The organism is Brevibacillus sp. M2.1A, from assembly GCF_013284355.2.
Lineage (GTDB): Bacteria > Bacillota > Bacilli > Brevibacillales > Brevibacillaceae > Brevibacillus.
The window spans coordinates 519043-576429 of record NZ_JABSUY020000001.1 but is presented as its reverse complement, the minus strand read 5'-3'; the positions used below and the strand labels follow the sequence as shown (position 1 = coordinate 576429).

Genomic DNA, 57387 nt, shown 5'->3' with positions numbered 1-57387 from the left:
CGCAATAAATCACATCATCATGCAGGGCTTCCCGGTTTTTATTCAAGTATTCTACGAACTGGATGATACCGCCCTCGTAGTGGAAGGACTCTTCCTTCTGCTGATCTGGGCGTGTATCCTTCAGCGTAATGCGCAATCCTTTGTTCAGGAACGCCAGCTCGCGAATACGTTTTTGCAAAATCTCGTACTCAAATACAGTTGTTTCGGTAAAAATAGTCGGGTCGGGCTTGAAGGTTACTTTTGTTCCCGTTTCATCGGTCTCGCCTACGACAGCAAGATCGGCATCCGGTGCACCTACTGTAAAGCGCATGTAGTATATCTGGTTATTTTGTTTAACCTCGACTTCCATCCATTCGGATAGCGCGTTCACTACCGAGCTACCGACCCCGTGAAGACCACCGGACACTTTGTATCCGCCACCGCCGAATTTACCACCGGCGTGCAATACAGTCAAAACGGTTTCAACAGTGGATTTCCCGGTCTTTTCATGAATGCCAGTCGGGATTCCTCGACCGTTATCGGTTACAGATACGGAGTTGTCTGGATGAATGACCACCAAGATCTCGTCGCAATAACCGGCCAGCGCCTCGTCAATGGCATTGTCGACAATCTCCCATACCAGGTGATGCAAACCTCGGCTGCTGGTCGACCCGATGTACATGCCGGGACGTTTCCGAACTGCCTCTAACCCTTCCAGTACCTGAATCTGACTCGCATCGTAGTTTGTATCTTTCGTCGTCACTTGATCCACTACTCTGTCAACTCCTCCACTTCAGCTTGTACAAAGGGAAACTGATCCAAGCTGTCCACGAACTGAGCGCGTCGCTTCAGCGTCAGAGAAGAAATAGGTGAACAGTAAATGGCGCTCTGGGTGATTACATAAGACTTCGTTTCTTCCTCACTATGGTCAACAACTGTTTTACTTTTTTCAAGTAAGAACGCTTTATTGATTTTTGAGGATTTCACAGTCTGATGATCGAGGATGGAAATAACTTCCTTCGTGCTCACCACAGTATCTCCACCAATGTGAATAAACATCCCTGTACCCCCTACCTTTCTCCGGAGATTTTCCCTTCCCTCACGTAAAAACGAGAGGCTTGCTGGAGAACCTGATGCTTTAAGCCTTCCACACCTGTGGTACTTACAAACGTCTGTACTCGATCCTGAATGGTTTCGAGCAGCAATGTTTGCCGATGTTCATCCAACTCTGACAAGACATCATCCAACAACAGAACGGGGTATTCTCCCACTTCTTCTTTAATCAGCTCAATTTCGGCCAATTTAATGGACAGCGCACTGGTGCGTTGCTGTCCCTGGGAACCATACGTTTGCACATCCATGTTGTTCACTTTAAGTGAAAAATCATCACGGTGTGGCCCAATAAGGGTGTTCCCCCGCATGATTTCCCGGTCGCGAACCTCTTCGTAGGCAGCAAGCATTTTATCTACAGCTTGATCTATCGTCATCTCTTCTGTAACGGGCGATGAGTTAACGTAATGCAAAGAAAGTCTTTCCCTGCCATCGGTAATGCCAGTGTGGATTTCCTGTGCCCACGTCTCCAACTTCCGAATGAACTCAAAACGCTTCCGTAACAATTTTACCGCTAAATCGGCTAATTGGGTATTCCAAATTGCCAGCATTTCCAGCGAGTTACTTTTTTTCATGGCCAAATCCTTTAAAAGCTGATTTCGCTGGGCCAGCACTTTGTTGTAATTGCTCAAATAATAAAGATACGTAGGTGAAACTTGACCGATTTCCATATCGATGAAGCGTCTGCGCTGGGCAGGTGCGCCTTTGACAATGGAAAGATCCTCGGGTGCAAACATGACGACATTCAATGCCCCCACATAGGCGCTCAGCTTCTGCTGTTCCATTCCGTTGATTTTGGCCCGCTTTCCCTTGGTTGTCAACTGCAGCTCTAAACGAACAGAACCGTAGCGACGAAGAACATCGCTACGGATCGTGGCATAATCGGCATCCCAGGAAATTAGCTCCTTGTCGCGGGGCGTTCGGTGGGATTTGGCGAGTGCCAAAACATAGATCGATTCGAGAGCATTCGTTTTCCCTTGAGCGTTGTTGCCAATAAACAACTGGATGGGACCGTCAAACGACAGGGACATCGTTTCGTAGTTGCGATAATTGGTTAGCGACAGGTTCTTGAGAAACAAGAATCACGCTCTCCTCTCAGGGGCGTACCACTTGATAGCGACCATAGCCTTCAATCGCCACTTCATCGCCAGGATATAGCTTGCGTCCACGTCTGTTGTCCAGCTCTCCATTAATCTGGATCGGAACCTCAGCCAAAAAAGCTTTGGCCATTCCCCCCGTGTCAATGATTTCAGCCAGCTTCAAAAATTGGCCGAGAGCAATATAGTCTGTGCTTATGGAAACCTCACGCATGGCTTGGCTCCTTTCTTTTACGTAAAAACATTTTAGTACGTACGAACCGGCAAAATCAAATGGAGCATCCAGTCATGATCGGTCGGACGAATCACAAATGGACTCATCGGGCCGCTAAAGCTCGCTTTGATTTCTGCGCTATCGATTGCACGCAGCGCATCGATCATGTATTTGGCGTTGAAGGAAATTTTCAATTCTTCGCCATTCATTGCTTTTGGCATCAAAATGTCCGTTACTTTCCCGATCTCAGGTGCATTGGACGTAATTTCGACGGTTCCATCAGGCATCGTAACGAGCTTGACTACGTTCGATTTGCCTTCGCGGCTCAGCAAGGAAGCGCGCTCGATGGATTGCAAAAACTCCTTGGTGCTAACGGTGATCTCCGTTTTGCTTCCTTGTGGAATAATTCTGGTCGTGTCCGGATAGGTTCCTTCCAAGAGACGGGAATAGAACAGGATATGCTTGGACTTCACCAGGATTTGATTGTCCGCAACAACGATATCTGCGAGATTTTGGTCGTCATCTAATATTTTTACCAATTCATTGCAGCTTTTACCCGGAACAACCACGTTGTGGAAAGAAAGATCCTCTGGGCATTCGACCATTGCGGTACGACTAGCCAAGCGATGGCTGTCTGTTGCCACAAAACGCAATTTGCCTTGATCAAGCGACCACATTAAACCGGTCAAGATCGGACGCATCTCGGAAGTGGAAACACCAAAAACAGTCTGACGAATCATTGCCTTCAGTAAATCACAGGGAACACTGAAGACTTTATCTTCTTCCAGATGCGGCAGCTGTGGATATTCGTTGGCATCCATTCCGTTAATGGTGAACTCAGCTTGTCCGGAACGAATTTTGGTTACGAGACGATCATCCACTTGAATATCGATTTCATTGCTTGGCAGTTTGCGCACGATTTCGCTGAAAATACGTGCAGTCAACACAATGCTACCAGGTTGATGTACGGTAACTCCCCATTCTCCGGCTTCTTCCATCGGGATCTGAACTTCAATAGACACATCAGAATCGCTTGCTGTCAGTGTCAAACCTTCATCATCCGTTTTGATTTTAATCCCGGTCAAAATTGGAATCGTAGTTCTGCTAGAAACTGCTTTGCTAACATGCGATACGGCGTTCGATAGCTTTTCACGCTGAACGGTAATATGCATCGACGTGAGCCTCCCTCTCCGGCGCCATTATTTTGGTTGGAATCTGCATAATGGCTGCGCCTTTATCATAACTTATTAGGATAAATCTTTTTAACAGAAGTAGTAATAGGGCCTGTGGATTTGTGGATATGTGGGTCCATTACGTAAAAGAGAGCCTATACACATGTGGGTAAGTTGTGTATAGGCTTTTTGCGTTATGCACAGGTTTAATGGTTTGCTTTTAACTTTTCAATGAGCGACTGAATGGTTGTTTGCATATGAGGGTCATTTGCCAGTGCACGAGAGATTTTCTCATGGGCATGGATGACTGTCGTATGGTCACGGCCGCCAAATTCATCACCGATTTTCGGCAAGGAGGCATCCGTCAGCTCTCTGGAGAGATACATCGCAATCTGACGGGGGAAAGCGACAGTTTTTGTCCGTTTTTTCGCCTTGAAATCTTCTAGTTTCAGGCTGAACGCTTCTCCGACCGTTCGTTGGATGTCCATAATGGTAATCACGCGTGGACGGGAGGAAGGAATAATGTCTTTCAGTGCTTCCGCCGCCAGCTGCGTGTCGATATCTCGATTAATCAAGGAGGAGTAGGCAACGACACGAATCAGTGCGCCTTCCAGCTCGCGGATGTTGCTGTCGATCTGGTTGGCAATGTACGCCATTACCTCATTAGGGATATCGAGATTTTCTGCTTTCGCCTTTTTGCGCAAAATCGCAATCCGCGTTTCGAGGTCTGGCGGCTGAATATCAGTAATCAGCCCCCATTCGAAGCGTGAGCGGAGGCGATCCTCCAGCGTCGGGATCTCCTTAGGAGGTCGATCGGAGGAGATGATGATTTGTTTGCTTTCTTCATGCAAGGCATTGAACGTATGGAAAAACTCTTCTTGTGTCGACTCTTTGCCTGCCAAAAACTGAATGTCATCAATTAAAAGAACGTCAACACTCCGGTATTTATTGCGGAATTCGACGGCTTTGTTATCACGAATCGAGTTGATGAATTCATTGGTGAATTTCTCAGACGACAAATAGACCACTTTCGCCGATGGGTTGTGCTGAATGACATAATGGCCAATTGCATGCATTAAGTGGGTTTTGCCAAGTCCGACTCCTCCGTAAATGAAGAGGGGATTGTAAGCTTTCGCAGGAGCTTCAGCAACCGCAAGAGATGCGGCGTGAGCGAATCGATTCCCTGAGCCGATGACAAACGTGTCAAAGGTGTATTTGGGATTTAAGATACTGGGTGGCTGGTCATCCGCGACTGTTGGCGGTTCGCTCATTTTCACCCGTGGGGCAGGTTGTTCGTCGGCAAAAGCCGCATCAGGATTTTGCATCGCGACGAACTTTACTTTCATATTGATACCCGTCACTTCATATAGTGTATCGGTAATCAGTTGTGCGTACCTGGTTTCTAGCCAATCACGAGCAAAGTCGTTTGGTGCGACGACGATCAGTGCATCTTCTTCTAATGTAGTTGCCTTTGTCGCCTTCAGCCAGGTATCAAAACTGGGTTTGCTTAGCGATTTTTCTATCTTGGCGAGTACTTTGCGCCATAGTTCGCTAATCGCTGCATCCAACCAGAATCCCTCCCTTTGGGCCATCCGAAAAATTGATGAAGACCGATCCATCATGATCGAGAAAAAGTGCAAAAACCTGCTATGTTGTGACTTAATTGTCAACACAGCCGTATGTAACGACTGTGGATAAAAAAAGTCGAAATATAGGGATTCCGCTCGTAGAAGTGAAAAAAAGCAGACGGTTATCCTCAATCCTGTGAGTAACGACATACACATAGGAAAGAATCTGTCCACAAACTTATCCACACCCTGTGGAAAAACCGATTCACGTATCGGAGTTATTCACGCTTCAAAACAAAAACATAATAACAGATATAAAGCGTGGTATCAATGGTTTTTTCATACTTATCCACAAACACAACTTCTGGTACTCGCCACATATTCACATCCCTATATTTTGTGTACAAGCTGTAGATAAACTTGTCGAAAGCTGTTTTTGTGGATAAAATGATATCCACAGACCCGGGAAATAGTTTTATGGGGATATTTGCCTTGGTAATGAAATTCCACTGTTGCTTGACTTTTTAGGCATATGTTCTTATAATGCAAAAGAATGTCTTTGCAAGACGGAGGTGTATACGTAATGAAACCATCTTTCAATCCTAACAACCGCAAGCGCAAAAAGGATCATGGATTCCGTAAGCGCATGAGCACAAAAAATGGCCGTAAAATTTTGGCTGCTCGTCGTCAAAGAGGTAGAAAAGTTCTTTCCGCTTAGGCCACACTTTCAGTGGCCTTTTTGTTTGCCTACATATGTCTGAAAATTCTTTGTTCTTATAAAAAGAGGAAGGCTCTCTCCGATGTGGAAACCTTTTGAGGGATAATCGTTACCTAGCTACCGAAAATCCTACTATTTATTGAAGAGACAGGAGGAGGCCGATGGAGCAAAGTAAGGATGTAACCGACTTTTTTGTATCGTTGGCGCGAGAGTTTCTTGATGAATGGCCTCTAGCCAGCTTGGTATGTGCCTATGCTGGTGGATCTGTCGGGAGGAGAGAAGCGGACGCATACAGCGACCTTGATTTACACATCTTTGTGGAGGGAGAAGATGATCCTTCCTGTGAAAATCGTTTGTTTAGAGGGCATGTGATACAGCTGCAGGTTCAATCTGCTCCTACAGATGAAGAAGTATACGAGAATCCGTGGGCATGGCGTTACTTAAAGGAAGCAAAGGTGATTCTAGACCCGGAGGATCGTTTCACTTCCTGGATGAATGACATGTGTGCCTATATGGATTCCCCGGCTGGAAAAGAGAAAATGTTTGCACAGGCAAAAGCGGAGGTAGATTCGTTCCATGAAGAGGCGCAGGCTGCCTTAAGGGAAGGCTTTCCTTACTCCGCTTATTTGGCTGCATGGGCAGGATGGATAGGGGCGCTGCAAATGAGTGCCGTCTTCCAGGGGCATTCGTTGAGTGATGCACAGTTGTATCAGTTGGTTCAGAAAGCAGGACGGTCGGACGGTATGGATGGCTTTTTTCAGGAGACATACCAGAGTATTCAGGATGTACAGGATGCACTCATGGTATTGGCGGACTATCGGGCTCATCTACGGTCAATAAATGAGGGGATCGAGTTTGTACTGGCGACTGAAAATGATTGGTTAGTAAAGAGGAAGGTTCAGAGATTGCAGGAGAGAAATCAGCTTGATATGGCCGGGTTTTTATTATTTTCAGAGGCGATCTGGTTATATCAAAGTGTGGATTCTGATGAATGGCTGGAAAATCATTGGGCGGATCTGCCTGCCGAGCTTTCCTTGTCCCTTCAAAAATTGGGCTTTTTCCAAGCGGATGGGCCATTGCTCGCTCATTTACGTCATGCCAGTGCAGAAATCATCGCGGAAATTGACTGTTAGGGGAAAAAAGTGGACGAAACAAGGATATACTGGTAGATGCTGTTTACGTTTTCTACTATAATTGTGATGTTAGGGGTTGTTTACCTTGCATCGTTCACACCGGCTCAAAAAAAATGAGCAATTCCAAGCTGTGTTTCAACGAGGAAGTTCTGCTGCTAATAAGCAGTTTGTCTTGTATTCAGCAAAGCAAGAGGGACAAGCGGCTTTTCGTGCTGGAATTTCCGTCAGTAAAAAAATTGGCAATGCTGTTGTCCGCAATAGAGTCAAGCGGCTTATACGCGAAGCAGTAGCTCGAATGGAGTCTGATATTCCAGTCGGTCTCGATCTCGTCATCATCGCCCGTCCGGGTGTGGAAGCGATGACACTTGAAGCCATTGAGCAATCTCTGTTACATGTGATGAAGCGAGCCAAAGTGATCAAACAGGCACCCGTACATAATGGAAAAAGAGATGGAAAAAGAGGGTGAAACGATGATGGTGAAGATCATGGTTTGGTTGATTCGGGGATACCAACTGATGATTTCTCCGTATAAACCACCTTCATGCAGATTCGCGCCCACCTGTTCTCACTACGCAATCGAGTCGATTCGCCGATTTGGAGCGTGGAGGGGAGGCTGGTTGGCCCTTCGTCGCATCTTGAAATGCCATCCGTTCCACCCGGGCGGGTATGATCCAGTCCCGGATCAGCACAAATAAGATTACCTCAATTGAAGCGGGGAAAAGGAGGATCACCCTTGAGTAGACGTACACTCAGCATTCTTATGCTGACTATGCTGGTTCTAGTTTTGTCGGGCTGTAACCCCCAAGCTGCAGCACCAATTGGCCCTGACGCAACCGGCATTTGGGACAAGTATTTTGTCTATCCACTGTCCTGGCTAATTAAAGAGAGCGCATTGATACTCGGAAACAACTACGGTCTGGGTATCCTGGTTGCAACGATCATCATTCGAATCATTGTGCTTCCATTGATGGTCAAGCAAATCAAGAGCTCCAAGAAAATGCAAGAGATTCAACCGGAGATGCAAAAAATCCGTGACAAGTACAAAAATGATCCTCAAAAAGCGCAAGCGGAAACCATGGCTTTGTTCCAGAAGAGCGGTGTCAACCCGTTGGCTGGATGCTTGCCAATGTTGGTACAAATGCCGATTTTGATTGCGTTCTACCATGCGATTATCCGTACAACCGAGATTAATTCGCAAACGTTCATGTGGCTGACGCTGGGACAAAAGGACCCGTACTACATCTTGCCAATCATTGCGGCGATTACGACGTACCTGCAGTCCAAGATGATGGGTCAGGCAACACAAGGGAATCCACAAATGCAAATGATGATCGTCATGATGCCGCTGATGATTTTGGCGATTGCTGTCACATTGCCATCAGCGCTGTCTCTGTACTGGGTATACGGTAACCTGTTTACCATTGTACAAACCTACTTCCTGTATCGTGATAAAGGAAATATGCCAACTCCTAAGGGGGGAGCCTCCAAGTGAAAAAGGTGGTAGCTACGGCAAAAACGATCGACGATGCTGTGCAAAAAGCTTTACTGGAATTGGGAGTGCCGCGTGAGCGGGCAACGATCCAAGTTCTGGAGGAACCAAGCAGAGGGTTGTTTGGACTGATTGGGGCAAAGGACGCTAAAGTGCAAGTAGAATTTCACTTTGATCCGGTTGCACAGGGACGTGACTTTCTTCAAGACGTTTTGTCGAACATGAAGGTGAATGCCAAAGTGGAGACGCGTACAAATGAAGAAGGCATGCTGTTTGACATCCAGGGAACCAATCTGGGAATCATTATTGGCCGCAGGGGACAAACTCTTGATTCATTACAGTATCTCGTAAACGTCGTAGCGAACCGTCATGCGGACAAACATGTACGTATCACTCTGGATGCCGAAAATTACAGGCTGCGTCGCAAGGAAACATTGGAGCAGCTAGCAGATCGTGTGGCGAAAAAAGCGTTATCGACCAAACGGGATGTACGTCTGGAACCAATGTCTGCTGCTGAACGGAAAGTAATCCACGCCTTCTTGCAAAAGAGAGCGGATGTGGTTACCTTCAGTGAAGGAGACGAGCCAAATCGTTATATCGTGATTGCACCGAAAGAAGCCTCTCGCTAGGCTTCTTTTTTTTGCCTGAATGTAAGGAAGCAAGCGACGACATTTTGAATAATCTCTCTCAAAAAGTTGTCCACTGTGGATAATTGACCAAATGGTTGAGGATTTGCGAAAATGATTATACTGTGGATAACCAAAATGGACGGCAACCTTGGAGAGAGGGTTGCTTTTTCCTATTGGGTGTTTGGGCATATAGATGGATTGGCTGCACTTTCTTTTGGAATTTTTCCAGACGATCTGTTATGCTAGTAAGTTAGTGGCTGACTTGTAAGAGTGGAAAGCTTGAGGTGAACAGCATGAAATTCGATACAATAGCGGCGGTCGCAACACCGATGGGTGAAGGCGGTATTGCCGTGATCCGGGTAAGCGGTACGGAAGCGATCGAAGTTGTGGATAAGATATATAAAGGAAAGCAGCGGTTGTCCACTGTGGACAGCCATACGATCCATTATGGGCACTTGTATGAGCCAAACACAGGTGAACGAGTGGAAGAGGTACTGGTTTCCGTAATGAAGGCTCCCCGTACATTTACGAGGGAGGATGTAGTGGAGGTCAACTGTCACGGAGGAATTGTTTCCGTTGAAAAGGTTCTGGAGTTAATCTTGGATAATGGGGCAAGATTGGCGGAGCCTGGTGAGTTCACGAAGCGTGCGTTCTTAAATGGACGTGTCGATTTGTCTCAGGCTGAGGCCGTCATTGATTTGATCCGGGCGAAGACAGACAGAGCGATGAAGGTCGCATTGAATCAAGTCGAAGGGAAGCTGTCCAGGCTCATTCGGCAGCTCCGTCAAAACTTGATTGAAGCTATGGCCCATATAGAAGTAACATTGGACTATCCAGAGCATGATGTCGAGGAGTTTACACAAAATTTCTTGCGAGGAAAGTGCCTGGAGGTTAAAGGTGAAATCCAGCGACTGTTGCAGACCGCACAGCAAGGAAAAATTTTGCGTGAGGGCTTGTCGACCGCGATTATTGGACGTCCGAATGTAGGGAAATCCTCTCTATTAAATAGTCTGGTCCAAGAGGAAAAGGCGATTGTGACTGACGTTGCGGGAACGACACGCGATGTCATCGAAGAGTATGTCAATGTGCGCGGAGTTCCTTTGCGACTCATCGATACCGCAGGAATTCGCGATACAGAGGACATCGTGGAGAAAATCGGAGTAGAGAAGTCCAGACAGCTGCTGCAAAAGGCTGACCTTGTGTTGCTCGTGATCAACTACAACGAGCCTCTCTCTGCTGATGATTACGCGATTTTTGAAGCGGCTAAAGGGTTCCATGTGATTGTGATTGTTAATAAATTCGATCTGCCACAAAAAGTGGATTTGGAAGAGATCAAGCGTCATTTCCCTCAGCAGCCGTTGATTATGACGTCTGCGCGTGAGGAAACGGGGATCGATCTTCTGGAGCAGGCGATTGGGGAGATTTTCTTCAGTGGTCGTGTGCAGCAGGATGACTTGACCTATGTGAGCAACGCTAGACATATTCAACTGCTTCGTCAGGCAGAACGAGCCATAGATGAAGCGCTGGGTGGAATCGATGATTTGATGCCAGTAGACATGATTCAGATCGACATTAAAAAGTCGTGGGAGCTACTTGGTGAAGTCATTGGAGAAAGCGTCGGCGAGGATTTGATTGACCAGATTTTCTCCCAGTTCTGTCTGGGTAAGTGATTAGGAGGATAAAAAATGAACGTTGTACCTGCATATGAAGCGGGCTCTTTTGACGTCATTGTCATTGGTGCGGGTCATGCCGGTGCGGAAGCGGCATTGGCGGCTGCACGTATGGGCTGCAGTACATTGCTGTTGACGATCAACCTGGACGCTGTGGCGTACATGCCATGTAATCCTTCCGTAGGTGGTCCGGCAAAAGGCCACGTCGTACGCGAATTGGACGCGCTTGGTGGAGAAATGGGACGCAATACCGACAAAACCCATATCCAAATGCGGATGCTGAATACAGGGAAAGGACCTGCAGTGCATGCCTTGCGCGCGCAAGCAGACAAATTTGCGTATCAGCATGAAATGAAGAAAACGATTGAAAATACTCCGAATCTGATCCTGCGTCAAGCGATGGTGGAAGAGCTGATCGTAAACGATGGAGTTTGTGAAGGGGTTATCACACAAACTGGAGCGCGATACATGGCCAAATCCGTTGTATTGACGACCGGAACCTATTTGCGCGGAAAGATCATCCTCGGGGATCTTCAATACGAAAGTGGACCGAACAACATGCGTCCGTCCATTCGTCTGGCACATCATTTGAAGGAACTCGGTTTTGAAATGACACGTTTCAAGACGGGGACGCCACCGCGTGTTCATAGCAGCAGTGTGGATTTCTCCAAAATGGAGATTCAGCCTGGTGATCCGGTACCGCGCGCCTTTTCTTATGAAACAACGGAATTTATTATGGATCAGCTGCCTTGCTGGCTGACATATACAAATGAAGAAACGCATGGACTCATTAATAGCAATCTGCATCGTGCCCCTATGTATTCGGGAATGATTGAAGGAACGGGCCCGCGTTATTGCCCTTCGATTGAAGATAAGGTAGTTCGTTTTAATGATAAGCCGCGTCACCAAATTTTCTTGGAGCCAGAAGGACGCAATACCGAAGAAATGTATGTACAAGGCTTGTCGACCAGCTTGCCGGAGGATGTTCAGCTGTCTATGCTGCGCTCCATGGCTGGAATGGAAGAAGTCAAAATGATGCGTCCTGGCTATGCGATTGAGTATGATTCAATCGTGCCGACGCAGCTCTGGCCTTCTTTGGAAGCCAAAATCTTGCCTGGCTTGTTCACAGCAGGACAAATCAATGGTACCTCTGGTTATGAAGAAGCAGCGGGTCAAGGTCTCATGGCAGGGATTAACGCAGCACGCCGCGTTCAAGGAAAACCACCCGTCATTTTGGGACGAGAAGAGGCGTACATCGGTGTTTTGATTGACGACCTGGTTACGAAAGGAACGCATGAACCTTATCGTTTGCTTACTTCTCGTGCCGAATATCGCTTGCTGCTTCGTCATGACAATGCGGACTTGCGCCTGACGGATATCGGCCATGAAATTGGTCTGATTAGCGATGAGCGCTACCAGCGATTTAACCAAAAACGCGCGCTGATTGAGCAAGAAAAAGAACGTGTGGCAAACACGCGTGTACGTCCTGAAATGGCACATGTTCAAGAGGTTTTGCGCAACGCAGGCTCCCCTGAACTGACAGATGTCATCGAGCTTGCTCAATTGCTGCGTCGTCCGGAAATCAACTACAGCCACATTGCTAAAATGGTCCCTGCACCCGAAGCACTGCCAGAGGATGTAACGGAACAGGTTGAAATCCAGATTAAATACGATGGCTACATCAAAAAGTCATTGCAACAAGTAGAGCGGATGAAAAAAATGGAGGAGCGCCGCATCCCAACAGATATTGACTACCACCAAATCTCCGGTTTGTCCAAGGAATCCCGTGACAATATGACCAAAATTCGTCCGTTGAACATCGGGCAGGCGGCTCGTATCGCAGGGGTTACTCCAGCAGACATTTCCGTGTTGATGGTATATCTGGAGTACAAACGCGTGGGAGTAGCCGAGTAAGGAGAAAAGCTATGACGAAAGAACAGTTTGCCGAGGTACTTGCAGCCCAGGGGATTTCTTTGACGGATCGTCAGAAGGAGCAGTTTGATCATTTTTTCCGCCTACTGGTGGAATGGAATGAGAAGATGAACCTGACCGGGATTACTGAAGAAGGGCAAGTGTACAACAAGCATTTTTATGATTCGATTACGCCGGCTTTTTACTTTCCATTTGACCAGGTGCAATCAGTTGTTGATATCGGTGGGGGCGCAGGCTTTCCGAGCATTCCTTTGAAAATTTGCTTCCCACATCTGAAAATGACAATCATTGATTCCTTGAACAAGCGTATGAGCTTTTTGCAGCATGTAGCACAGGAACTGGGTCTGGAGAACGTGAATCCTGTACATGGGCGTGCAGAGGATCGTGGGCAAGAAGCGATTTATCGGGAGAAATTTGATCTCGTAGTGGCACGTGCTGTTGCGAGACTCAATTTGTTGTCGGAGTTCTGCCTTCCTTTTGCCAAAGTCGGAGGACACTTCGTCGCTCTCAAGGGAGCGGAGATTACTCCAGAGCTTGCTGAAGCGAAGAAGGCAATCAAGACCCTCGGTGGAAAAACGAGAAAGGTCGAGACATTCCAGCTTCTAGAGGAAGCGGGAGAGCGTAATATCGTCATCATGGAAAAAATAGAAGCGACGCCGAAAAGCTATCCGCGCAAGGCAGGCGTTCCTGCGAAAAAGCCGTTAGTGTAGGAGTCAATGATAAGAGAGGGTCGTAGCCACGTGCTGCGGCCCTTTTTTTCGTGTTGAAAGTTTAAATGAAACGGCCTGTTCCTGATGAATTTTCTCAGATTTGCGTCTTGTATCATGGAGTCTACAACTCGGCATATGCATAGTACTAGCTCCTTCGAAAAAACAGTACTTTCCTCCTTTTTTTCGCCAGAATTTCTACCCATATTGCTTCGGCTCTTTCTAGCTTTTCTAGCAGGTGCCATCATGGGATGGGAGCGAGAGAGATTCAAAAAGATGTGAGTAGGCAAAGAGGTGCTGGTTTTCCAACGTATAGTCTCGTATGCTTTGGTTCGTGTCTTTTTGGGCTAGCTTCCATTTATGGTATTTCTTCGAGTGGCGTAAATCATGATCGGGGGAGGATAGCTGCACAAGTCGTCACAGGCATGGGGTTTTTGGGAGCTGGAGCCAATGGTAGAGTGAAAGGCTTGACGACGGCAGCAGGGATGTGGGTTGCGATTTTATCGTACCTGACGTTAGACCTTCATAGACATTTTCCTCGCTTGTTTTACCGTCACCAAGATTTCACATCCTACCGATGAGAGTATGGGAAGTGAAGAGACGACAAAGCACCGTGATCATCACGATTTTTATGAACGTATAGGAATTTTATAAGCAGTACACTCAAGAATTCCGGAGCGCATAATAACTTTCCGCAAAAATGCGGTCGCTCGTCCATGAGAAGGTCCTCGATAGAGGTTATTTTACGAAAATCACAATTGATGTTTCACGTGAAACGTTTTTTGTTAGCAGGAATTGGGCGAATCTTGCAGAATTACATATATATAAATGAACCTGAAGAAAGCGTGTAGGGAAAGAAGATTAGGTCAAAGGCAATTTTACAAACCGACCGGATGGGCAAGAAGAGTCTGTTAATCAGTATGTACTATAGGGCTTGTGAAGCTTTTTTAAAAGTAGCTGCATGCTGTCTCTAACGATGTAAGAGGAGGACCTATGTTAAAAGAGTAGGACTGGACTCACTTACGACGCTAATATGCCATTTTTCCTTAGCAGCAACAATCAAAGAACATATTCAATCTGTCATATCCGGACAATGGATGGGCGAGGAATACAAAATGTTTCGAGGGAGATTCTGTCGTTGATTGGACAGGACCTTTTTCAGTTTCAAGGACGTATTCAAAAAGTTGTCTTATCAGCACCAACAAGGCGGCGAGAAGCTGAAGAAGGAGGAGCGGAATGTAGGGGAGCTACATGAGCACCTGGATTTCGAAGGTAACGCTTGTTTCGTTGTTGCGCAATTTTTCAGGATTTCTTCGTGATCAAAAATGACTTTTTGAACACCTCTTCAAAGACTTAAAAATAGCACGGATGGAACGGGTAGAAGTGGGGGATTTTTCTATGGCAGTTAAAGATTCATTTTCTCGGATTTTTGGCTTGACTGACAAGACAGAGAACGAAGAAATCAAACAAATACCAGTTGAGGAGATCGTACCGAATCCATATCAGCCTCGAACTGTATTTGATGACGAGAAAATTGATGAGTTGTGTCAAACGATACGAACTCATGGGCTCATTCAACCGATTGTCGTGCGGGTTCGCGATGGTCGTTATGAATTGATTGCCGGGGAACGACGTTTGCGCGCAACTAGAAAATTGGGCATGGAGAGGATTCCTGCGATTGTCAAAGAGTTTAATGACTCGCAAACAGCCTCTATCGCATTAATTGAGAATTTGCAACGAGAAGGTTTGACAGCCATTGAAGAGGCAGTCGCATATCAAAAGCTGATTGATTTGCACAATTTGACGCAAGAGAGTCTTGCTCAGCGTTTGGGCAAAGGACAATCGACAATCGCAAACAAACTGCGCTTGCTCCATTTACCGCAAGAAATTCAAGATGCCTTGTTGTCCAGACAAGTTACAGAGCGTCATGCAAGGGCTCTGATACCGTTAAAAGATCCAGAATTACAAAATAAAGTCCTGCTGGAGATTTTGGAGCGGGAATGGAATGTGAAACAGACGGAAGTACGTGTGAAGCAGCTGCTAGAATTGGCTGAGAACCCAAAATCGGAAAAAGATGCGAAGCCTCGCTGGAAAGCATTCTCAAGGGATACGCGAATTGCGATTAATACCGTTCGGCAATCGATCGATATGGTGATCCAGACGGGCCTGCCTGTAGAGACAGCGGAAGAAGACCATGATGAATTCTATCAATTCACCATTCGTATTCCGAAAAACAAGGAAACAGGGAAATAAATGTAGATGGTAACCAAAAAGGCGACATTGTCGCCTTTCTTTTTGGGCAAATGCTGATTATTTATAGAAAATGATGCTTTCTGCACGATCAAATTTCCAGAAATAAGCATTTTTCATAAAAAAGCTAGGGAAATCTGCATTTTTGGGACAAAAATCAGGCTTTTTTGTCTCACTATCTAAAAAAAACAGCGTACGACCAAGCTGCAAATCTGATAACATGGAGAGTACCAACCTGTGCATACTGCTGGTTTGCTCGATAATCAATGAGGATAACTTTCAGAGGCTTTTTTCGTCTTATTGTGTACAGGCCATGTAAAGGTAACTGAATGGCAACGAACGAAGAAAATTGTAAAAAAGATTATCGTTTTACTAGAATACGAGCAAATCGTAAATAGACTCGAATGACTAACTAGATGAGGATACAGAAGATGACTTTGAAAGACGTATTGGAGAGTGTACTGGTCAAGCCACAAGCTTTCCTACACGACAAAAAAGAGGTGGAGAAGTTGGGAAAAATCATTGCGGTTGCGAACCAGAAAGGCGGCGTCGGGAAAACGACTACGTCCGTCAATCTAAGTGCTTGTTTGGCCGCATTGGGGAAAAAGGTGCTGCTGGTTGATATTGATCCGCAAGGAAATGCCACCAGTGGGATCGGGGTAAATAAGGCAGATGTAAAGTACTGCATTTATGATGTCCTGATCAATGATATCAACCCCGTCGATGCGACTTTGCCGACTGAAATTGACGGATTAATGATCATCCCTGCCACCATTCAATTGGCAGGTGCGGAAATCGAGCTGGTTCCTACGATTTCTCGTGAGGTTCGTCTGAAAAAGGCACTGGAAGTAGTCAAAGACAAGTACGATTACGTCATTATCGATTGCCCGCCATCCTTGGGGATTTTGACCGTTAATTCTTTGACAGCATCTGATTCGGTCTTAATTCCAATCCAATGTGAATACTATGCGCTTGAGGGCTTAAGCCAACTGTTGAACACCATTCGTTTGGTCCAAAAACATTTGAATTCACAGCTTGCTATCGAAGGTGTTGTGCTGACGATGCTCGATGCACGTACGAATCTCGGTCTGCAAGTGATTGAAGAAGTGAAAAAGTATTTTCAGGACAAAGTATACAAGACAATTATTCCTCGAAATGTACGCTTGAGTGAAGCACCGTCACACGGACAAGCCATCATTACGTACGATCCACGCTCACGAGGAGCGGAAGTCTATACTGATTTGGCGAAGGAAGTGGTAGGGGTATGAGTAGAGGATTGGGAAAAGGGCTGAATGCACTTATTACTTCCAATCTCATCGAAGAAGGGGAACAGGTAAAAGAGGTTTCCATCAATGAGATTCGTCCTAACCCTTATCAGCCCCGCAAAGAATTCGAGCAATCAGCTATCGAGGAACTGGCACAGTCGATCAAAGAGCATGGAATCATCCAACCGCTGATTGTTCGGAAAAGTATCAAAGGTTACGAGCTAGTAGCTGGGGAAAGACGACTGCGTGCTGCAAAGGTAGCGGGGTTAAAAGAGGTTCCGGTAGTAGTAAAGGCGTACACAGATCAGCAATTAATGGAGATTGCCCTGATTGAGAACTTGCAGCGGGAAAATCTGAATCCACTCGAAGAGGCAGAGGCTTATGACAAGCTGATTTCCCACCATGATTATACACAAGAACAGCTTGCGCAAAAGATTGGGAAGAGTCGACCGCATGTAGCCAACATGCTTCGTTTGCTGCAACTGCCAGAGAAGATCCGAAAAATGGTTTCGGCAGCCGAACTATCCATGGGACATTCGCGTGCTTTGCTTGGGGTAACGGATAAGAAAGTACAACAACAGCTTGCAAATGACGTGGTGGAAAAAGGATTGAGTGTTCGTCAGCTGGAAGAGCTTGTGAAGCAGCTCAATGTTTCACGTGAAACAAAAAAGAAAAAGCCAGCGAAAAACGAGCCAGTATTGATCGAGATGGAGGAACGACTACGCAGTCGTTTTGGAACATCGGTCAAGATTAAAAAAGGAACAAAGCGCGGCAAGATCGAAATCGACTTCTATTCACAGGAAGACTTGGAGCGAATCATCGAAATGCTGAATATAGAGAAGTAAGTCCAGGAGGTAAGGTAGTCATGGCGATCATCTATTTGGATAACGCAGCTTCTACATGGCCGAAGCCACCAGCAGTCAAAGAAATGATGGCCGAGGTCATCGAGGATTTTGCTGCAAATCCTGGCCGAGGTGGACATGCACTGGCGATGAAAGCGAGTAAAGCTGTGTTTCGGACACGAGTGCAAGTGTCACGGTTGTTTGGGATTCAAAACCCGAATAACCTCTTTTTTTATCTCAATGCCACTCAAGCGCTTAATCAAGCGATAAAAGGCTTCTTACAAGCAGGCGATCATGTTGTTTCTTCGTCTGTCGAGCATAATTCGGTAAGACGTCCCATTGAGTACATGCGCAAAAACAACCAAGTAGCAGCTACTTTTGTCGAGCCGAGAGAAGACCATCAATTCTATGTAGAGGATTTTGCCAAGGCAATTACACCCGCAACACGATTAATCGTTGTGAGTCATGCCTCCAATCTGACGGGTGTTATCCTGCCTGTAGCAGAACTGGGGAAACTGGCAAAAGAGCACGGAATTACGTTTTTGGTGGATGCTTCTCAGTCTGCTGGTGTTTTGCCTATCGATGTAGAGGCAATGAATATTGATATGCTTGCTTTTCCTGGGCACAAAGGGCTGTATGGTCCACAAGGTACAGGTGGTTTGTACGTGAGGAGTGACATTGATCTCGAACCTTTGATTCATGGGGGGACAGGCAGTCAGTCTGAAGCGATTGATCAACCGACAACTCGTCCAGACCGATACGAAAGCGGGACACTCAATACGGTTGGTTTGGCAGGGCTGCAAGCAGGTGTTGATTTTGTCTTGGAAAAAGGTGTGGACAACATTCGTCAGCACGAATGGGGATTGGTGAAGCAAACGATCCTTGGATTGCAGACAATCGACGGTGTACATGTCTACGGACCGGGGATTGAGATCGAACGTGTAGGTGTGGTTGCTTTTAATATCGGAGAGGTGGATGCAGCAGAGGTGTCGTTTATCCTGGATCAACAATACGGGATTGCGACGAGATCGGGTTTTCATTGCACGCCACTGGGTCACCAGACTGCCGGTACCGAGCAACGTGGAGCGGTTCGAGCCAGCTTTGGAATTTTTAACTCAGAGAAAGATGTAGAAGCGCTTCATAACGCTGTTCGGGAAATAGCAGCAGCGTTTGTGTAAGGGTAAGGCATCTGTAGGGGGACAGCGCAAGTGATCTTGCTGGGAACATTGGTCAACGCCGGAGCAATCATCTTAGGGGCATTGTTAGGCAGAATGTTGAAGCGAATTCCGGAGTCGATGCGACAAACCGTCATGCAAGGAATTGCTCTGGCCGTATTCGTGTTGGGCATTAAAATGTGCCTGGGTTCGGATAATTTTTTACTCGTGATTATCAGTATTGTGCTAGGAACAGTAATAGGTGAATGGATTGGGATTGAAAAAGGCTTAAACAATCTGGGTCACTGGCTGGAAAGGAAAGTTGGGGGGAGCCAAGGCAGTATCGCCACTGGCTTTATCACGGGGACGCTGGTGTACTGTATTGGAGCCATGGCTGTACTAGGTTCATTGGACAGTGGTTTGCGTAACAACCACGAAGTACTGTTTATGAAAGCAATGCTAGACGGATTCTCTGCGATCATTTTCGCATCAACGCTAGGAATCGGTGTCATCTTTTCGGCAGTGCCCGTGTTTTTATATCAAGGCATGATCGCGCTATTATCTACGAGCATTTACAGTGTGGTGAGCGAAACGATGCTGAATGCGATCCTGGTAGAAGTAACGGCGGTAGGTGGCTTGATGATTATTGCCATTGGATTAAACGTTTTGGAGATCAAACAGTTAAGAGTAGCCAACATGATGCCAGCATTAGTGATCGCAGCAGTCGGAGTTCCCTTTATCGATTGGATTTCAAAGCTGTTTTCATAGTCCGCAGAGAGGCTCTTCCTTCGGGAGGAGTCTTTTTTTATGAAAAATCAACTATCATCGATAAAAATAGCATGCGATAATATGATACAAAAACTCGATTTGCGAGCAAGGATGGATAAGCGGGACGGGACAATACAGTACGACAGCATGTTTGGGGAGAGAATGGTATGTTGGGTGTTATCGTCAATCCTGTATCAGGTAATGGCACAGGGTTGAAAGTATGGAGGCAAATTGAGGCGACGCTACGACGTCTGGGAGCGCCTTTTCATGTCAGGTTGACATCAGGAGAGGGGGACGCCGAAAAATTATCAAAAGAGCTGATTGAAAAAGAGGGAGTAAATAAAATCATTGCTGTCGGAGGGGATGGTACTGTCCGAGGCGTGATAAACGGGATATACGAATCGAAACAAGATTGTCGATTTGGATTGGTGCCGGCTGGTTCCGGGAATGATTTCGCTCGCGGACATGGAATTCCGATGAAACCGTTACAGGCATTAGAGCGAATTCTGTCGGAAAAAGGGGAAAAGCGAATCGATCTGCTTTTATTGAATGGAGAAGTAGCTGTGAATTCAATCGGGGCTGGATTCGATGCACAGGTAGCAAAGATAACAGATCAAGCTGTGTACAAAGCTTGGCTAAATCGGTATAAGCTCGGAGCACTCGCCTACATTATATCGGTGATTCGCGTCGTATGTACGTATCAGCCATGTGACATCGTACTGAACGTTGATGGTCATGAGGCTGGTTTAGAGGCTGTCTGGCTAGTTGTCGCTGCCAATATTCCGAATTACGGAGGAGGAATGCTGATTTGTCCCGATGCTATACCGGACGATGGCATCGCAGACATTTGCGTAGTAAGTGGTGTGAGCCGACTCGGATTGTTAGCTGCTTTTCCGAAAATATTCACAGGAGCTCATCGTCATCATCCGGCTGTCCGGTTTTATAGGGGCAAGCAGATAACGATACAAGCAGCGGGACAGCTGCCTGTCCATGCAGATGGAGAAAGTGTAGCGCCAACGCCGATCAGCGCCCAAGTAATCGAAAAGTACCTGACGATTTATGTATAAAAAAAATAGACCTGTCATCCGTTGAGGGAGAGAACAGATCAAAAAGCAAGTTTTCTAAAGAGGGGTGGAACCTTTTGCAGAAAGAAACGGTCAATCATATAAGACACTATCGAATCGACTAGGCGTAGAAGCCAGTGTTACGGCTTTGGCCAGTCCGGAAGCTATGATATCTGCCATGTTCATGACGATGGAGAGCCGGGTATTTTGAAGGACAAAATACTCCATGAATCCTCCTACGTTTACAATCCCCGTAATGTGGAAGGAACCAACAGGAGGAAGCTCTTTTTTTACACCAGCCCCTGGTTTTAGTGGACCATTAATCACATTGATGTTTCCGACGTGGCTAAATTGACCTAAACAGGCATCGACCGCAATAAGTGTAGCTGTCGGATGATTCGTGTGGATGAGCTCTAATTTTTCCTTAAGATTCATGGCGTGTACAGGGTCCTCAAGCGTTCCGTACACTTGCAAAAAACGAGGTGACTGTGCGATGAGCTTGGTTCCTACTAATGGGCCTAGAGCATCACCAGTAGAACGGTCTGTCCCAATACATACAATGACAAGGTCGTCATCGAACCGATTTAAGCGAAAGCGCTGGGCAAGGTGACCGGCGAGATGCTCGTCTGCGTTTTCACTGCGGTATTCCACTTTAAAAGGTGGCAAAGAATAATCCTTGCGATTATCAGATGTACTCATGGAAACCCCCACTCTTGCCGACTTGGCTTAAACCAACCTGTAAAAGGTTATATAAAAGTATTCACAGTATCGTACCGATATGACATTTTTATACCTGCTAATGGGAAAGTTACGTAGGTTTTGAAAACTCAGCAGGCTGGCATGCATGAAAACGAACAGGTAAAATAAGAGGAGCCTATGGCAGTTTGCGTGAAAGAGATAAGGGGGAGTGAAATGGGAGGAGAGACAGTGCTGATCGCGTTTGATTCCACGCAACAAGCCTTGCGGGCAGAAATGCTGCTGGAGTACGAAGATATTGAAATTGATACAAGACCAACGCCAAAAGAAATAACGGCAGGCTGTGCCCTTTCCATTGAGTTCCCACTGTCGGATTACTCACGAGCGAAAGCGATCATGATGGAACAACAAGTGGTAATACGAGGATACTTCCGTCAGTTTTTTGGCCAGTATAGCGAGGTCGACGAAAACGGGGAGCAGAAGGAGCGGGAGGAATGAATCAAGCTAGTTTCTTTGAAAGAATTTATGCTCAGGTATATGCGTATGTGACAGATGCGGATATGTGGGTAAATATAGGGATGGCTGTACTGAAAATAGCCGCGATCATCCTGTTATCGCGAATCGTCGTTTCCGTTGTGCAATCAGGAGTAAATAAAGTGTTCCAGCACCGCCACGGAAGCAAGATACAAATGGATCAACGCCGGGTGGACACGATGCGGGTGCTCGTCAACAATATCGTTCAGTACGGCATTTACTTTTTGGCGATTCTCATGATCTTGCAGCTGTTGGGCATTGATTTGCGCCCTGTTTTGGTAAGCGCAGGGGTACTGGGATTGGCAGTCGGTTTCGGGGCGCAAAGTCTCGTGCGTGATATCATTACTGGATTCTTCATTATTTTTGAGGATCAATTTGCTGTCGGAGACGTCGTAACGATCAACAATTTGACAGGAACGGTGCAGGAGATTGGTCTGCGCATTACAAAGGTGCGAAGCTGGACGGGGGAGGTACACATCTTTCCAAACGGCACGATTAATCAAGTGACCAACTTTTCTTTGCAAAATACGTTAGCGGTTGTCGACGTATCTGTAGCGTATGAAGAGGATCTGAACCAAGTGGAGTCTGTGCTCAAAGAAGTATTGGCATCGGCTCAAACAGAATTGACGGATATCGTAGCTGAGCCACAGATTTTAGGGGTACATGCACTGGGACCTTCCGAAGTCATCATCCGTGTTACGGCTGAGTGCAAGCCGAACACCCATCACGGAGTCAATCGAAATTTACGTGCGAAGATCAGAACGGAATTAACCAACCGAGGGATTCAAATTCCGTATCCAAAAATCGTCGCGGTGTCTGGAAAGGGAACAGTGTAGAGAGGAGAAAGAGAAATGGAACGCAAGCAATTTGGACTGGGGGATGTCGTACAGATGAAAAAGCCGCATCCATGTGGCACGAATGCGTGGAAAGTCATACGCATGGGCATGGATGTGCGAATCAAATGTACGGGTTGCGATCATAGTGTAATGATTGGACGACTAGAATTTGAACGCAAGCTGAAAAAGATACTGATTCGCGCGGAGGAAGAACCGCAATCATAGACCATATTTCTTTGATCAACCCATCTGTCTTTTTCTACAATGCCTGTAAACGATGAATCGACGCGCTTATATTCTTCAGGGAGCGGCTTCATCGTTTTAGACGGGAGGGGTTCGATGAAAAAGATGAGTGTTCGGTGGTTGCAATGGGTAGTAGTGCTTGCGCTTTTCCTGGTTCCATCACAGGGAGTGTGGGCAAAGTCGGCAAACGAATGGGGATTGAAAATATCCCCAGCTGACAAATCGGCGGAAATTAACCCGGATCAAATCATTACACTGACGTTTTCGGGACCGGTTTCGTTAAAAAATGGGCAAGAGCTCACCGACAAGTCTGGTCTCTCGATCATTTCGCTCACGGATGCGAAAAAAAAGAAGGTTCGTTTTACGGCGAAATGGAACAAAACAGATCGAAGCATGATGATTGATCCGGTAGGCAATCTGGAAGCAGGGGCGTCTTATCGAGTAAGCCTTCTGGCCAAAAAATTGAAGGATCAGCGAGGCAATTTGAATCCAGAGCTGGCCAGCACGTTTCAAACGAGAAAACCTGTGGATAGTATCGCTCCGCAAGCAGTCATGTTGCCCGGACACGGGGCTAAAAATGTATCGCTTCAGGATAAAGTGACACTCCAGTTTGCAGAAGAGATTGCTTTGGTTAGTGGTGGAGTCCTATCCAGCAAAACGGCCGGGCCATTAGTTCGTGTGACAGATGAAAAAGGGATTATTGTTCCGCATACCATTACGTGGAACAAAAGCAAGCGGATGTTGTCTGTGAGGCCAAAAGGAAAATGGCAGCCACATACGAGATATCAGGTAAGTCTTATCGCCGGTTTGGTAAAGGACACAGCAGGTAATGTAAATCAAGCGCAGTGGATAACTTTTCAGACCGGGTCGAAATAGTCCTGGATCAAGCATGTGGATAAAAAAAAGGATGCAGCCAATAGAGGCGCATCCTTTTTCCTTTTGTACGATCAAATGTATCTCCCGGTGATAGTACGTAGGTTATGACTGATCATTATCCCTAGGCTGCATTGCCTTGGCTATGATCTATGTGGAATTGGAGAAGGTAAGGCTGCTGAGGATGCAAGCTTACCTTCAGATAGGCTGGATGGCAGCGGAGTAGGTTAGTCGCAGTCGCAACCTACGATAACGAGAAGGATGAACAGAACCAAGATCAGCGCGAAATCGTCGAAGCCGTTAAAGATACCCACTTGCTAACACCTCCTACCGTAGTTTCAATACTCATGCTATGTAGGAACCCACAACGAGGTATAGGCGGATGCCCCAGTTCCAAGGAAAATAAGTTATTCACAGCATATCCACAGAAAATGTGGACAACTTTTTGCGGAAAAAAGGAGTGTCTGCAAATGCTGAGGGGGATAAAAAGTTGTTAGTAAATATTTATCCACAGACTTATCCACAAAAGTGAATTTTCTCTGGATAAATTGACGGTTGTTATTGAATATTTGAAAAATTTTTATTAGTAAGAAGGAATTTGGCAGGTGAAAATATAATTACACACTTATAATTTGGCAAAAATAGATAGAAGAAAAGGGGCGATTGAGATTTGAAGAAGCAAGTATTTGCATCAGTTACGGCTTTGGCCATTGCATTGTCGACAGTATCCGTACCATTCATTCCTTACAGCACGCAGGCGGTAGCTCTTGCTGCTGAGAAGCCTTCTTATCAAACTCGCACTGAGATCCCAGATGCGTACAAGTGGAAGCTGGATCATATTTATCCGACTGTTAAGGAATGGGAAAAGGATGTTGCTAAGGTTGAATCTTTAGCAAACGCTTTCACGGAGCACCAAGGCAAGCTGGGTACATCTTCTGCTACGATGCAAGCGGCATTCGATGACTATGTTGAATTGATGCGCTTAAATGACAAAGCATACGTGTATGCAAACATGTCTCTCGATGTAAACTCCGCGAATCCTGATCTGCAAAAGCTGGGAGACCGCGCTGAGAAAATGTACACGCTTGTCACAGAAAAAACTTCATGGGTACAGCCTGAAATCGTTGCGATTCCCGATGACAAAATAAAGAGCTTACTGTCAGAAAAGGAGCTTGAGCCTTACAAGCTGTTTATCGAAGACATGTTAAGAACCAAGCCGTACTCACTCTCTGCGGATATGGAGCAGCTCTTGGCGAAATCATCGCCATTGGGCGGTGCGCCTACTAATATTTACAGCATGCTGTCCAAAGACGTGAGGTTCCCTAAAATCAAAGATGAGACAGGCAAGGAAGTTCAGTTGACTCGTGCCAATTTCATTTCCTATATGGAAAGCAAGGATCAAAATGTGCGCAGAGAAGCGTTCAAAGCGTATTATGGGGCTCTGATCGATTTCCAAGACTCGTTTGCATCAACATTGGCTGCCAAAGTAAAAGGAGATAATTTTTACGCAGCGGTACGCAATTACGATTCTGCGCTGGAGGCAAGCCTGACACCGAACAACGTACCCACGAAGGTGTATGATGAGCTGATTGACACGGTAAATGACAATCTGCCATTGCTGCATCGCTACATTTCCTTGAAAAAGAAAATGCTTGGCGTGAAGGAATTGCACATGTACGACATTTACGTGCCGATCGTTCCATCTGATGACAAATATATTTCCTTCGACGAAGGAAAGAAAATTGTCGTTGATGGTTTGCAGGTAATGGGTGACGACTATGTCAAGGCAATGTCTGAAGGTCTCGATGGAGGCTGGGTAGATGTCTATTCCACTGATGACAAGCGCACGGGTGCTTACCAATGGGGTGCTTATGACACACATCCATACGTACTGTTGAACCACCAAGGTACGCTCGACGATGTGTATACGATCGCCCATGAGATGGGACATGCGATGCAGTCCTATTACACGAACAAAAACCAGCCGTACATTTCGTCCAACTACCCAATCTTTACGGCAGAAGTGGCTTCGACCATGAATGAAACTCTGCTGTTCAAGAGCATGTACGCGAAGGCGAAGACGAAGGAAGAGAAGATGTATCTCTTGAATCACTATCTGGAAAACTTCCGTTCTACGCTGTTCCGTCAGACGCAGTTTGCGGAGTTTGAGAGAGCGATTCACGAGAAGGAACAAGCCGGGGAATCTTTGAATGCGGAAGCGATCAAGAAGATCTACCTCGACATCAACAAAAAGTACTACGGAAAAGACATGGTTTCCGATGAAGAAATCGGTATGGAATGGGCGCGTGTGAGCCATTTCTACAACTATAAATACTACGTCTATCAATACTCGACGAGCTTTGCCGCTGCACAAGCATTAGCGAAGCAAATCATGGATGAAGGTCAGCCAGCAGTGGATCGAGTTCGCAAAAACTTCCTCGAAGCGGGTAACTCTGCTCCGCCTATCGAGGTGCTGAAAGCAGCAGGGGTGGACATGTCCACGTCCCAGCCAATCGAGCAAGCGATGGAAATCTTTGAAGAGACATTGAATGAGCTGGAAAAGCTGGTAAACGAGAAGTAAAGAAGCAATAGAAGCAAAACAGGCTCCCTTCCATTACGGATAGGAGCCTGTTTTTTGTATGTATCAGTAGGCAATGCCGACTCTCGCTCGCACGTACTCGGAAGTAGAAAGCTGCTGATACGTAAACTCCGCCGTATCCGGCACGGAAATTTGCATCCCATCTACAGGCAGCTGGTGAGCCTCGACCCGGTAAGTGCCTGTATACTCGCCATCTGGCAAATAAGTCGGGCAAACAATGGTCCAATCGAGCTCAGACTGTTCCAAGAGCGAGAATGCCTTGTGATGTTCCTCGGCAGCACGCGTCAATTTTTGTCTGGACTCACTGGATTGATAGCGGAGCAGGTCAGGAGAAACTCTGCTTTGCAATATGCCGGCGGTGCCCACTGTAATAATGCGTGACACGCCTTCACGTTTCATTGCTTCAATAATATAGGGAGTTCCTTCAGATAACGTCGTCGCTTTATCTGTCCCGAGCGCGCTAATGACCGCGTCAACACCACGCATGGCTGATGCAACATCCTTTTGATCGAGAACATTTCCGGTCAGGACACGAAGATTTTCAGCAGCCAGATAAGGGAGCTTGTCTGCCGAGCGAACGAGAATGGTTATTTCATGCCCATCTTTTAATGCATAGTCGAGGATATGGCTTCCTACGCGACCAGTGGCACCAAGGAGTAAGAGCTTCATTTTTGTAGTCACCTCGTACCATTTATTTTACCGTAGCAAACAGATTCTGTTTGTCTAGTCTAGCATTTCTTTTTTTGTCCCACCACCTGGAGCTATGATGAGCACAGGAAGAGACAAGTAAAAAAGCTTCCACAAGGAGACAATTGTAATCTGAAAACCAAATCTATATACTTAAAAGGATGTCAGGATGATGATGAGGGAGTGTATATAGATGGGTGCATCATGCGGGATTGTAGGTCTTCCTAACGTAGGAAAATCGACATTGTTTAATGCTATTACACAAGCGGGCGCTGAATCGGCTAACTACCCGTTCTGTACGATTGACCCGAACGTAGGGATCGTAGAGGTACCAGATCCGCGTCTGGAAAAGCTGACACAGATCGTTGTACCAAACAAGGTAGTTCCAACTGCGTTTGAATTCGTAGACATTGCAGGCTTGGTAAAAGGCGCGAGCAGAGGCGAAGGACTTGGCAATCAATTCCTTGGACACATCCGTGAAGTGGACGCGATTGCCCATGTTGTCCGTTGCTTTGAAGATGAGAACATTACTCACGTAGCAGGTCGTGTCGATCCTTTGAGCGATATCGAGACAATCAACCTGGAGCTGATTTTTGCTGATCTGGACTCTGTTGATCGTCGTATTGACCGCATTGCACGCAAAGTGAAGTCCGGCGATAAGGAATCCAAACAAGAGCTGGACGTGCTGGAGAAATTGAAAGCAGCATTTGAAGAGGGGCAATCTGCTCGCAGTGTAGAACTCGATGACGAAGAGCGCAAATGGATTCGCGATTTGCATCTGCTGACAATCAAGCCAATGCTGTATGTGTGCAACGTAGCGGAAGATGGCATTAACGATGCAGACAGCAACCCGCATGTGCAAACAGTTCGCCAGCATGCAGCGAGTGAAGGCGCAGAAGTGGTTGTTATCAGCGCGAAAGTAGAAGCAGAAATTGCTGAGCTCGAGGGCGAAGACAAAGAAATGTTTTTGGAAGAATTGGGACTTTCTGAGTCTGGTCTCGACCGATTGATTCGTGCTGCTTACAAGCTGCTGGGATTGGTAACGTACTTCACAGCGGGTGTACAAGAAGTACGCGCTTGGACCATCCGTCAGGGTACAAAGGCTCCAGGAGCGGCAGGCGTGATTCATACCGATTTTGAGCGCGGCTTCATTCGAGCGGAAGTGATTGCGTATGATGATCTGGTAGATGCTGGTTCTGTGGCAGCAGCCAGAGATCGCGGGAAGTACCGTCTTGAAGGGAAAGAGTACGTAGTGGCAGATGGAGATGTTATGCATTTCCGCTTCAACGTTTAGTACGAAATTCTTGATTCGGCATAGGCGTTTTGCTATAATACGATAATGCGAGTATTTATGGAGTGCATGTATTGTGCGTTTCGTTTTTAGCACTCGCTCCTTGCCCGTTTAGGGCCGCAAAGTCCATAAGGAGGTGAAAAGGTATGCGTCAATACGAAGTAATGTATGTATTGCGTCCAGACCTTGAAGAAGAGAAAGTAAAATCCAATGTAGCTCGTTACAGCGAAGTTGTAACTAACTATGGTGGAGAAATCTCCAAGCTTCAAGAAATGGGTAAACGTCGTCTTGCGTACGAAATCAACAAGTTCCGTGAAGGTTACTACGTTTTGATGAACTTCAAAGCGAACTCCGATGCTGTTGCGGAAGCTGAGCGTCTGATGAAAATCAATGACGACGTAATCCGCTTTATGTTTGTTCGTGATGAGAAGTAATCATTGTCGCGTTCAGAGGGGGAACCAAGATGAATAAAGTCATTCTCATCGGCAACCTGACGAAAGATCCAGAACTTCGCTACACGCCAAATGGCGTTGCCGTTGCTACTTTTACTGTGGCCGTGAATCGTCCCCGCACCAATCAAGCGGGTGAGAGAGAAACGGACTTCATTAATATTGTCGCTTGGCAAAAACTTGCCGATCTGTGCGCAAGCTACTTGCGTAAAGGTAGACAAGCAGCTATTGAAGGACGTATGCAAACACGCTCCTACGATAATAAAGAAGGTAAAAGAGTATATGTGACGGAAGTTGTTGCGGAGAACGTTCAATTTTTGGGCGGTCGAGGCAATGAAGCTGGCGGAGATAATTCAGGATACGATCCAGGCCCTGGCATGGGTGGCGGTAACAAACCATCCGGTCAAAGAAACAATGACTACGATCCGTTTGGTGATCCTTTCGCGAGTGCAGGCAAGCCGATCAACATTTCAGATGATGACTTGCCGTTCTAGTATCGTATAACTTTCACATTCCTAAGAGGGAGGGACTATCATGGCACGCAAAGGACGTCCTAATAAGCGTCGTAAAGTATGCTTCTTTAAAGTGAACAAAATCAAGCACATCGATTATAAAGATGTTGACTTGCTGAAAAAGTTCATCAGCGAGCGCGGCAAAATCTTGCCACGTCGTGTAACTGGTACTTCTGCGAAGTATCAACGTGCACTGACAATCGCAATCAAGCGATCCCGTCAAGTAGCACTGTTGCCTTACACTGCTGAATAAGTTGCAAAAGCTATAAAAAGGGGGGCACAATTGCGTGGCCCTCTTTTTTCCATAGTTTTCTATGGAAAGTGTACATGAGACATGAATAATGAGGTGCTGACATGCCGTCCAAAACGAAACACTTGGCTGAAAATGCCCTTATGCTGGGTATCGCACTGGTGCTGCTGTTTCTCAGTACATATACGGTACTGGGAATGTTCATCACCTTCTTGATACCTCTGCCGTTTATTCTTTTGGCTGTAAATCGAACAGTACCTAACATGATTTGGATCGCCTTGGCCTTTACATTCCTAAGCTGGATCATTACCGGGCCAGTTGCAGCTACACTTGCTTTTTTTAGTGTAGCTTGGGGATCTACAATGGGGATTGTTTACTCGAAAAAAAGGGACGCCTTGCCAGCAATTACGGCGGGTGCGGGTGTTTTTTTTCTAGGTGCGGCTTCCTTACTTGGAATAATGGCATTCGGAATGAACATTGATTTCAATGTAATTTTGCAAGAGGTTTCAAAGCTGCGTCCGCCGATGGTGCCAAAAGAGCAGTATGATCAACTCATCCAGCTGTTTAAAATGGTCTTACCTACAATGATTGTCATAGGCGGTTTTATATGGAGCGCCATTATTCATGGATTGGCGAGTCTGATTGGAAGGCGTCTGCACAGACCGATTCCAGCATTGAAGCCAATTCGGGAATGGAACTTCCCGAGATCATTGCTTTATTATTACTTCATTGCGATGATCAGTCTTTTATTGTTTGCCGAAAGCATGCAGGGCACGTTCTGGGAAATCGCTCTGATGAACCTGAAAGTCATGCTGGATGCTATTTTTACCTTGCAGGGCTTGAGTTTTTGTCTATTTGCAGCCTATTTGTACGGCTGGAAGAGACTGACTCCTGTGCTTATTGTCTGTCTATTTATTTTTCCACCCCTAAGTACTATACTTAGTCTAGTAGGGATATTTGACCTAGGAATTCGTTTGCGTGAAAAACTGGAAACAAGAGTGAAGAGGGGCTGAGGAAATGCCCAAGTTCCTGTTAAAGCGTTGGTACGGGATGCACATGGTCCTGGCACTCAGCTTTAGCTTGCTGTTGTTGGGGATTTTGACCTTGTTTCATTGGATGTACGGGGCGATCGGCATAATTTGCTTGATTGGCTTGGTTCTTTACGCTCTTCAAGCAGAAAAGGGGTTCCAACGAGACTTGCGCCTGTATTTGGCGACGGTAACCCATCGCGTGAAGAAGGCGGGAGAAGGCGTTATCCAGGAACTGCCGATCGGAATTCTTTTATACAACGAGGAAAAGGCAATTGAGTGGGTAAACCCGTATATGACGCATATGTCCGGGGATGAATCCATGATCGGGAAAAGCCTCCAAGAGGTATTCCCCCAACTGGTTTGGAAGCCGGAGCAAAAACGGCTGGAGTTTACTTATAACGAGCGGGTATACGAGGTCATTGTGCGATCCGATGAGCGCCTTTTGTATTTCAAGGACATTACGGACTTCAAAGAATTGACGACTCGTTACCATCGAGAAAAGGCTGCACTTGCCATCATTCACCTCGACAATTTGGACGAGGTCGGACAAGTCATGGATGATCAGAGCCGTACGCTGCTCTCTACAAGCGTGGCTGGTGTGATTACAGAGTGGGCCAACAAACATGGCATATATCTTCGCCGAATCACGGCCGACAAGTTTTTGGCTCTGATGGAACGGGAAGCACTTGATAAATTGGAAGAGACGCGATTTGACATTCTCGATGTGGTACGGGAGATGACAGCGGACAATAAAATTCCGATTACGCTCAGTATCGGGGTTGGAGCGGCCGCTACCACTTACATTGAGCTGGGACAAATGGCGCAATCAAGCTTGGATATCGCATTGGGACGCGGTGGCGATCAGTGCGCTGTCAAGATTGGCAACAAGCTCACTTTCTACGGTGGGAAATCGAATGCGGTAGAAAAGCGGACACGTGTCCGGGCTCGTGTTATTGCACATGCTTTGCGTGATCTCATTCATGAGGCGGAGCACGTCATCGTCATGGGGCATAAACAGCCTGACATGGATTCGATCGGGGCATCACTTGGTGTATTGAAGGCTGTGCAGCTGCACAACAAAACGGCTTATATTGTCATGGACGAAGGCAATCATTCTGTCGAGCGTCTGATGAAGGAGATTTATGCCAATGAAGAGTTGGCTGAGACCTTTATCACGCCAGAACAGGCGATCCGACTCATTTCCGGTCGCACATTGCTGGTAGTCGTCGATACGCATCGACCATCGCTGGTGATTGAGCCGAAGCTGTTGACGGAAACGAGCCGAATTGTAGTGATCGACCACCATCGACGTTCGGAGGAGTTTATTGAGCCAGTACTCTTGTATCTGGAACCGTATGCTTCTTCGACTGCCGAGCTTGTTACGGAGCTCTTGCAATATCAGAGCGAGCGATTGAATATCGACAATCTGATTGCAACGGCACTGTTAGCCGGAATTGTGGTGGATACCAAAAGCTTTGCCTTCCGCACAGGTTCACGGACCTTTGAAGCGGCATCTTTCCTTCGTCGTAACGGGGCCGATACCGCGGCCGTCCAGCGTCTGTTGAAGGAAGATCTGGGACAGTATGTGAAGCGAGCAAAAATTATCATGAACACGGAAACGTACCGCGACAACATGGCGATTGCCATAGGCGACCCGTCCGAGGATTACACGCAGGTACAGGTGGCGCAAGCTGCTGAGCAGCTACTCACTTTGTCAGGTATCCAGGCTTCGTTTGTTGTTGCAGAGCGATCCGACGATACGATCTTGATCAGCGGACGTTCTCTGGGCGACATCAATGTTCAGTCCATCATGGAACTGCTGGGTGGAGGCGGTCACCTCACTGGTGCTGCAACACAAATTCAAGGCATATCAATTAAAGAAGCAACACGTCGTTTGAAAGAAGCGATTGACTCGGTCGTATAGGCCAAAATATAAAGGGGGAAACGATGATGAAAGTCATTTTTCTTCAAGATGTAAAAGGCCAAGGGAAAAAAGGCGAAGTTAAGGATTTGTCAGAGGGCTATGTACGCAACTTCTTGTTGCCAAAGAAGCTGGTAAAAGAAGCGACAGATAGTAACGTGAAAACGCTCGACGCTCAAAAGCGCAGCGAAGATAAGCGCAAGGAGCAAGAAAAGCTGGATGCTCAGGAGCTCGGCAAAAAGCTGGAAGAGCTGACAGTGAAAGTAACAGGAAAAGCAGGCGAAGGCGGACGCTTGTTCGGTGCAATTTCCAGCAAACAAGTAGCGCAAGCGCTGGAAGATCAGTTTAAAATCAAAGTAGACAAGCGTAAGCTCGAAATGGATGCAATCCGTGCTTTGGGCGTGACGCAAATCAAAGTAAAACTGCACAACGAAGTAACGGTTACTCTGAAAGTACACGTTGTGGAAGAATAATGTCTCAATTGTGGGGGGTGTGACGTGAGCGACCTGTTTTTGGATCGTGTGCCGCCACAGAACAAGGAAGCGGAACAATCGGTACTGGGTGCCGTGTTCTTGTCTAAGGAAGCTTTAATCACGGCCATTGAAATTCTCCGTCCGGAGGATTTTTACAAGACAGCGCATCAGCGCATCTTTCAAACGATGGTGGACCTGTATGAAAAAGGCGAACCTGTCGATCTGGTTACTGTTACAGCGGATTTACAGGATCACAAGCTGCTGGATGAAGTCGGTGGGGTTACGTATCTCACGGAAATCGCCAGCTCTGTTCCAACGGCAGCCAACATCGAATACTACGCAAAAATCGTAGAAGAAAAATCGCTGCTTCGGCGATTGATTCATACAGCTACGAAGATTGCCAATGACGGATACTCCCGTGAGGATGATGTCACGCAGATCATCGCGGATGCGGAGAAGTACATCATGGAGATCGGTCAAAATCGCAACAGTGGCGGTTTTACACCGATTCGTGATGCCCTTCTGGAAACGTATGAGCGGATTGAGTTTTTGAGTCAGCGACGCGGTGATATTACGGGGATTTCTACGGGATATACGGATTTGGACAAGATGACAGCAGGATTGCAGCGCAGTGACCTGATTATCTTGGCAGCCCGTCCTTCTGTAGGGAAGACGGCTTTTGCCTTGAATCTCGCGCAAAACGTAGCAGCCCGTGCAGGAGAGACCGTAGCCATCTTCTCCTTGGAGATGGGTGCTTCTCAGCTGGTTCAGCGTATGATTTGTGCGGAGGGCAATCTGGATGCGTCCCGGATGCGTTCCGGTACATTGGAGGAAGACGATTGGCAAAAGTTGACGATGGCAATCGGTACGCTGGCGAAAGCGCCGATTTACATCGATGATTCACCGGGGGTTACTGTACAGGACATCCGGGCGAAATGCCGTCGCCTTCAGACAGAGAAGGGCTTGGGCTTGATCCTGATCGATTACCTTCAGCTGATTCATGGACGAGGCAAAGGAGATAACCGTCAGCAGGAAGTATCTGAGATCTCTCGTACGCTAAAAGGGATCGCGCGTGAGCTGAACGTGCCGGTTATCGCCCTGTCGCAGTTGAGCCGTGGTGTAGAGCAACGGCAGGACAAGCGACCGATGATGTCTGATATCCGTGAATCGGGTTCGATTGAGCAGGACGCCGATATCGTTGCCTTCTTGTACCGTGATGACTACTATGACAAGGAAACAGAGAACAAGAATGTCATCGAAGTCATTATCGCCAAACAGCGTAACGGCCCAACCGGAACGGTGGAGTTGGCGTTCCTGAAAGAATTCAACAAATTCGTTAACTTGGATCATCGCTTTCGAAATCAAGCAGGTTAATAGTTGGAATGGAAGAAAAGCCGGAGATATTCCGGCTTCAGGCTGTCGAGAAAGTCGACAGCCATTTTTATTTCACTTAATTTTAAAGCGACACCGCGTTAATGTGTTATTATTTTTATAATATCATTTAACAGTAGGTGATAATTGTGCTTTCCTCCAATGATAAAAATCCACAAATGCATTACGAATTTGTATGCCTCGATGAATTGGTCCCGGAGGACCATTTATTAAGGGTAATTCAAAAGCATATAGATTTCTCCTTCATCCGAGAAAAAGTACGTCAATATTATTGCGAAGATAACGGTAGACCTTCCATTGATCCTATTGTGTTATTTAAAATGATTTTCATTGGATACCTTTACGGTATCCGCTCAGAGAGGCAGCTCGAAAAAGAAATTCAGACCAACATTGCCTATCGTTGGTTTCTTGGCCTTTCTTTAACAGATCGAGTTCCAGATCATACAACAATCAGTTGGAATCGTCGAACTCGTTTTAGAAATACAAATGTTTTTCAGGAGATTTTTGATGAAATTGTGCGCTTGGCTATTCAGAATCGAATGATCGGTGGACGTGTCTTGATAAGTGATTCCACGCATCTTAAAGCAAATGCGAATAAACGAAAATTTAAGAAGCATGTCATCGAGAAAACGAGTCGTGCCTACCTCAAAGATTTAGAGGCAGCAATTAATGAAGACCGTGAAGTACATGGAAAAAAGGATTAAAGCCTAGAGAGGGTGTGAAGGAAGAAAAGGAAATCAAGGTGAGCACCACTGATCCAGAAAGTGGCTACATGGTTCGAGACGGCAAGCCCGAAGGCTTTTTCTATCTTGATCACCGAACCGTCGATCATAAGTACAATATTATTACCGATGTACATGTGACTGCTGGCAATGTCCATGATTCCGTTCCTTACATAGATAGGCTGAATCTCCAAATCGAGAAGTTTGGTTTTAAGGATTCAATTGAAGCTGTTGCATTAGATGCAGGTTATCTAACTACTCCAATCTGCAAGGCACTTCACGATATAAATGTATTTGCTGTCATCGGTCATCGTGCCTTTACACCTGTTAAAGGTCTTTTTTCTAAATGGCGCTTTAAATATGATCTTGAGCTTGACGTGTACGTATGCCCTCAAAAACATAAGCTTACTTATTCGACTACCGATCGAAACGGATACAGGATATATAAGTCCGATAAAGAAACATGTAAAACTTGTCCGAGGCTTGCTGAGTGTACCCGATCTAAAAATCACCAAAAGGTGATAAGCAGGCACGTTTGGGAAGAGAGTAAGGAATGGGTTCGACAGAACCGTTTAAGTAAATCAGGGAAATATTTGTATAGATTAAGATACCAAACCATAGAGCGAAGCTTTGCAGATGCTAAAGAACTGCATGGGCTTCGCTATTGCAGGTTACGCGGACGAGAAAATGTCCAAGAGCAGGCATTGATGACAGCAACAGTTCAAAACATTAAAAAGATAGCACTACACCTAGCGAAGGCAAGTTAGGTGCAGGCTACCTCTTTTTCAGCACTTCGTGCTGGAACAATACCAAAAAGAAATCCCCCAAAAAGGGGGTTTCTCTTCAGTCTGAAGCCGGAGATATTCCGGCTTTTTTTTCTATATTGAATTGCCGAACATATTAAGAACTAACAATATGAATGTTCGTATTTAGCGTTGACATGGGGAGTCTCGTTTAGTAAACTTAGATTGTTTCAGGCCCGAAAAGACATGATAATATCAGGAGGTGTTTTTCGATGTCAACAGTCGTTGTCGTCGGAACCCAGTGGGGCGATGAAGGTAAAGGTAAAATTACAGACTATCTAGCTGAAAGTGCAGAGGTAGTGGCTCGTTATCAAGGCGGTAACAACGCAGGCCATACCATTATTTTTGATGGTAACAAGTATAAGCTGCATTTGATTCCATCCGGAATTTTTTATAGTGACAAGACCTGCGTAATCGGAAACGGTATGGTAATCGATCCGAAAGCATTGGTAAAAGAACTGGAGTACATTCACAGCTTCGGTTTTTCTACAAGCAATTTGAAAATCAGTGATCGCGCACATGTGATTCTGCCGTACCACATCAAGCTGGATGGCGTAGAGGAAGATAGCCGCGGTGCTAACAAAATCGGTACGACCCGTAAAGGTATCGGACCTGCATACATGGATAAAGCAGCACGTATCGGTATTCGTATCGCTGATTTGTTGGATCGCGATGAGTTTGCTCGCAAGCTCGAGCGCAACCTGGCAGAGAAGAACTTGCTGCTAGAGAAGCTGTACAACACAACTGGCTTTGAGCTTCAAGAAATTCTGGATGAATACTTGGCTCTGGCAGAAATCATTCGTCCTTACGTAGCTGATACATCTGTTGTCCTCAATGACTCCATTGATAACGGCAACCGCGTATTGTTTGAAGGCGCACAAGGCGTATTGCTCGATATTGACCAAGGTACGTATCCTTACGTAACGTCCTCCAACCCAATCGCGGGTGGTGTGACTATTGGTTCTGGTGTAGGACCAACCAAGATTCACCAAGTAATCGGGGTGGCAAAAGCTTACACGACGCGTGTAGGTGACGGTCCTTTCCTGACTGAGCTGAATGATGCTACTGGCGATCATATTCGTGAGGTTGGCTTCGAATATGGTACAACAACAGGTCGTCCACGCCGCGTAGGCTGGTTTGATAGTGTAGTTGTTCGTCATGCTCGTCGCGTCAGCGGTATCACTGGTTTGGCGATCACCAAGCTGGATACCTTGTCTGGCATTGAGACACTGCGTATTTGCACAGCGTACAAATACAATGGTGAAATCATCGAGTCGTTCCCGGCGAACCTCAACCTGCTGGCGAAATGCGAGCCAGTTTATGAGGAACTGCCAGGTTGGACAGAGGATATTACAGGCGTTCGCAATCTGAACGACTTGCCAGAAAACGCTCGTCACTACATTGAGCGCATCACGCAACTGACTGGTATTCCAATGTCGATCTTCTCCGTAGGACCAGATCGTGAACAAACTGTCGTTGTCCGTGGCATTTACGGATAAGCTATCGACTATATAATAGAAGAAAGCTGTCGAGTATTCGGCAGCTTTTCTTTTTTTGCAAGGGACAGACACGAAACGACACCCTCTGGGCATATGGTTAGACATAGGGAGAAATGGAGAGGTGATGGTGATGATGGGTTTTGGATTTGACCAAAAGGCCATGAAGCTGCTGGGCAAAAATGTACAGGTAAAAATGATCAATGGCGTCGTCATCAAGGGAACCATGACACATTTCAACAATGGATACTTATGCTTTATCACCACATACAAACAACCAAATGACGCCGAGAAAACGAAAATACGCAGACTTGCGTTAAAAGACGTTACCTCGATGCAAGAGGTGTGAGTCACAGATGCTCATAACGAAATAAGCCATCTTTCCTAGATATTTAGGAAGATGGCTATATTTATTTTAGATCATGCCCCCATACGATCGGATGATCTCTGTCGCAAGATCACCTTGTTCCTCTGGTACGACTGCCGTTAACAAGACACTGCGATTCATATTGTCATCACCCCGGTCGGCCATGCCGCTGGCGTCTGGATCTACTGCGGCCATGACGCTTGCATCCCTGCCGCTTGGGAAGTCACCTGCCAGTGTAAGGTTGCCCAAGCTGGGAAAATCTCCGGTTATGGGATTCAGGATTTGTTCATTCCCGTCACCAGGGAATTGTCCGATTCTGTCGATCTGAATGATGGAAAAACCAGCTTGTCGAAGCGCTTTTTCTGCCTTTTGGGCATCATCTTCGGTGTGAAATCCAGCAAGAATGTTACGTTCCTTCACGTCTATCAGCCTCCAGATATGATAAATGCTACCAATTGTTTGTACATATAGTGACTCTGTGTCTATTTTTTTATTCGACAGCAATTTACACTTGATGTTGTCGTTAATCTTATGGTAAAGTCGACATAGTTGGTTTCTTTAGGCAATTTGGCAGATAAATGGAAACTAAATTATGGGATTTACGACCTAGTCAATAAATTAAAAATTTTCAGGAAATGGAACGAGCAAGTTGTATCTGTTTTCAGGAGGGACAAGTTATGCATTGGTCAGAATGGAAGGCCAAGCTGCAGGAACGGTCATCACGAATCGTTCGGGATTGCAGTGATCTGGCGAAACGTACAATGAAACGTACAAGCTCTTATATCCAGTCGCATAAAAAACAATCGCTTTCAATTGCGGCAGGTCTAGTTTTGACGATTGCTGCTGGGGCATCTGCACAATACTACTACACAAGCAATGTCAATTCTGTCTACCATGTCAGTGTGAACGGCAAAGAGATTGGCGTGGTAAATGATCCAAATGTGATACATAACTGGACAGCAGCAAAGCTGGAAGAGGAAAAGGCAAAAACAGGCCTCAACTTGCAAATGGCTGACTATATCACATTCGAAGAAGAGCGTGAATTCAAGGCATCGTTCAATAACGATGCCGCTGTACAAGCTCTGGCATCCGTAGCGGATATCAAGGTTCAGGGCGTTAAGCTAATGATTGACGGCAAAGTGGTAGGTTACCTGCCAGACCAGCAATCGGCTGATCAAGTACTGGCTGAAGTGAAGCAAAAATATTCCGGAGTTCCCGCAACGACAGGGAAAAAGGCTGTTGTAGCAGCAGCATCCACGGTCCCAGTCAAACCAAATCCGGTAAAAGAAGTCGCATTTAAAGAAAACGTAGAGATGCAAACCGAAACAGTCGATGCATCTCAAATTTTGTCTGCCGATAAACTCGAGGAGTTGCTGGTAAAAGGCACCTTCAAGGATATGAAGCACACGGTCGTGGAAGGCGATTGCATCGGTTGTATCGCGAAGAAATACGGCATTACCTCAAAAGATATTTATGCAAACAACCCAGGTGTTACGGAAAATACCGTCCTTCAATTGGGGCAAGAAATCAATGTAACCGCAGTGCGTCCACTGGTTACTGTACAAGTCAAAGAAGAAGTAGATCAGCAAGAGGTTATTGCTTTTAATACCCAAATTAAAAATAATGACAAGGTTCCTAAAGGCGAAACGAAGGTCGTACAAGAAGGTAAAAACGGCAGTAAAACAGTGAAGTACGAAATTGTAAAAGAAAATGGACAAGTCGTTAATCGCAAAGTCATCAAACAAGATGTAACTGTGCAGCCTGTAACCCAAATTATGGAGCGCGGTACAAAAGTTATCCCATCGCGCGGTACAGGTCGTTTGAGCTGGCCTGCTAGCGGGTATATTAGCAGTGGCTTCGGCAAACGCTGGGGCAGCATGCACAAAGGAATTGATATTGCCGGTGCTGGTTCTGTCATGGCGGCAGACAATGGACGTGTCACATTCGCTGGTTGGAATGGTGACTACGGAAAATCGGTTATCATCGACCACGGCAATGGAATGAAGACATTGTACGGTCACATGAGTATCATTAATGTGAAAGCCGGCGATGTTGTTAGCCAAGGAAAGAAAATCGGCGTAAAGGGTTCTACTGGGCAGTCAACCGGCGTCCACCTGCATTTTGAGGTTCTACAAAATGGACGAAATCAAAACCCGATTCGTTACTTAAAATAGACTAGTAATTTCTGGATAAGAAAGGGCAACTCTTAGGAGGGGCCCTTTTTTTGCTGGCAGGGATTGAATGCCAAGTCCTTCTTTACATGGCGTACATGGTGTATTGTAGAGGAATAGTGGCGGTCGAAGTGGAATCCTTGAAGAAGTAGTTTAAGAGGAAACAGAAGACTGTTGAACACGTACTTACAGAAAAAGGAGGGCGCAGGATGGCAAAACTCCTCGTAGTTGATGATGAAAAACCGATTGCAGATATTTTGAAATTCACGTTTGAAAAAGAAGGATATCAGGTCGTATGCGCCTACGATGGTGATGAGGCACTTGTCGTGGTCAAGGATGAACGACCGGATTTGATTTTACTGGATGTTATGCTCCCAGGCAGAGACGGAATGGACGTATGCCGAACCGTTCGCCAAACGTATGATGTGCCGATCATCATGCTGACTGCCAAAGACTCTGAATTGGATAAGGTACTCGGGCTGGAATTGGGCGCAGACGATTACGTGACGAAGCCATTTAGTACGCGTGAGCTGGTAGCTCGTGTAAAGGCCCATTTGCGCCGTAACCGCTCGAAAGTGGAAGAGAAGGATAGCCAGCATGTACTGCGCGTACATGAGCTGGAAATTGATTTGAACTCGTATACCGTCGAAAAGGTGGGAGAAGCATTAGAGCTGACGCACCGTGAGTTTGAGCTGCTGGTGTACCTCGCTCGCCATCAGGGACAAGTACTGACGCGAGAGCATCTCTTGCAATCGGTCTGGGGATTTGACTATTTTGGAGATGTGCGGACGGTAGATGTGACCATTCGTCGTTTGCGGGAAAAAATCGAGGATGATCCAAGCCAGCCGAGGTACATTATTACGCGGCGTGGTTTGGGCTATACATTACGCAATCCCGGCATGGGAGGCCAGCCTGGATGAGGCGGCTGTTCAAAACCGTTCAGTGGAAAATGGTCATCATTTACATGCTGTTGATTTTGCTTGCGATGCAATTTATTAGCGCCTACTTTGCCCGGGAAGTCGAGAGCTACTACATCAACAACTTTTCCGAGGCTTTGAATGGACAAGCTAGTTTGTTAGCGAGTTTGCTGGAAAGCGATTTGCGTCCGCATGACGGGAAGGAATCCAACGCCGAACAAAACCGCCAGGACATCGACAACCTGATCAATAACCTAGTTAAAATCAATGGAGCCAATGTGCAGGTCATCGATCAGACAAGAACGGTGGTTGCGACGACAGAGGACAAAAGTACAATTGGACAGCGGACCTCGCAGCCTGAAGTGACGGTTGCCTTACTCGGGACGCGTAGTGAATCAATGCGGATCGACCCGAAGACGGGGGCGCGGGTGAAAGTATTGGCGTTACCTGTTAAGGGCGATCAGATTGTATACGGTGCGGTCTACATGATTGCTTCGATGGAAGGTACTTATGCGACGATTGGGAAAATGAACGGCATCCTGGGGACGGGTACGATGATCGCTATGGCCATTACGGCGGTACTCGGGGTCGTATTGGCCCGCACCATCACCAAGCCAGTGAAGGAGATGACCCGTCAGGCACGATTGGTGGCAGATGGGGATTTTAATAGTAGTGTAAGAGTCTATAGCGATGATGAAATTGGCCAACTCGGTATGGCCTTTAATCATATGACCTTGCGTTTGCAGGAAGCGATCTTGCAGCAAGAGGAAGAGCGTGAGAAGCTCGCGGGAATTTTGAGCAACATGACGGACGGTGTTATTGCCGCTAACCGGAATGGACAGATCATCCTGTTTAATCGGGCCGCAGAAGATATGTTGCAGGTGACGATGGCTTACGTCCTTCTCAAGAGACGCACCTTGTATGATTTGTTGGGCCTGCCGCCAGAAGATGAGATGTCGCTTTATGCGCAGGAAGAACCGCTTATTATTGAGATGACGTTGCCGAATAAGGAAGAGGTAATCCTGCGTGTGACGTTTACGCCTTTGCAGCACGATAGCAAAAAAATGGGCGGGATCATAGCTGTCGTAGCCGATGTGACGGAGCAGCAGCGACTGGAGCAGCAGCGCCGCGAATTCGTAGCGAATGTGTCGCATGAGCTGCGGACACCACTGACGACTATTAAAAGCTACGTGGAAGCGCTGCTGGATGGCGCAGTGGAGGATCCAGAGCTGTCCCAACGTTTCTTGAAGGTTACGTCGTCCGAGACAGAGCGCATGATTCGCTTGGTAAACGATTTATTGCAGCTATCGCGTTTTGATTCGCAAGGGGTTCGTCTGCATTGCAAGGAAGCGGACCTCAATCGATTGCTTCACTATGCTGCTGATCGTTTTTCCATGTTCAGTGAGCAACAGGAGGTCCAGCTCAGTCTGGATATGCCGAGCAAGCTTCCGCCGGTTTACATTGATCTGGATGCGATCAATCAAGTATTGGATAATCTTTTGTCCAATGCGATCAAGTATACGCCTCAAGGGGGCACTGTGGTTCTCATGGCAAGAGAGAACCACAAGCAAAAGCGGGTCCAAATCTCCATCACCGACACAGGAATCGGTATTCCCAGCCGCGATTTGAAGCGAATCTTTGAGCGTTTCTACCGCGTAGACAAGGCGCGTTCGCGCGGCCAGGGTGGAACAGGTCTGGGATTGGCGATTGCCCGCGAATTAGTACAGGCACACGGTGCAGATATCGAGATTACGAGCGAATGGAACGCTGGAACGACAGTCACGTTCTGGGTGCCATTTGCCCAAGGAGGAAAAACGGGATGAAGCGGATGCTAGAGCCTGCCAAGACCGTCTTACTCAATCTGCTAGTGCTAGCCAGCTTTGTTTTGACAGCGATGTTGTGGTCGAATCAACCTAACCTTCAATTTATTGAACCGGCAGAATACACGCAGTCAAAGCCAGTTCAGGAAAAACAACTCGAACAGCTCGTTACGCCGGAATCCGTTGTTTTTCACTATGGGGAAGATCGCCATACGAAAGCATCCGCAACCGATGCTCCTTACAGTTTGATCGTGCGAGAAATGTCGAAATGGATCTTCCTCGATTTTTCTCCGCTCACCATCTCCAACGAGAAATGGGAAGATATTGCCCGGGAAAAGATGGGGTTGGAAGTGCGCTTTCGGAGCACGGTTCCCTTGTCAATTGTAGGTCGGCTGGTAACCTTTCGGGATGAGTTTGACAACCGATTGAAAGGGATTGACCGATTGTGGGTGTACTACGAGAAGGACGAGGATGTCGTCTACGCGTTGTTTCTGTCGACTGAGGAAGGTCGAATGATGCGTTCTCGAACGTCTATCAGCCCAAAGGATTTGCGAGAATCGTATTTGGCTTCTGGTGATTTAATGCCTGAGCAAATCATGAAAATCGTCAAACCAGAGCGAAGCTTCGTAGATTTGGAAGGACCTGCGCTGATGTGGAGCACTTACTATTTGCCCAAGAATCAGTTGCGCATGCAGCAATTCCGCTACAGCTACGTACCTGTTACGAATGAAAGACTAATCGAGTCCTACTTTATCGATCAATCGCTCGTCAGACAAATCATGGAGCGGGACAAAACGGTTATTTTTACAGATGGCAGCAGATCGATTCAATTGAGATCAGAGCAGCAGGCGTTCACGTTTACCGACCCGGCGTACCAACAGCGGGATCAGGTGCTGTCAGATGAAGAAAAAGTGCAGAGTGCCGTTACCTTCATGAATAAGCACTTGGGCTGGCTCGATGAGTACCATTTTGAACGAATCAAGAAGAGCTACAATGAAAAAGACTTGATCACATTCCGCCAGTACTTGGGGGCGTATCCTTTGATCAGTGATGGGGAAGCCAAGCAAATCGATACGATCCAAATTACCTCAGAAGCAGGCCAGGTTGTGACGATGAGTCGTTCGCTGCTGGATTTGGACAAGTATATCGACAATAAAGAGTGGACGATCATGTCTGGTCCTGAGCTGTATCAATATATCCGCGACAAAAAGCTGGCGGACACAGAAAAAATCACGAACGCTTATTTGGCTTACCATACCAAAGTAGGCGAAGGATACGTGGACCTGATGCCAATCTGGGTAGTGGAATTGGCGAATCAGGCGAACCTGTATATTTCTGCGCACACCAAACAGGGAGGAGGGAAGGCGCATGGATTGGAGTAGGACCAAGACGATTCTGATCTGGGCCTTTCTTCTCCTCGATTTGTTTCTCCTGTATCAGGTGTATGTGACGCGCATTAGCCTGTGGAATGACAAGGAAGTCGCGCAGAGCGAGAAATGGAATACAGAGCTGTACTTGAATCAGCAAAATATCACATTGGATACAGAAGTGCCGCAGGATACACCGGAAATGTCCAATTTGGATGCGGAGTATATCGGAATTAATCCGATTTCCTTGCATGAGATATCGGGGCTTCAGGCGACGGTAGAAAAGATGGCGCTGGCTGCCAAGCTGGATCCACCGATGCAGATTCGAGGTCAACTGAATCCTCAGGAGTTCTTGCGTCAAATTGGTCCAAGGCTGATTTATTCCGATCAATACGTAGCCGATCCGTATCAATCGAATCAAGCGCGGCTTTTGTATTGGCAGGTCTATGATAAAATGCCAGTATTCGTCGCGCCGTTGGAAATGTATTTGGACAACGGAGCGATACTTGGCTACAGGCAGACCTTTTTCCACCTTCGCAAGCAGCAGGGGGAACGACAGGTGATCTCTGGTTATGCGGCACTACGCTCTCTGGTGGACAAGCAAATCATTTCACCAGGGGAACGGATTGAGAATGTGAGCTTGGGTTATTACGGTTCTTACGATGCGGATATTCAGACGCTGGTGCCTGTATGGCGTGTGGTTCACGATGGCAAATGGCATTTTGTCAACGCGATTACAGGAGCTCTGGAGCGTCCGATGGTTACGCTGCTCTAAAAAGATAGACAGCCTGGGAAAGATACGGGAAGAGGGATGTTCGGTGAGATTTAGTGTGTTGGCAAGCGGGAGTACGGGCAACGCCATTTATGTGGCAACAGACCGTATTTCCGTATTAATCGATGTAGGCATTACAGGAAAGCAGGCAGAAGCGGCACTGGAGACCATTGGTGTCAATCCAGGGGATCTCAGCGCCATTCTCGTCACCCATGAGCACGTCGACCATATTAAAGGGGTCGGCGTCATGGCGCGGCGATATGGATTGCCGATTTACGCCAATGAAAAGACGTGGTCGGAGCTGGATGGGCAAATCGGGACGATCAAGGAAGATCAGCGACGCTTCTTTTCTGTGGGGGAAAAGAAAGAGTTGGAGGATTTGGGCATCGAGTCATTCGGAATCTCGCACGATGCCGCCGAGCCGATGGGCTTCTGTTTTTATCATGGCAAGAAAAAGCTCAGTGTCGCGACTGACTTGGGGTATGTGAGTGATCGTATTAAAGAGACGATTCGTGGAGCAGATGCGTATGTGTTCGAGTCCAATCATGATGTCGAGCTGTTGCGCATGTCTCAGTACCCTTGGAGCATCAAGAGACGTATCTTGAGTGATGTCGGGCACTTGTCCAATGAAGCGGCGGGCGATGCTTTGCTCGATTGTCTAACAGGTGGGGCAGAACGCGTGTACCTCGCCCATTTGAGTAAGGAAAACAACATGATTGATTTGGCCAGACTGACGGTCAAAAACATCTTGGAGGAGCGGGGCATGTCTGTTGGTGACGATGTGCATCTGCGCGATACGTACCCGGATCGACCTACCAAGCTGGAAGAGTTATAAAGCTATAAGATCGGTTTGATCCCTGCCTGACGACTGGCGAGACGCTCTGTGAGCTTCGCATACGTATCGATATGGAAAGTTAATTGTGTATCGAGCTCATTCACTTTGGCAGTCAGCTCGTCGTGAGTTAGCAGTCCTTTGGCTACGAGCAACTCGATCAAGGCATGCAGGACAAGCGTATTGTGGTAGTCTACTTCCTGAAGGTCAGCCAGCTTGGCGATGAGGTGGACTTCTTTCAAGTCTATCAATCCTTTCTATTTGGTCTGGCAGGAAAAGCTTTTAATCTATCATATCCGTGCTCTCGGAGAAATATTCCGGGAGCTTTTTTCTATTCCACAACCTTTCCATAATTCTCACGCCATTTTGCCGAAAGCGGGTCGTATACTAAGGGTGTCAAAAGGAAACAGACATCAACCAAATCAATCATGCAAACCAACTATGGCGCATGTCATTGTGTATACGAGCATGAAAAACCTGCAAAGCTAGTAATGGTAGAAGATAGAAAGGAGAGGTATGAATCATGGGTTTTTATGATGATTTCACTCACGTGGAGCGAAAAAAACAACGCGGTTCTAACATTGGGCGTATGGTTGTGACGTCGGTGACGTCCGCGGTAATTGGGGGGATGGTCGTCCTGCTCACGCTGCCGACTCTCTCCAATGCGGGATATATTAATATGGTTAAGCCTGGAACAGAAAATGCGATAAGCAGCAATGCCTCCGCTTCTGCTTCTAACCTGTTTGCCAAGCCAGTATCTGTTAGTGTGGGATCGGGTACAGTAGATGCGGTGAAACAAGTAGAAAATGCAATCGTTGGTGTAATCAACATCGGTCAGCGCAGAAACAGTTGGATGCAGAACTCGATGGATGTAGAGCAGGGCCAAGGCTCTGGTGTCATCTTTCAGAAAAAAGGCGGAAAGGCCTACATCGTTACGAACTATCACGTAATCGATAAGGCGCAAAAACTGGAGGTCGCCCTGCCAACTGGTGAAAAAGTGTCGGCAAAAGTGGTCGGCGCCGATGGTTACGCCGATCTGGCTGTACTGGAAATCGACGCCTCCAAGGTTACGGACGTTGCCGAGTTTGGTGATTCCTCTACCTTACAGGTGGGCGAGCCGGCCATTGCTATCGGGAACCCATTGGGCATGCAGTTCTCCCGGACGGTTACACAAGGTATCATCAGTTCCAAGGAACGCTCCATGCCCATGGACTTTAACGAAGATGGTCAGGACGACTGGGAGCTGGATGTCATTCAAACAGACGCAGCGATCAACCCTGGTAACAGCGGTGGAGCCCTCGTAAATATCGAGGGTCAGGTCATCGGAATTAACACCTTGAAAATTTCCAAAGCAGGTGTCGAAGGGTTAGGTTTTGCCCTCCCGATCAATGATGTCAAAGTAATCGTGGACCAACTGATGGAAAAAGGCACGCTGCAACGTTCTTACCTCGGTGTGCAGCCACTCGACTTGGCCAATGTGCCGCGCTACGAATGGAAAGAAACCTTGAATCTGCCTGACAATGTGAATACTGGCGTCGTCGTGCAAACAGAGGTAGGCAAATTCTCTCCTGCGGGTCAAGCAGGCTTGAGACAATTCGACGTCATCGTCAAGCTGGATGACAAGAACATTTCCACCAGCGCTCAGCTGCGTAAGTATCTGACGATGAACAAAAAGCCGGGCGATACGATGGACGTTACGTTCTATCGTGACGGTATCCAGAAGACTGCCAAAGTGAAGCTGACCGCTCCGCCACAGCAGTAAGGAGCACTGACCAATCTATTTTGTGGGCAGGCATGTGAAGGAAACAAACTTTGATGGGCAATTCCGGGATGCATTTTGTCCCGTTTGCATATATGCAGTATCCTAAGTTCCCCCCTCTATCTATTTTTAAATAGATCCCTTCTTAAGAGCGCCGAGCTGATACGGCGCTCTCTTTTTTTGTTAGACGGGCTTTCGGTGGAGGAGAGAAAAAAGAAGAAAACGCTCAAGTTCTTGGGCTACCTGCCGTGAGGCGGTTCTGCCCAGCTCCATGTAAAAAAAGAAACCCGCGTCCAAAGTCGGGCAGCTACGTAGTGTCTCAGAGGTGGACGCTAAAGGCAGGTTTCTTTTTTTCCATTGCGCTTCGGTTGGTATCCCAAAGACTTTCGCCGTTTTCTTCTTTTTTCTCTCTACAGCTTTACATGTCCGTCGGAAGTAAAAAAATAAAAGCAATAAAATACAAAGGCTTATGATTGAAGTGCCCCCTGTCAAGTAGACAGTGAAAAAACAAAAAGCTTAGACACCAATCTGAACTTAGGTTGGTGTCTTCTTTATGCCACAGAACTTTTTAGATATTGCCTATATTCTAGAGGCGTCATACGGTTTAGCCTTTTCTGGTACCGATGATTATTATAGTAATTTATGTATTCCGTAATGGCTCCTTCTAGCTCTTCGTATGTATTGAATTTATGGAGATAGTACATCTCCGATTTTAACATTCCCCAGAATGATTCCATTGGACCATTGTCGATGCACCTCGCTACCCTCGACATGCTCTGAGTCATTCCTGTATCATCTAATTTCTTCTTGAACATTTTGTTCGTGTATTGAAATCCTCGATCACTGTGAAAGATGGGTTTCGCATTAGGATATGCCCGATGGGCAATATCAAACGTTCTAAACACAAGCTCGTTGTTATTGGAGTGCCCGACCACAAAAGAAACAATACTTTTATCCGACAAGTCCAGAATTGCGCTCAAATAAGCCTTGCTTTGAAGGCCGTACTTCATTTCCGTTACGTCTGTGAGCCACTTTGTACCCAATTCCACGGATTTGAAATCCCTGTTCAAGACATTTTCTGCCGTGATTTCAGGCGTTGTCGGAACGTAATTCTTTTTCTTTTTGCGGCATACGGATTTCAATTCTAAAATACCCATGAGTCTGTATACACGTTTATGGTTGATAGAAAGATGGAACTCTCGATTCAGTTTCATGGTCATCTGGCGATAACCAAGAATACCGTTTTTTTCTTCGTAGGCACGCTTAATCATAGGTAGCAACACTTTGTTGAATTTCTCATTTTCACTTTCTTTTCTATTTCGCCACTTATAATACGAGGAACGCGGAATTCCTGCGATTTCACAAAGTTGGCTGATAGAATATGATTTACTGTCGTACAGATCACGAATGGCAAGATAAATGGGTTCATTGCGGACTTGGTTTATTGTCGCCTCCTTTGAATTTCGTCTAGCTTTTTTAGAAAATCGATCTCCATTTGCTTTCTTTTATTCTCAGCTTGAAGTAGTGTATTTTGGGCTCGTAGGTTCTCAAGCTCAGACCTCTCGTTTTCAAATTTTCGTTTCCCACGTTTGTCCTGAAGTGCATCTACGCCAAATTTGATGTATTTATTTGTCCATGAGTAAACCTGCTGATAAGACACCTGAAATTCCTTTGCTGCTTGGGCATAATTATGCTGATGTTCTAAGCAGAATTTCACAATTTCGATTCTTTCTTCGAAAGTAGTCGCTCGTCCTTTTGTCATGATTGGTGTTCCTCCTGTTTCGGAAGATTTCAACTTTTCATGACCATTATACTTTAGAATCCAATTACGCAGTTGGCGGGTTGATTTAATGCCATATCGCTTACATATCTCCATATGAGAAAGACCGCCAGCTAGATAATCTTGGACAGCAGATTTCTTTAGTTCTGTGGAATATGTTCTATTCTTAGAAGTACTGAGCAGTCCAATTGGACCTAATGATTGATAGGTTTGAAGCCATTGTTTCATGGACGGAAAGGTAACATTTAGAGAACTTGCTAAATGATTTAGAGAATCTTCCCCGCGAAGATATCTTTCGATAACTGCAACCTTTTCTGGTCCAGCTATTTTTGCTTTATGGGACATAAAAAATGCTCCTCCTTACAGGTAGACAGTTTTATTATTGCAACTGTCTACCTGAAGGGGAGCATATCAGATTGTAAACTCATCGAGGTCTTTTTGGTGGATTCATTTGTTTTGTTGCGGTTCTGGGGTAGAATAGGAAGCGACATTATTTGTACGGAAAAGAGGCATTTGATATGGACATGAAGATGAAAAGCTTGCAAATAGAAGGAAAAGAAGTTGAGCTGTTGGCGGAATATCCGGTGCGGTTTGCTTGTATGGAGCATTTGGAGCAGGAGTTGGATGATTACGTTAATGATTTTGAGGCGGCGCCGGATACGTATGCGGCACAGGCGATTGAGGGCGATGGAGTAGACAAGCGTTGCCGGGAATGTGGAGAGCCTGGGCAGATTGCGCTTTTGAAAGAGAAGGGAATGTAGGACCATGCAAATTTCGATTATTACGGTAGGGAAGCTGAAGGAGAAATATTTGCGTGAGGGCATTGATGAATACAGCAAGCGTCTGTCTGCTTACTGCAAGCTGCAAGTGATCGAGGTCAATGATGAAAAGGCGCCAGAAGAGATGAGCGCGGCGGAGATGGAGCAGGTGAAGCGCAAGGAAGGCGAGCGCATCCTGGCGCAGATCAAGCAGGATCAGTATGTGATTGCGCTGGCGATTGATGGGCAAATGTGGTCGTCGGAGAAGCTGTCTGCGGAGATGGACAAGCTGGCTTTGCATGGGCGCAGTCAGGTGGCGTTTGTGATTGGCGGGTCGTTGGGGTTGGCTGATCAGGTGTTGAAGCGGGCGGATGCGTTGCTGTCGTTTTCGAAGATGACGTTTCCGCATCAGTTGGTGCGGTTGGTGCTGCTGGAGCAGGTTTATCGGGCGTTTCGGATTAGTCGGGGGGAGCCTTATCATAAATAGTGGTAAAGCGGAGAATTTAATTGAAAGTCGATGCCACTATGCTCAAGCTTTGGCGGCTTGGGTTCTACATTTCTTTTATTAGTGTTTGACATAACAAGTTACGAGATATGAGAAATTATATAAAGGAGTCTCCAAAAAGAATGTCGAGTTTTTGGTGTATTGACGAGAGATTTTAAATGAATGTGGTTGCGATACTTAATCTAGGGTCCCCATGTCCTTGTGATGGAGGTTTATATCTATGGCTCATGAGCTACGAAGGTTTTTTTACAATGAACTTGGTGGGTTCAGTGACAAAAGAAAGAAAAAATTGAAGAGGATTATCCATTTCAACTTAGTGATTACAGTCACGATGTAAATGAGCACGCAACATTTGTGCATCTGAATGTTACTGATAATTCTACCTTAAAGATATCTTTTTCTAACGACTTGGAGTTGAACTTTCCTTAAACTGAATATTTAAGTAAATATCTTGAGAACTATGAAGGTACGTAGGATCAAAATCAAATATCAATTATTTTTGATAAGAACGATTTGGATTTAATTAAAACATTAAATAGAGAGTTCGATCAGCACTAATCAACCCAATTATGCTTGGGTTAAATAACGTATTATTTCTTCTTAAAATAAACTATTGAGTTTGCTTTCAAGGGCTTCTTTTGTGCAGTGAAACTAGCCAAGGTGGGAGTGTGCTGAGAGGTCAGGGATATGATCGCCCCTTGTCTCCAACATACTTAACCATCAAAGCTGCAGAGATGCCGTTTTTCCATTTTTATTTATGTTACCGTATTCGAAGCTTGTGGAGTGCTGTTCATTGTTAGTGGGGAAGGACAAATAAATATAAAATGTATTGACGGATTTAGCAAAGAAGGGCGGAGAACCCCTCTTTTTTTGTACTACTGTAGAGTAAAGCATCTTTATTCACTTACTAATATTACCCACCCACTATCTGGAAAACAGTTTATAATAAATTGTTGAAGCTACAGTGAATTTAAGGGGGAATACGAATGACACCAAGTGAAGAACAGGGATTAAAGATAGCGGTAGAAGTCTTTGAAAAGAAATGTCAAAAACTTGTAAGACACAGAAGACCGAATATTTATCTTAAATCAAATGCAGAACTTTTCAGTGATTGGTTCGAAGACGGATTGGACGATTATAGTATTCATAAACTTGGTGCAAACGCACATCCAGACTTGATTATTAACGGAGTTGGCTTTGAATTAAAGTCGTTGCGTGCAAACAGTCAAATCCAGTTCAATTCAACGATTCCTTGTGGTGGTTTCCGACATGGTGAAGTTGCAGGCGAATGTTATTACGCAGTTGCACGATACACCACTGAACGGAATTACGGTTATCTTGAAGACTTCACCATTTGTGACGGTGACTTTTTCAATCATAATCGTGAAAGAGCTTTTGCCCACCATAACGAACAGGAACCAGGCTTTGGTGATTATGGAGATGGCGTAATTCGTCATCGCAAAATGTATTCATTCCCTAGTCCGTTAAGAACAGCTCAAGGTATTTCTCTTATTTCAAAGGTTAGTAACGTTCATGAACTATACCAGACATTAGTTTTTGATAGACAAGTTGATCGCATAAATACCCTTGGCGAAACATTCACCTTCTATGTCTATCGACACAATTTGTTGCCATAAGCTCAAAAATATTGGACAACCCCCTTTATCATTTGGTACAGTCTAAGTATATAAATTTAGTGTACCATGCGAGGGGATACAAAATGAAGACAACGCAGTTAATTTCTCTGTCTAAATCTGAACACAGGGAACTGATTAACAAATTAGAAGACTTAGCTAGTAAGGAAAATAGGTCGCTTTCGGATACTATTATGCACTTATTAGGAATTGGATATAGTGAGTACATAAACCGTTCCATCGAAGACTCGATTCCTTATTCCGTCGTATCCCTGTTTGCAGGTGCAGGTGGTCTTGATACTGGTTTGAAAATGGCAGGGTTCAACGTCATTTGGGCAAATGAAATTGATAAAGACGCTTGTGAAACCTATGTTGCGAATCACCCAGAAACATATGTGGAACGTGGAGATGTTCGTAACGTTAAATCATTTCCAAAGGCAGATTTGGTTGTTGGGGGTTACCCGTGCCAAGGCTTTTCGTTAGCAGGGAATAGACTTATGACGGACGAACGCAATTATTTATACCGTGAATTTGTCCGTTGCTTACGTCAAGCAAATCCGAAATTCTTCATCGCAGAAAATGTTAAAGGATTACTAACAATGGCGGGCGGTCAAATTATTGAGGCAATGATTCAGGATTTTCGGAATGAAGGTTATATTGTAAATCACCATTTAGTAAACGCTAAAGATTATGGTGTTCCGCAAGACCGTGAGCGTGTATTGATTATAGGAGTACGTGAAGATGTTGACTTCAAGTATGAGTTTCCAAATCCAACGCATGGTGATGGACTATTTGGACTTAAACCGTATGTGACGTTAAAGGATGCAATAGGGCACTTGAAGCCAAGCGAAGTTGGCGAAATTTACGACAGTACTTTTTCTTCACGTTATTTAAGCCGAAACCGTAAACGGGCTTGGGACGAAGTGAGTTTCACTATTCAAGCCAGTGGTCGTCATGCTCCATTACACCCAAGTGGTGAGCCTATGATTAAACTAGGTACAGACGAGTGGATTCTTCCAAAAACGTCGGAGCATCGCAGACTATCCGCAGTTGAATGTGCTCTGATTCAAACATTTCCTGCTGATTATATTTGGAAAGGAAGCCTCGGTTCTATTCATAAGCAGATTGGAAATGCAGTACCCTGCCTTCTTGCCAAAGCAGTTGCAAAACCAATGTATGACTTCTTAAAACAATACTATGCTCAAGAGCAACAAAAACAGCTGGAAAGTCATATACAATTTGCTTAAATACAGGTGATTGGTGGATAACTTCTTAAAGTTTTTAGATGATGCAATTGACACTTGGATGAAGTTAAGTGACGAATAGGAAAAGATTGAATCAACTCATTCCGATATTCTTGCAGAAAAGCATCCTTTCAATAATGATTTTCGAGAAGTAGTTGCGGATATGTTGGAATAGAAATGCCCCACGTTCCACTAATACTTCAACGTAAATGGCAGAGATGTCGTTTTATATTTTTTGGTTACCAGGAGCTGTTTATATGGAAGCAGAAGGGAACTCTAATGGCTTAATTGTCTGGAAAAATCATAATACAGAAATCGGTAGTGCTGGCTCATCAGATGTAGGTGGGGCTATTTATGTTGCTACGGCAGACGATACTAAAAAACAGTGGGATGAATTCGTAAATGGATTTAAAACTCAAAGGTTTTTTATTAGCGAAGATGAAACCCTCTTAAAGAATCATGTTAGTCAAATTATTCATGATAATTTACATGCAATCAGCAAAGGCAAGAAATTTGTGAGAGCAAGAATTAACAATGAAGGCAAGGACTTTTCAAAGAACAAGGAACTTGCAGCGCCGCCAGAACACTTAGTAGGCACTGGTCGATTAAACCAGAGGGGAATACGTTATCTATATGTAGCGGATATTGCAAAAACTGCAGTTGCTGAACTCAGACCTTGGATCAATGCTGTAATAACAGTTGCTGACGTAAAGGCAAAAAGGAACTTAAAGGTCATTGATTTTGTACCGAAGGATACGGACAATGAAAGTAGCTTTAAGCGCATAATTGGTGAACTATTTTCCAGACCCGTCCGACCTGATATTTCTGACATTGAGTATTTGCCAACCCAATGTATTGCCGAGTTTGTGAAAAGGAATGGATATGATGGGGTAAGATATGCGAGTGCGGTCAATCCAGGTGGAATTAATTACTGTTTATTTGATCCAGATTGTGTGAGCGTAAAAATAAGCCACAAGGTATTAGTGACTACTATTAATGTAGAATCAAAGCAAATATAATGGTATTTGTCAAAACAACAGTAAGTATACTTGAAAATGCAAACGTTGAAATACATTTCTTCTCAAGGTAACATCCGACAAACTTGTTCCTTGGGAAGTTTTCATTGCATCTGACCCAATAATCTCTCGTCGGGTCTCCTTACGCTTACGGAATGTACTGCCTTCCACTTCTGCAGATTCATACCAATAAATTTGAAATAGAGACACCAATGGTTAGATTTGCTCTTCAAATGATGGTACAGTAGCAGAACTGGAGAGGAATACAATTGTTGACGATGTAAAAATGGGAATGAAACAACGTGCCAAACAGGGTAAGTGGAACGGTGGGAAGGTCTTAGAACAAACGCGATTAAGCCCCATTCCTCAAGTAGAGGATGGGGCATTGAAGTTATTGGTGTACTTTAGCCTATAGGCTAAGATACTCTTCTCCAGTTTCACATGAAGGAGTTGGAGCTGGGTTGTTGGTTCTTGTGGTGAATGTGTCAGTGAGTACGTTTTTGAGCGTTTCAAGATGTAGATTGCAGGCATTCGTGTAGACGTAAGTGAGCGTGGATTCGACCATTTGGTTGTAAGTCTTAATTCGTGCTACCAATCTCCTTCGTCAATAAGATACTCGTAGCGTTCGGAAGCATATTGATTGCTCATTACAAATCATCCCTTTTTGCTTATAAAGCGGCGCAGTCCCGCTTTTTTGGCATTTTTTCAATAGGGGAGTGGGAAGTAAAGTAATTCAACTATTAGAGAAGCAAGACATACAGGGTGAATTCCAAGAATATATGAAAGCAGAGAGTTGAACTAATACAACTCTACTTTAAATCTACTAAGTATTCGAATTGGCTAAATATGATTTTGTCTTTCTCTGTTGTAAATTGATTTACGATTCGATATGTGCGATTACTCTTTGTAGTACCAGTACTGTCGTTCTTGAATTTGATTTCTACAAATCCGGGTTCTTTACCTGTTAGTTGTGTAAGTACAAGCGTTTTCTTAAAGGTATACATACTTTTGTTAATTAAGAACATATCATGATTATTGATATACTTACCCAATGGGGTATTATTGTCTTCGGTTTCAGTTACTTCAGTAAAGGATGCATTAAAATCATCACGCCTCAGTAGTATTTCTTCTTGCTTAGAAGTAGTTCCAATTTTTATCGAAATTTCTTTTGGCATTTTATCTGGAACATGATCACTAAATTCAAATTCAACTTGTGGATTTTTGTCAGTATTAAATTTAATCTTGAATTTGGTATCAAGGTTATCATTCAAACCCAAAATCATAGTTGTTGGGAGAACGAGTAGCCAAACAGCAATAATTCCACCATGTAATGAATATTTCTTAAGTCCTTGAAACCATTTAAAAATCTCTTTAAACCAATTTTGCTTCCATTTTCTAATAGTAATTGTTAAAGCCAAAGCTATAATTATTGCAGTAATGATGCTAGTAATTAAAGGGTTTGAAAATACCAAGGGTACTATAAAAAGAAGGATAAAGTTTAAGAATAAGATCATAAAAAAGCTAGTATAGCTTATGTTCAAAAGCATACGATAATATTTATCTGACTTTTCAATGTATTTAGCACTTTCATTACTATCGTAATTCCCGTAATTATGGAGTTCGTGATAGCAGTAACATATCCCTACCCCCAAGATTAGAAGAGCATTTGCGAAGAGAGTTGATGAAAATACATGTCCTACTCCAATGGGAAATGAATCTATGTATATACCAGAGAATGAAGTTTTTATCCCTTCAACAATTTTTGGTAGAATATACCCAAATAAACCTATCCCAGTACCCACAAGTACCAAACGACTATTCCTATCAGACAATTGCATGATAATCATTCCTTTTGGGTTCTTTCTTAGTATAGTAATACGAGGTTATGGCAATATGGTTTCAAGATTTTCCATATTACGACAAGTATTATTGCGTGGTTCTCTTTCGTTGCTGTTTCTCTAAACTTGGTCAAGCGAATCATAAGTGATGGCGAAAAATCATAAAAGGGAATTAACCATGGCTAATATATTTTGATCCATATGTTGCATATCTCAGATAAACAAAAGGGAGAACGGCCTCTATGGCGTTCTCCCTTTTGCTCTGCGGGATGATAATATGTTTTTTTTTGAGCCCGATTCTACTCATATTTAACCTCCCTAATCTTCCATTTGTGCATAAGCCTCACGCAAGCTAATTGACTTATAATACTCCCTCTCTACTTCCTGCATCTTTTCCAATACGTATCTGTCTTCGGGTATGAACTCAAGGAAAATAGTCGTTATAGCATTCTCCCGTGCGGTATCACACAGGCAAATCTCCTCTATCCCGTAAACCGTATAACCACTGAAAATAAAGGAACAGACTAAGGATTAAGCTTTAGCCAATCCCAGGAAGAGGCATACAATTCCAACAACCTTTCCCATTTTCATAGTATGATTATATTGAGCTAAGATGGAACAGCAAAAAGGCGGGAGACAATGAACGAATTACAAAAAGAAGCGCTGAAAGAGATGAAAACGGCGATACATAAATGGTTTGACGAACAAGAGAATCGAAAGAACGCAGAGGAAGTGATCTTACGCACCAACCTGCAAGTAGGCATCTTTAACTTTGTCACGCTGGATTATCGGTCGGGCAGGACTAGGGTTGAAACTTCGAAATCTGTAGGGAGTGCCGCAGGCAAAAAGTCGATGAAAGCTTCACCCTTTACGCGGGAGCAGATATTGCATGAGGTTCAGCCCCTGCTGGTGGAAATCGTAAGGGAGAGGCTGGACAAGCTGGAAACGTCGCCGTTGATCAACTACCGTTTTACCTTCCAAGGAACCTTCGCAACGACGGACGGGCTTGTGGAATTAACGGTGCTGGAAACTGTCTAT

60 protein-coding genes (2 of these 60 cut by a window edge) are annotated in these 57387 nt (G+C 45.5%); 45 read left to right on the top strand and 15 right to left on the bottom strand.

Annotation, left to right across the window (positions count from 1 at the left end; genetic code table 11):
* The 6 genes from gyrB to dnaA form a co-directional block, all read right to left on the bottom strand.
* On the bottom strand, window positions 1-751 hold the start of the coding sequence (gene gyrB / locus HP567_RS02600) for a DNA topoisomerase (ATP-hydrolyzing) subunit B (RefSeq protein ID WP_173612522.1). 1175 nt of this gene lie to the left of the window's left edge; only the first 751 of its 1926 coding nucleotides appear in the window; the start codon lies at window positions 749-751; the stop codon falls past the left edge of the window.
* Window positions 751-1038 carry an extracellular matrix regulator RemB gene (gene remB / locus HP567_RS02595; RefSeq protein WP_016739359.1) on the bottom strand — a complete coding sequence of 96 codons (288 nt, stop codon included), beginning with the start codon at window positions 1036-1038 and terminating at the stop codon, window positions 751-753. Before remB ends, gyrB begins: the two co-directional genes overlap by 1 nt.
* Window positions 1039-1049: 11 nt before the next feature.
* Window positions 1050-2168, bottom strand: a complete 1119-nt coding sequence (gene recF / locus HP567_RS02590; RefSeq protein WP_173612521.1) for a DNA replication/repair protein RecF — start codon at window positions 2166-2168, stop codon at window positions 1050-1052.
* A 16-nt stretch (window positions 2169-2184) separates the two neighbouring features.
* Window positions 2185-2400, bottom strand: coding sequence for a S4 domain-containing protein YaaA (gene yaaA, locus HP567_RS02585; protein WP_012683786.1), 216 nt, complete (start codon window positions 2398-2400; stop codon window positions 2185-2187).
* 32 nt (window positions 2401-2432) lie between these two features.
* The gene (gene dnaN, locus HP567_RS02580) at window positions 2433-3572 is read right to left on the bottom strand and encodes a DNA polymerase III subunit beta (protein WP_173612520.1); all 1140 of its coding nucleotides are present in this window, start codon (window positions 3570-3572) and stop codon (window positions 2433-2435) included.
* A 206-nt stretch (window positions 3573-3778) separates the two neighbouring features.
* A complete protein-coding gene (gene dnaA / locus HP567_RS02575) occupies window positions 3779-5164 on the bottom strand; it encodes a chromosomal replication initiator protein DnaA (RefSeq protein WP_106784234.1) in 1386 nt (461 codons plus the stop codon).
* A gap of 559 nt (window positions 5165-5723) precedes the next feature.
* Here dnaA and rpmH point away from each other — a divergent pair.
* The 11 genes from rpmH to noc all read left to right on the top strand — a co-directional run bounded on the left by rpmH (window position 5724) and on the right by noc (window position 15671).
* Window positions 5724-5858 (top strand): 50S ribosomal protein L34, encoded by a 135-nt coding sequence (gene rpmH, locus HP567_RS02570; protein ID WP_007720125.1) that lies wholly within the window; start codon window positions 5724-5726, stop codon window positions 5856-5858.
* Between the two features lie 161 nt (window positions 5859-6019).
* Window positions 6020-6991 (top strand): hypothetical protein, encoded by a 972-nt coding sequence (locus HP567_RS02565; protein WP_173612519.1) that lies wholly within the window; start codon window positions 6020-6022, stop codon window positions 6989-6991.
* 85 nt (window positions 6992-7076) lie between these two features.
* Window positions 7077-7457, top strand: coding sequence for a ribonuclease P protein component (rnpA, locus tag HP567_RS02560; protein ID WP_015894104.1), 381 nt, complete (start codon window positions 7077-7079; stop codon window positions 7455-7457).
* 4 nt (window positions 7458-7461) lie between these two features.
* The gene (yidD, locus tag HP567_RS02555) at window positions 7462-7686 is read left to right on the top strand and encodes a membrane protein insertion efficiency factor YidD (RefSeq protein ID WP_205669431.1); all 225 of its coding nucleotides are present in this window, start codon (window positions 7462-7464) and stop codon (window positions 7684-7686) included.
* A 38-nt stretch (window positions 7687-7724) separates the two neighbouring features.
* Window positions 7725-8483, top strand: coding sequence for a membrane protein insertase YidC (yidC, locus tag HP567_RS02550; RefSeq protein WP_285860880.1), 759 nt, complete (start codon window positions 7725-7727; stop codon window positions 8481-8483).
* A complete protein-coding gene (gene jag, locus HP567_RS02545; RefSeq protein ID WP_007720132.1) occupies window positions 8480-9109 on the top strand; it encodes an RNA-binding cell elongation regulator Jag/EloR in 630 nt (209 codons plus the stop codon). Before yidC ends, jag begins: the two co-directional genes overlap by 4 nt.
* A 293-nt stretch (window positions 9110-9402) precedes the next feature.
* Window positions 9403-10779: a tRNA uridine-5-carboxymethylaminomethyl(34) synthesis GTPase MnmE gene (gene mnmE, locus HP567_RS02540; RefSeq protein WP_047070294.1), complete on the top strand. Its 1377-nt coding sequence runs from the start codon at window positions 9403-9405 to the stop codon at window positions 10777-10779.
* A gap of 15 nt (window positions 10780-10794) precedes the next feature.
* Complete coding sequence (gene mnmG, locus HP567_RS02535; RefSeq protein ID WP_173612518.1) at window positions 10795-12693, top strand: tRNA uridine-5-carboxymethylaminomethyl(34) synthesis enzyme MnmG; 1899 nt, start codon at window positions 10795-10797, stop codon at window positions 12691-12693.
* Window positions 12694-12704: 11 nt separating this feature from the next.
* Window positions 12705-13421 carry a 16S rRNA (guanine(527)-N(7))-methyltransferase RsmG gene (gene rsmG / locus HP567_RS02530; protein WP_106784225.1) on the top strand — a complete coding sequence of 239 codons (717 nt, stop codon included), beginning with the start codon at window positions 12705-12707 and terminating at the stop codon, window positions 13419-13421.
* 248 nt (window positions 13422-13669) lie between these two features.
* Window positions 13670-13999, top strand: coding sequence for an MgtC/SapB family protein (locus HP567_RS02525; RefSeq protein WP_229087864.1), 330 nt, complete (start codon window positions 13670-13672; stop codon window positions 13997-13999).
* A gap of 817 nt (window positions 14000-14816) precedes the next feature.
* Window positions 14817-15671 carry a nucleoid occlusion protein gene (gene noc, locus HP567_RS02520; protein ID WP_173612517.1) on the top strand — a complete coding sequence of 285 codons (855 nt, stop codon included), beginning with the start codon at window positions 14817-14819 and terminating at the stop codon, window positions 15669-15671.
* 57 nt (window positions 15672-15728) lie between these two features.
* On the opposite strand, the gene HP567_RS02515 is transcribed toward noc, so the two are convergent.
* Complete coding sequence (locus HP567_RS02515; protein WP_173612516.1) at window positions 15729-15890, bottom strand: hypothetical protein; 162 nt, start codon at window positions 15888-15890, stop codon at window positions 15729-15731.
* A gap of 287 nt (window positions 15891-16177) precedes the next feature.
* On the opposite strand from HP567_RS02515, the gene HP567_RS02510 reads away from it, so the two are divergent.
* The 5 genes from HP567_RS02510 (at window position 16178) to HP567_RS02490 (ending at window position 20764) form a co-directional block, all read left to right on the top strand.
* On the top strand, window positions 16178-16936 hold the full coding sequence (locus HP567_RS02510; RefSeq protein WP_173612523.1) for a ParA family protein: 759 nt from the start codon (window positions 16178-16180) through the stop codon (window positions 16934-16936).
* Window positions 16933-17778 (top strand): ParB/RepB/Spo0J family partition protein, encoded by an 846-nt coding sequence (locus HP567_RS02505; RefSeq protein ID WP_173612515.1) that lies wholly within the window; start codon window positions 16933-16935, stop codon window positions 17776-17778. The genes HP567_RS02510 and HP567_RS02505 overlap by 4 nt, the downstream gene beginning before the upstream one ends.
* Window positions 17779-17798: 20 nt before the next feature.
* Window positions 17799-18953 (top strand): aminotransferase class V-fold PLP-dependent enzyme, encoded by a 1155-nt coding sequence (locus tag HP567_RS02500; RefSeq protein ID WP_173612514.1) that lies wholly within the window; start codon window positions 17799-17801, stop codon window positions 18951-18953.
* Between the two features lie 30 nt (window positions 18954-18983).
* Window positions 18984-19697, top strand: a complete 714-nt coding sequence (locus HP567_RS02495; RefSeq protein ID WP_173612513.1) for a DUF554 domain-containing protein — start codon at window positions 18984-18986, stop codon at window positions 19695-19697.
* Window positions 19698-19864: 167 nt separating this feature from the next.
* Complete coding sequence (locus tag HP567_RS02490; protein ID WP_173612512.1) at window positions 19865-20764, top strand: diacylglycerol/lipid kinase family protein; 900 nt, start codon at window positions 19865-19867, stop codon at window positions 20762-20764.
* Between the two features lie 90 nt (window positions 20765-20854).
* Here the strand turns inward: HP567_RS02490 and yyaC are convergent, their stop codons facing one another.
* Window positions 20855-21460: a spore protease YyaC gene (gene yyaC / locus HP567_RS02485; protein WP_106656921.1), complete on the bottom strand. Its 606-nt coding sequence runs from the start codon at window positions 21458-21460 to the stop codon at window positions 20855-20857.
* Between the two features lie 213 nt (window positions 21461-21673).
* Between yyaC and HP567_RS02480 the strand changes: the two genes are divergently transcribed.
* The 4 genes from HP567_RS02480 (at window position 21674) to HP567_RS02465 (ending at window position 23946) form a co-directional block, all read left to right on the top strand.
* Window positions 21674-21955, top strand: coding sequence for a DUF3343 domain-containing protein (locus tag HP567_RS02480; RefSeq protein ID WP_026042915.1), 282 nt, complete (start codon window positions 21674-21676; stop codon window positions 21953-21955).
* Window positions 21952-22827: a mechanosensitive ion channel family protein gene (locus HP567_RS02475; protein WP_173612511.1), complete on the top strand. Its 876-nt coding sequence runs from the start codon at window positions 21952-21954 to the stop codon at window positions 22825-22827. Before HP567_RS02480 ends, HP567_RS02475 begins: the two co-directional genes overlap by 4 nt.
* 15 nt (window positions 22828-22842) lie before the next feature.
* Complete coding sequence (locus HP567_RS02470) at window positions 22843-23052, top strand: DUF951 domain-containing protein (RefSeq protein WP_173612510.1); 210 nt, start codon at window positions 22843-22845, stop codon at window positions 23050-23052.
* A gap of 114 nt (window positions 23053-23166) precedes the next feature.
* Window positions 23167-23946 (top strand): Ig-like domain-containing protein, encoded by a 780-nt coding sequence (locus HP567_RS02465; RefSeq protein WP_173612509.1) that lies wholly within the window; start codon window positions 23167-23169, stop codon window positions 23944-23946.
* Window positions 23947-24170: 224 nt separating this feature from the next.
* Here the strand turns inward: HP567_RS02465 and HP567_RS02460 are convergent, their stop codons facing one another.
* Window positions 24171-24257: a YjcZ family sporulation protein gene (locus tag HP567_RS02460; protein WP_017246824.1), complete on the bottom strand. Its 87-nt coding sequence runs from the start codon at window positions 24255-24257 to the stop codon at window positions 24171-24173.
* A 356-nt stretch (window positions 24258-24613) separates the two neighbouring features.
* Here HP567_RS02460 and pepF point away from each other — a divergent pair, with 356 nt between their 5' ends.
* Window positions 24614-26524 carry an oligoendopeptidase F gene (gene pepF / locus HP567_RS02455; RefSeq protein ID WP_173612508.1) on the top strand — a complete coding sequence of 637 codons (1911 nt, stop codon included), beginning with the start codon at window positions 24614-24616 and terminating at the stop codon, window positions 26522-26524.
* Window positions 26525-26587: 63 nt separating this feature from the next.
* Here pepF and HP567_RS02450 read toward each other — a convergent pair whose 3' ends face one another.
* Window positions 26588-27211 (bottom strand): NAD(P)-dependent oxidoreductase, encoded by a 624-nt coding sequence (locus HP567_RS02450; RefSeq protein WP_173612507.1) that lies wholly within the window; start codon window positions 27209-27211, stop codon window positions 26588-26590.
* A 211-nt stretch (window positions 27212-27422) separates the two neighbouring features.
* Between HP567_RS02450 and ychF the strand changes: the two genes are divergently transcribed.
* The 11 genes from ychF (at window position 27423) to HP567_RS02395 (ending at window position 37918) form a co-directional block, all read left to right on the top strand.
* Window positions 27423-28523: a redox-regulated ATPase YchF gene (ychF, locus tag HP567_RS02445; RefSeq protein WP_173612506.1), complete on the top strand. Its 1101-nt coding sequence runs from the start codon at window positions 27423-27425 to the stop codon at window positions 28521-28523.
* Between the two features lie 143 nt (window positions 28524-28666).
* A complete protein-coding gene (gene rpsF, locus HP567_RS02440; protein WP_047070274.1) occupies window positions 28667-28954 on the top strand; it encodes a 30S ribosomal protein S6 in 288 nt (95 codons plus the stop codon).
* Between the two features lie 29 nt (window positions 28955-28983).
* Window positions 28984-29463 carry a single-stranded DNA-binding protein gene (locus HP567_RS02435; protein ID WP_047070273.1) on the top strand — a complete coding sequence of 160 codons (480 nt, stop codon included), beginning with the start codon at window positions 28984-28986 and terminating at the stop codon, window positions 29461-29463.
* 40 nt (window positions 29464-29503) lie between these two features.
* Window positions 29504-29734 (top strand): 30S ribosomal protein S18, encoded by a 231-nt coding sequence (gene rpsR, locus HP567_RS02430; protein WP_016739387.1) that lies wholly within the window; start codon window positions 29504-29506, stop codon window positions 29732-29734.
* A 101-nt stretch (window positions 29735-29835) separates the two neighbouring features.
* Complete coding sequence (locus HP567_RS02425; RefSeq protein ID WP_173612505.1) at window positions 29836-30744, top strand: DUF2232 domain-containing protein; 909 nt, start codon at window positions 29836-29838, stop codon at window positions 30742-30744.
* 4 nt (window positions 30745-30748) lie between these two features.
* Window positions 30749-32686, top strand: coding sequence for a DHH family phosphoesterase (locus HP567_RS02420; RefSeq protein ID WP_173612504.1), 1938 nt, complete (start codon window positions 30749-30751; stop codon window positions 32684-32686).
* A 26-nt stretch (window positions 32687-32712) separates the two neighbouring features.
* On the top strand, window positions 32713-33156 hold the full coding sequence (rplI, locus tag HP567_RS02415; protein WP_088910104.1) for a 50S ribosomal protein L9: 444 nt from the start codon (window positions 32713-32715) through the stop codon (window positions 33154-33156).
* A 24-nt stretch (window positions 33157-33180) separates the two neighbouring features.
* A complete protein-coding gene (gene dnaB, locus HP567_RS02410; RefSeq protein ID WP_047070269.1) occupies window positions 33181-34530 on the top strand; it encodes a replicative DNA helicase in 1350 nt (449 codons plus the stop codon).
* Between the two features lie 176 nt (window positions 34531-34706).
* A protein-coding gene (locus HP567_RS02405; protein ID WP_221867259.1) for an IS1182 family transposase occupies window positions 34707-36037 on the top strand; the annotation gives its coding sequence in 2 pieces (ribosomal slippage) (window positions 34707-35247 and window positions 35247-36037; 1332 coding nt in all).
* A 248-nt stretch (window positions 36038-36285) separates the two neighbouring features.
* Window positions 36286-37572 carry an adenylosuccinate synthase gene (locus HP567_RS02400; RefSeq protein WP_173611648.1) on the top strand — a complete coding sequence of 429 codons (1287 nt, stop codon included), beginning with the start codon at window positions 36286-36288 and terminating at the stop codon, window positions 37570-37572.
* Window positions 37573-37702: 130 nt separating this feature from the next.
* Window positions 37703-37918 (top strand): hypothetical protein, encoded by a 216-nt coding sequence (locus tag HP567_RS02395; RefSeq protein ID WP_007720197.1) that lies wholly within the window; start codon window positions 37703-37705, stop codon window positions 37916-37918.
* Between the two features lie 66 nt (window positions 37919-37984).
* On the opposite strand, the gene HP567_RS02390 is transcribed toward HP567_RS02395, so the two are convergent.
* On the bottom strand, window positions 37985-38440 hold the full coding sequence (locus HP567_RS02390) for a hypothetical protein (RefSeq protein WP_173611649.1): 456 nt from the start codon (window positions 38438-38440) through the stop codon (window positions 37985-37987).
* Between the two features lie 173 nt (window positions 38441-38613).
* Here HP567_RS02390 and HP567_RS02385 point away from each other — a divergent pair, with 173 nt between their 5' ends.
* The 6 genes from HP567_RS02385 to HP567_RS02360 all read left to right on the top strand — a co-directional run bounded on the left by HP567_RS02385 (window position 38614) and on the right by HP567_RS02360 (window position 45818).
* On the top strand, window positions 38614-40110 hold the full coding sequence (locus HP567_RS02385; RefSeq protein WP_173611650.1) for a LysM peptidoglycan-binding domain-containing M23 family metallopeptidase: 1497 nt from the start codon (window positions 38614-38616) through the stop codon (window positions 40108-40110).
* Window positions 40111-40316: 206 nt separating this feature from the next.
* Window positions 40317-41027: a response regulator YycF gene (gene yycF / locus HP567_RS02380; protein WP_173611651.1), complete on the top strand. Its 711-nt coding sequence runs from the start codon at window positions 40317-40319 to the stop codon at window positions 41025-41027.
* Window positions 41024-42847, top strand: coding sequence for a cell wall metabolism sensor histidine kinase WalK (walK, locus tag HP567_RS02375; RefSeq protein WP_173611652.1), 1824 nt, complete (start codon window positions 41024-41026; stop codon window positions 42845-42847). The genes yycF and walK overlap by 4 nt, the downstream gene beginning before the upstream one ends.
* Window positions 42844-44226 (top strand): YycH family regulatory protein, encoded by a 1383-nt coding sequence (locus HP567_RS02370; protein ID WP_173611653.1) that lies wholly within the window; start codon window positions 42844-42846, stop codon window positions 44224-44226. The genes walK and HP567_RS02370 overlap by 4 nt, the downstream gene beginning before the upstream one ends.
* Window positions 44213-44986, top strand: a complete 774-nt coding sequence (locus tag HP567_RS02365) for a two-component system regulatory protein YycI (RefSeq protein ID WP_173611654.1) — start codon at window positions 44213-44215, stop codon at window positions 44984-44986. Before HP567_RS02370 ends, HP567_RS02365 begins: the two co-directional genes overlap by 14 nt.
* A gap of 43 nt (window positions 44987-45029) precedes the next feature.
* Window positions 45030-45818 carry an MBL fold metallo-hydrolase gene (locus tag HP567_RS02360; protein WP_173611655.1) on the top strand — a complete coding sequence of 263 codons (789 nt, stop codon included), beginning with the start codon at window positions 45030-45032 and terminating at the stop codon, window positions 45816-45818.
* Between the two features lie 2 nt (window positions 45819-45820).
* On the opposite strand, the gene HP567_RS02355 is transcribed toward HP567_RS02360, so the two are convergent.
* On the bottom strand, window positions 45821-46057 hold the full coding sequence (locus HP567_RS02355; protein WP_173611656.1) for a hypothetical protein: 237 nt from the start codon (window positions 46055-46057) through the stop codon (window positions 45821-45823).
* A 281-nt stretch (window positions 46058-46338) separates the two neighbouring features.
* On the opposite strand from HP567_RS02355, the gene HP567_RS02350 reads away from it, so the two are divergent.
* Window positions 46339-47577, top strand: coding sequence for a S1C family serine protease (locus HP567_RS02350; RefSeq protein ID WP_173611657.1), 1239 nt, complete (start codon window positions 46339-46341; stop codon window positions 47575-47577).
* 548 nt (window positions 47578-48125) lie between these two features.
* Here the strand turns inward: HP567_RS02350 and HP567_RS02345 are convergent.
* Window positions 48126-48995, bottom strand: a complete 870-nt coding sequence (locus HP567_RS02345; protein WP_255675975.1) for an IS3 family transposase — start codon at window positions 48993-48995, stop codon at window positions 48126-48128.
* 20 nt (window positions 48996-49015) lie between these two features.
* Window positions 49016-49699 carry a helix-turn-helix domain-containing protein gene (locus HP567_RS02340; RefSeq protein WP_173611658.1) on the bottom strand — a complete coding sequence of 228 codons (684 nt, stop codon included), beginning with the start codon at window positions 49697-49699 and terminating at the stop codon, window positions 49016-49018.
* A gap of 173 nt (window positions 49700-49872) precedes the next feature.
* Between HP567_RS02340 and HP567_RS02335 the strand changes: the two genes are divergently transcribed.
* The 5 genes from HP567_RS02335 (at window position 49873) to HP567_RS02315 (ending at window position 54514) form a co-directional block, all read left to right on the top strand.
* Window positions 49873-50115: a CxxH/CxxC protein gene (locus HP567_RS02335; protein ID WP_047070355.1), complete on the top strand. Its 243-nt coding sequence runs from the start codon at window positions 49873-49875 to the stop codon at window positions 50113-50115.
* 4 nt (window positions 50116-50119) lie between these two features.
* Window positions 50120-50599: a 23S rRNA (pseudouridine(1915)-N(3))-methyltransferase RlmH gene (gene rlmH, locus HP567_RS02330; RefSeq protein WP_015894066.1), complete on the top strand. Its 480-nt coding sequence runs from the start codon at window positions 50120-50122 to the stop codon at window positions 50597-50599.
* Between the two features lie 1004 nt (window positions 50600-51603).
* Window positions 51604-52254 (top strand): hypothetical protein, encoded by a 651-nt coding sequence (locus HP567_RS02325; protein ID WP_173611659.1) that lies wholly within the window; start codon window positions 51604-51606, stop codon window positions 52252-52254.
* A gap of 83 nt (window positions 52255-52337) precedes the next feature.
* Window positions 52338-53498 (top strand): DNA cytosine methyltransferase, encoded by a 1161-nt coding sequence (locus tag HP567_RS02320; protein WP_217367278.1) that lies wholly within the window; start codon window positions 52338-52340, stop codon window positions 53496-53498.
* 254 nt (window positions 53499-53752) lie between these two features.
* Window positions 53753-54514, top strand: a complete 762-nt coding sequence (locus HP567_RS02315) for an RES family NAD+ phosphorylase (protein WP_173611660.1) — start codon at window positions 53753-53755, stop codon at window positions 54512-54514.
* An 806-nt stretch (window positions 54515-55320) separates the two neighbouring features.
* On the opposite strand, the gene HP567_RS02310 is transcribed toward HP567_RS02315, so the two are convergent.
* A complete protein-coding gene (locus HP567_RS02310) occupies window positions 55321-56349 on the bottom strand; it encodes a hypothetical protein (protein ID WP_173611661.1) in 1029 nt (342 codons plus the stop codon).
* A gap of 639 nt (window positions 56350-56988) precedes the next feature.
* On the opposite strand from HP567_RS02310, the gene HP567_RS02305 reads away from it, so the two are divergent.
* Window positions 56989-57387, top strand: the 5' end (the start) of a protein-coding gene (locus HP567_RS02305) for a DUF6138 family protein (protein ID WP_229087863.1). The gene runs 663 nt beyond the window's last position; the window shows 399 of its 1062 coding nt (coding positions 1-399); its start codon is at window positions 56989-56991; its stop codon lies off the right edge, out of view.

What these genes read in the sequence shown, in the direction of transcription:
- remB (WP_016739359.1), bottom strand. Translation starts at nt 1,038, where the DNA reads ATGTTTATTCACATTGGTGGAGATACTGTGGTGAGCACGAAGGAAGTT.
- yaaA (WP_012683786.1), bottom strand. Translation starts at nt 2,400, where the DNA reads ATGCGTGAGGTTTCCATAAGCACAGACTATATTGCTCTCGGCCAATTT.
- dnaN (WP_173612520.1), bottom strand. Translation starts at nt 3,572, where the DNA reads ATGCATATTACCGTTCAGCGTGAAAAGCTATCGAACGCCGTATCGCAT.
- dnaA (WP_106784234.1), bottom strand. Translation starts at nt 5,164, where the DNA reads ATGGCCCAAAGGGAGGGATTCTGGTTGGATGCAGCGATTAGCGAACTA.
- rpmH (WP_007720125.1), top strand. Translation starts at nt 5,724, where the DNA reads ATGAAACCATCTTTCAATCCTAACAACCGCAAGCGCAAAAAGGATCAT.
- HP567_RS02565 (WP_173612519.1), top strand. Translation starts at nt 6,020, where the DNA reads ATGGAGCAAAGTAAGGATGTAACCGACTTTTTTGTATCGTTGGCGCGA.
- yidD (WP_205669431.1), top strand. Translation starts at nt 7,462, where the DNA reads ATGATGGTGAAGATCATGGTTTGGTTGATTCGGGGATACCAACTGATG.
- mnmE (WP_047070294.1), top strand. Translation starts at nt 9,403, where the DNA reads ATGAAATTCGATACAATAGCGGCGGTCGCAACACCGATGGGTGAAGGC.
- mnmG (WP_173612518.1), top strand. Translation starts at nt 10,795, where the DNA reads ATGAACGTTGTACCTGCATATGAAGCGGGCTCTTTTGACGTCATTGTC.
- rsmG (WP_106784225.1), top strand. Translation starts at nt 12,705, where the DNA reads ATGACGAAAGAACAGTTTGCCGAGGTACTTGCAGCCCAGGGGATTTCT.
- HP567_RS02525 (WP_229087864.1), top strand. Translation starts at nt 13,670, where the DNA reads ATGGGAGCGAGAGAGATTCAAAAAGATGTGAGTAGGCAAAGAGGTGCT.
- noc (WP_173612517.1), top strand. Translation starts at nt 14,817, where the DNA reads ATGGCAGTTAAAGATTCATTTTCTCGGATTTTTGGCTTGACTGACAAG.
- HP567_RS02515 (WP_173612516.1), bottom strand. Translation starts at nt 15,890, where the DNA reads ATGTTATCAGATTTGCAGCTTGGTCGTACGCTGTTTTTTTTAGATAGT.
- HP567_RS02505 (WP_173612515.1), top strand. Translation starts at nt 16,933, where the DNA reads ATGAGTAGAGGATTGGGAAAAGGGCTGAATGCACTTATTACTTCCAAT.
- HP567_RS02500 (WP_173612514.1), top strand. Translation starts at nt 17,799, where the DNA reads ATGGCGATCATCTATTTGGATAACGCAGCTTCTACATGGCCGAAGCCA.
- HP567_RS02490 (WP_173612512.1), top strand. Translation starts at nt 19,865, where the DNA reads ATGTTGGGTGTTATCGTCAATCCTGTATCAGGTAATGGCACAGGGTTG.
- yyaC (WP_106656921.1), bottom strand. Translation starts at nt 21,460, where the DNA reads ATGAGTACATCTGATAATCGCAAGGATTATTCTTTGCCACCTTTTAAA.
- HP567_RS02480 (WP_026042915.1), top strand. Translation starts at nt 21,674, where the DNA reads ATGGGAGGAGAGACAGTGCTGATCGCGTTTGATTCCACGCAACAAGCC.
- HP567_RS02475 (WP_173612511.1), top strand. Translation starts at nt 21,952, where the DNA reads ATGAATCAAGCTAGTTTCTTTGAAAGAATTTATGCTCAGGTATATGCG.
- HP567_RS02470 (WP_173612510.1), top strand. Translation starts at nt 22,843, where the DNA reads ATGGAACGCAAGCAATTTGGACTGGGGGATGTCGTACAGATGAAAAAG.
- HP567_RS02465 (WP_173612509.1), top strand. Translation starts at nt 23,167, where the DNA reads ATGAAAAAGATGAGTGTTCGGTGGTTGCAATGGGTAGTAGTGCTTGCG.
- HP567_RS02450 (WP_173612507.1), bottom strand. Translation starts at nt 27,211, where the DNA reads ATGAAGCTCTTACTCCTTGGTGCCACTGGTCGCGTAGGAAGCCATATC.
- ychF (WP_173612506.1), top strand. Translation starts at nt 27,423, where the DNA reads ATGGGTGCATCATGCGGGATTGTAGGTCTTCCTAACGTAGGAAAATCG.
- rpsF (WP_047070274.1), top strand. Translation starts at nt 28,667, where the DNA reads ATGCGTCAATACGAAGTAATGTATGTATTGCGTCCAGACCTTGAAGAA.
- HP567_RS02435 (WP_047070273.1), top strand. Translation starts at nt 28,984, where the DNA reads ATGAATAAAGTCATTCTCATCGGCAACCTGACGAAAGATCCAGAACTT.
- rpsR (WP_016739387.1), top strand. Translation starts at nt 29,504, where the DNA reads ATGGCACGCAAAGGACGTCCTAATAAGCGTCGTAAAGTATGCTTCTTT.
- HP567_RS02425 (WP_173612505.1), top strand. Translation starts at nt 29,836, where the DNA reads ATGCCGTCCAAAACGAAACACTTGGCTGAAAATGCCCTTATGCTGGGT.
- HP567_RS02420 (WP_173612504.1), top strand. Translation starts at nt 30,749, where the DNA reads ATGCCCAAGTTCCTGTTAAAGCGTTGGTACGGGATGCACATGGTCCTG.
- rplI (WP_088910104.1), top strand. Translation starts at nt 32,713, where the DNA reads ATGAAAGTCATTTTTCTTCAAGATGTAAAAGGCCAAGGGAAAAAAGGC.
- HP567_RS02400 (WP_173611648.1), top strand. Translation starts at nt 36,286, where the DNA reads ATGTCAACAGTCGTTGTCGTCGGAACCCAGTGGGGCGATGAAGGTAAA.
- HP567_RS02395 (WP_007720197.1), top strand. Translation starts at nt 37,703, where the DNA reads ATGATGGGTTTTGGATTTGACCAAAAGGCCATGAAGCTGCTGGGCAAA.
- HP567_RS02385 (WP_173611650.1), top strand. Translation starts at nt 38,614, where the DNA reads ATGCATTGGTCAGAATGGAAGGCCAAGCTGCAGGAACGGTCATCACGA.
- yycF (WP_173611651.1), top strand. Translation starts at nt 40,317, where the DNA reads ATGGCAAAACTCCTCGTAGTTGATGATGAAAAACCGATTGCAGATATT.
- walK (WP_173611652.1), top strand. Translation starts at nt 41,024, where the DNA reads ATGAGGCGGCTGTTCAAAACCGTTCAGTGGAAAATGGTCATCATTTAC.
- HP567_RS02370 (WP_173611653.1), top strand. Translation starts at nt 42,844, where the DNA reads ATGAAGCGGATGCTAGAGCCTGCCAAGACCGTCTTACTCAATCTGCTA.
- HP567_RS02365 (WP_173611654.1), top strand. Translation starts at nt 44,213, where the DNA reads ATGGATTGGAGTAGGACCAAGACGATTCTGATCTGGGCCTTTCTTCTC.
- HP567_RS02350 (WP_173611657.1), top strand. Translation starts at nt 46,339, where the DNA reads ATGGGTTTTTATGATGATTTCACTCACGTGGAGCGAAAAAAACAACGC.
- HP567_RS02340 (WP_173611658.1), bottom strand. Translation starts at nt 49,699, where the DNA reads ATGTCCCATAAAGCAAAAATAGCTGGACCAGAAAAGGTTGCAGTTATC.
- HP567_RS02335 (WP_047070355.1), top strand. Translation starts at nt 49,873, where the DNA reads ATGGACATGAAGATGAAAAGCTTGCAAATAGAAGGAAAAGAAGTTGAG.
- rlmH (WP_015894066.1), top strand. Translation starts at nt 50,120, where the DNA reads ATGCAAATTTCGATTATTACGGTAGGGAAGCTGAAGGAGAAATATTTG.
- HP567_RS02325 (WP_173611659.1), top strand. Translation starts at nt 51,604, where the DNA reads ATGACACCAAGTGAAGAACAGGGATTAAAGATAGCGGTAGAAGTCTTT.
- HP567_RS02320 (WP_217367278.1), top strand. Translation starts at nt 52,338, where the DNA reads ATGAAGACAACGCAGTTAATTTCTCTGTCTAAATCTGAACACAGGGAA.
- HP567_RS02315 (WP_173611660.1), top strand. Translation starts at nt 53,753, where the DNA reads ATGGAAGCAGAAGGGAACTCTAATGGCTTAATTGTCTGGAAAAATCAT.
- HP567_RS02310 (WP_173611661.1), bottom strand. Translation starts at nt 56,349, where the DNA reads ATGCAATTGTCTGATAGGAATAGTCGTTTGGTACTTGTGGGTACTGGG.